Origin of the sequence: Stutzerimonas xanthomarina DSM 18231 (assembly GCF_900129835.1) — a bacterium.
GTDB classification, from domain to species: Bacteria; Pseudomonadota; Gammaproteobacteria; order Pseudomonadales; family Pseudomonadaceae; genus Stutzerimonas; species Stutzerimonas xanthomarina.
Genome location: NZ_FQXA01000002.1, coordinates 626,504 through 684,174 on the forward strand (window position 1 = coordinate 626,504; position 57,671 = coordinate 684,174).

A 57,671-nucleotide genomic window follows, 5' to 3' on the forward strand; every position below is an offset into this window, starting at 1 on the left:
GATCGGCTTGCCAGTCTGAGGATTGCGGCCAGTGCGCGCAGCACGTTCCTTGACAGCGAAAGTACCGAAACCAACCAGCACCACGGAATCACCAGCCTTCAGAGCACCTGTGACGGATTCAATAACTGCATCCAGCGCGCGGCCGGCAACAGCTTTCGGGATATCAGCAGATGCGGCGATAGCATCGATCAGTTCCGACTTGTTCACTCTAAGTCCCCTTATTTCTGTTGAGTCGTATCTATAATTTTTAGGTGTAAGCAAAGCGGTGCCGAAACAGCAATGCACAAAAAGGCCGGCTTATATCAAGGCCGCCGAAAATGTGTCAACAAAGCCTCTCGGACTAATGCGTGCTGATTCGCTCCTTGGAATCAGACTCGCGCTTGTCATCCTTTGCAACGATATCGGGAGCCGCATCAGGCAAGGGCTCCGGCGCGTATTGCAGCGCAATTTGGAGGACTTCGTCAATCCACTTGACCGGTTTAATCTGCAGGTCCTGCTTAATATTGTCAGGAATCTCTTTCAGATCACGCTGATTCTCTTCAGGAATGATCACCGTTTTGATACCGCCCCGGTGTGCCGCGAGCAATTTCTCTTTTAAGCCACCAATAGCGAGGACCTGGCCGCGTAGGGTGATCTCCCCGGTCATGGCGACTTCGGCCCGAACCGGAATCTGTGTCAGCGCCGAGACCAACGCGGTACACATACCGATACCTGCGCTAGGCCCATCTTTCGGTGTAGCACCTTCAGGGACATGGATATGAATGTCCTGTTTTTCGTGGAAATCGACAGCAATACCAAGGCTCTTCGCACGACTACGCACTACCGTGAGCGCTGCTGTAATGGACTCACCCATCACATCACCCAGCGACCCGGTCTTGGTCAACCGTCCCTTGCCGGGCACCACTGCCGCTTCGATGGTAAGGAGTTCACCGCCCACCTGAGTCCATGCCAAGCCAGTGACCTGGCCAACCTGGTCTTGCTGTTCGGCAAGCCCGTAGCGGAACTTGCGAACGCCCAAGAAATGTTCGAGCGATTCGGCTGTCACACTGACTTCGAAACGCTTTTCTGCCGCATGCTCCTTCACCACCTTGCGGCATACCTTGGCTATCTGACGCTCCAGTCCGCGAACGCCGGCTTCCCTGGTGTAATAACGAATGATGTCGCGAATGGCTTCATCATCGAACAGCAATTCGGTCTTTTTCAGACCATTGGCCTGAACCTGCTTCGGGACCAGATAGCGGATGGCGATATTGATTTTCTCGTCTTCCGTATAACCCGGGAGACGAATGATCTCCATGCGGTCGAGCAGCGGCGCTGGAATATTCATGGAGTTGGCAGTGCATAGGAACATTACGTCAGACAGGTCGTAGTCAACCTCAAGATAGTGATCGTTGAAGTTGTGGTTCTGCTCAGGATCAAGCACTTCCAACAGAGCTGACGCAGGATCTCCACGCATGTCGTTGCCCATCTTGTCGATCTCGTCGAGCAAGAACAGCGGATTGCGCACACCGACTTTGCTCATCTTCTGGATCAACCGACCGGGCATGGAACCGATGTAGGTACGACGATGCCCTCGGATCTCGGCCTCGTCCCGCACGCCACCCAGCGCCATGCGTACGAACTTGCGATTCGTCGAGCGTGCGATTGACTCGGCGAGCGACGTCTTGCCCACGCCTGGCGGGCCGACCAGGCACAAGACTGGACCTTTCAACTTCTTTACTCGTTTTTGCACAGCGAGGTATTCAAGAATCCGATCCTTGACCTCTTCGAGGCCGTAGTGATCGGTGTCCAGCACCTCCTCAGCCTTGGCGAGATCGAGGCGAACCTTGCTAGCCGCTTTCCACGGCACGTTGACCAGCCAATCGATGTAGGTCCGCACCACGGTCGCTTCCGCCGACATAGGCGACATCTGCTTGAGCTTGTTCAGCTCGGTGGTCGCTTTGGTATAGGCGTCTTTGCTCAGCCCAGCATTCTCGATGCGCTTCTTGAGGTCATCGATTTCGTTATGGCCTTCATCGATGTCGCCCAGCTCTTTCTGAATGGCCTTCATCTGCTCATTCAAATAGTACTCGCGCTGGCTGCGCTCCATCTGCTTCTTGACCCGGCCACGGATACGCTTCTCGACCTGCAAAAGATCGATTTCGGCATCAAGCAACGACAACACATGTTCGACGCGAGCCGGCAGATCGGTGATTTCGAGAATTGCCTGCTTTTGCTCGATCTTGAGCGCCATATGCGCGGCCATGGTGTCAACCAGACGCGCCGGCTCGTCGATGCTTGCAAGCGAGGAAAGCACCTCGGAAGGCACCTTTTTACCCAATTGAACATACTGCTCGAACTGGCTCAGAAGACTACGGGTAAAGACCTCCGCTTCACGCTCTTCGATCTCCGATTCGTCGATCAGCGCGACCTCGGCTCGACAATGGTCCTCGACGTCAAAGAAACGGTCGATAACCCCGCGCTGCTCTCCCTCGACAAGCACCTTGACGGTGCCATCCGGCAGCTTCAGCAGTTGCAGCACTGTCGCGACCGTCCCCACACGATACAGACCGTCTTCGCTCGGGTCGTCATCGGCTGGGTTCTTCTGGGCCAAAAGCAATATCTGCTTATCGCCGGCCATTGCGGATTCTAGGGCCTCGATGGATTTTTCCCGCCCAACGAACAGCGGAATCACCATGTGCGGGTAGACCACTACGTCGCGCAGCGGCAAAAGGGGCAATTCGATGGTTGTCTTCATAAATTCAGCTCTACGACGGCCATACGGCGGTAAACGGGAAATTCATACCCTTGGCAATCAAGATGAGGGCGCGCGATGTAAAAAACAAGGAGATGAAGAAAAGCAAAGGGGCCCGGAGGCCCCTTGTTCTGTCACGCGTCAGGCGCGGCCCTGGCAGGCGGTTCGCTGTTCTCGTAAATAAGCAGCGGCTGAGAAGTACCTTCGATAACGCTCTCGTCGATGACTACCTTGCTGACGTCCTTCTGGGAAGGTATCTCATACATGGTGTCCAACAATACGCCTTCGAGAATCGAACGCAGCCCTCGAGCACCGGTCTTGCGCTCCAGCGCGCGAGTTGCGACTGCTTTCAATGCATCGGTACGGAACTCCAGATCGACACCTTCCAGTTCGAAAAGCTTGCTGTATTGCTTGGTCAGCGCGTTCTTCGGCTCAGTGAGGATCTGGATGAGCGCCGCTTCGTCGAGCTCATCAAGGGTTGCGATTACAGGCAAACGACCGACGAATTCGGGGATTAGACCGAATTTGACAAGATCATCCGGCTCAACCGAACGCAGCGACTCGCCAATCTTCTTGCCTGGCTCGGTGCTGCGAACCTCGGCGCTGAAGCCTATCCCACCTTTGGTTGCGCGACCCTGAATGACTTTTTCAAGCCCGGCAAACGCACCACCGCAAATAAACAGAATGTTCCGCGTATCTACCTGGAGGAATTCCTGTTGAGGATGCTTACGCCCGCCTTGCGGTGGCACAGAGGCAACCGTGCCTTCGATGAGTTTCAACAACGCCTGCTGCACACCTTCACCGGACACGTCACGCGTGATCGACGGATTGTCAGACTTTCGCGAAATCTTATCGATCTCGTCGATATAGACGATGCCCATCTGGGCTTTTTCTACATCGTAATCGCACTTCTGCAGTAGCTTCTGAATGATGTTCTCAACGTCCTCGCCCACATAGCCGGCTTCTGTCAGCGTGGTCGCGTCAGCGATGGTGAAAGGAACATTCAGCAGCCTGGCCAGCGTCTCAGCAAGCAACGTCTTGCCTGAACCGGTCGGTCCGATAAGCAGTATGTTGCTCTTGCCCAGCTCGACTTCTTCCTTCTTGTCGCGCTGATTGAGTCGCTTGTAATGGTTGTACACAGCCACAGCCAAGATCTTCTTTGCGCGCTCCTGACCGATCACGTACTGGTCGAGGATGCCGCTGATTTCCTTGGGAGCAGGCAGCTTTTGCGAGGTGCTCTCGGCCTGTGCCTCTTGCACCTCCTCGCGGATGATGTCATTGCACAGGTCGACGCACTCGTCGCAGATAAAAACCGAGGGCCCGGCAATCAACTTGCGTACTTCATGCTGGCTTTTGCCGCAGAAAGAGCAATAGAGCAGCTTGCCGGAATCCTCGCCGTTGCGGGTGTCAGTCATTCGATCGATCCAATCGGGGAAGGCTTGTAATACAAGATGAAGGCAAATGCAGGCATTTTCAAGGGCGCGCAAAGCGCACATGACGGATGCCCGCTAATTGCGCCCTCCAGACCAGCGTTAGACCGGCAGCTGCCGCTTTTCGTGAACTGCATCGACAACCCCGTACTCCAGCGCTCGCGTGGCACTCATGAAGTAGTCACGGTTGGTGTCGCGTTCAATCGTTTCCAGATCCTGCCCGGTATGGTGGGCCAGCAACTGGTTCAGCCGCTCACGGATGAAGAGGATTTCGCGAGCATGGATATCGATATCCGATGCCTGCCCCTGAAACCCCCCCAATGGCTGATGGATCATTACGCGGGCATTCGGAAGGCAGAAACGCTTGCCTTTAGCTCCGCCAGCGAGCAGGAACGCGCCCATGCTGCACGCTTGACCGATGCAGGTGGTAGAAACGTCTGCCTTGATGAACTGCATGGTGTCGTAGATAGCCATACCGGCAGTCACCGACCCGCCCGGGGAATTGATGTACAGGTGAATATCTTTCTCGGGGTTTTCCGCCTCGAGGAACAGCATCTGCGCGACAATCAGATTGGCCATGTAGTCTTCAACCTGGCCAACCATGAAAATCACCCGCTCCTTAAGGAGTCGGGAATAGATATCATACGCCCGCTCGCCACGGGCGGATTGCTCGATGACCATCGGCACAAGGCCGCCTGCGGCCTGAATGTCTGGTGCTTGCATAAACGGATTGCCGGACATGTCCAACGATACTCCCTATGTAACGCCGCAAAGACATAAGCCAGCTCGAGGCTGGCTTATGAAAGTGCATTAAACGGTTGAAGAGACTCAGGCAGCTTGCGGGGCTTCCGCAGGCTTCACTGCTTCTTCGTAGGAGACCGATTTGTCGGTCACTTTAGCCTGCTGCAGGACAGTATCTACAACTTGTTCTTCGAGCACAACCGAGCGAACTTCGTTCAACTGCTCGTCGTTCTTGTAGTACCAGGACACGACCTGTTCCGGCTCTTGGTAAGCGGAAGCCATTTCCTCGATCAGCTCGCGAACGCGCGCATCATCTGGCTTGAGCTCGTATTGCTTGACCACTTCGGCAACGATCAGACCCAGCACGACGCGACGGTTGGCCTGCTCTTCGAACAACTCAGCCGGCAGCTGATCAGGCTTGATATTGCCGCCAAACTGCTGAACGGCCTGAACGCGCAGGCGGTTCACTTCGTTGTCAATCAGAGCCTTTGGTACGTCGATCGGGTTGGCGCTAACCAGACCTTCCATGACCTGGTTCTTGACCTTGGTCTTGATAGCCTGGCGCAGCTCGCGCTCCATGTTCTTTTTGACTTCAGCACGGAAGCCTTCGAGGCCGCCTTCCTGCACGCCGAACTGAGCAAAGAACTCATCGTTCAGTTCTGGCAGTTGTGGAGCCTCTACAGCGTTTACAGTAACGGTGAACTCGGCAGTTTTGCCTGCCAGATCGAGGTTCTGGTAGTCCTCGGGGAATGTCGGGTTGATGACCCGCTCTTCACCAGCCTTGGCGCCAACCAGTGCGGACTCGAAGCCAGGAATCATGCGACCGGAACCCAGAACCAGTTGCGTACCCTGCGCGGATCCGCCAGGGAAGGCTTCACCGTCTATCTTACCGACGAAATCGATGTTCAGCTGATCGCCGTCTTCAGCGACACGATCAACTTTTTCAAAACGAGTGTTCTGCTTGCGCAGGATTTCCAGCATGTTGTCGACGTCAGCATCGGCCACGTCAGCCTGCAGGCGCTCAACTTCGATGCCGTCCAAACCGGCTACTTTGAATTCCGGAAATACCTCGAACGTCGCGATGTACTCCAGATCCTTGCCCTTTTCGAATACCTTCGGCTCGACCGCCGGCGCGCCGGCCGGGTTCAGCTTCTCGGCAACGACGGCTTCATAGAAGGTAGCCTGAATCAGGTCGCCCAATGCTTCCTGGCGTGCAGCCGCCTCATAACGCTGACGAATGACGCTCATCGGCACCTTACCGGGACGGAAGCCTGCGATTTTTGCACGGCTGGCGGTCTGTTGCAGACGCTTGTTGACTTCGGTCTCGATGCGCTCGACCGGCACGCCAATGGTCATGCGGCGCTCAAGAGCGGAGGTGCTTTCAACAGAAACTTGCATGGATTTTCCTCGTTGCACAGACATAAGCCGGCATTCCGGCCCCAGAATGGGCAAGCATTCTAGTGGCTCGTATCGGAGAAGTCACCCTACCTATCAGGCCGCAACCAAACAGAACGGCGTGAGTTCGTTTTGTTTACCTGCGTCTGCCGATGTTCGCAAAGCCGTTGCTGATGGTTCACCAACGGGCTATGCATCACATGGCTACACGGCCGAGATGACCAAGCGAGTACGTGGCATCGATGCAGCACGCCTACTGAACCTTATACGCGGCGCTTGTCGGTGCAGCTCTCACTTGAGTGGTCTATGTTTTGAATAGCAGTGTGACCGATCCCGAGCATGAGGATGAGACGAACCATGACTGATGATCTGGGAAAACTGGTGTTAAGGGTTTCGTTGGGTGTGCTGATTCTTTTGCATGGGCTCTTCAAGCTGCAGAACGGCATCGACGGGATTATCGGCATGCTAGCTAGCCATGGTCTGCCCGCTCTTTTGGCTTACGGCGTATATATATAGGCGAAGTGGTCGGGCCGGCATTGGTCATTGTTGGCGTGTTTACTCGGGTTGGCGCATTACTCATCGCAGTCAACATGCTCGCCGCCTTTGGACTGGTCCACCTGCAAGAGCTGTTCTCGCTCGGCCAGATGGGTGGCTGGGCGCTTGAGCTGCAAGGCATGTTTCTGTTTGGCTCAATTGCGGTCGCTCTGCTGGGTGCTGGCAGATTCAGTGTCGGCGGGACCGGGGGACGATATAACTGATAAGTGTGCTTCGCAAACCGCCCCCTCGGCGACCGGAGCTAGAATGCCCAGTACTTACGCACGATAGAGCCCGCGACTGAGGGATCGCTGCGCAACGATGTTCGCTTTTGCTCGATAACAATCAATCGCATTGAATCCGGCCACATCGGCGGCGCTTTATTCAACATGCCATAAACAATGCCCGTGATAATCCGATGACCGCCTCTGTTTCGATACGTCAGCCCTGCCCTCCTGCCGCCTGCATCTGTGGGCGCGAGCAGTTGCTTGAGGCGCCCGATAACAATGATCTGCGTATTCTCCGGCTGACGCGCCAGGAGGAAAACCGGCTGATTTCCCGCCTGGAAAACCTGGAAGACATGGAAGACCTTGAGCGCATGCAGCGACGCATCTACGAGCAGCTGGGGATTCGCCTTCATATCGCACCGGGTTTCAGCGAAGTGCGCAGCATGCGGGGCATTCGCATCGACATAGAGGACTTGCCAGGATTGTGCCGCAAGACCCGGCAGTCGATTCCGGCGGCGATCCGCCGCGGCTTGGAAAAGCGCCCGGAAATCGCGTTCAGCCTGCTCAATGCACACGACCTGTTGCGCGATGCGTGAGAATCGAGCCGAACTACGACCGAAAGCGCGCCGTTGGCACTCACGGTTGCCATCTGCGATAGTTGCCCGGCCGGCCTATCGCGCTGGTCTGCTGCTAGCCCACAAGGCTGGCAGTGCTTGTGACGCCTTGCGAGTCCTGCTGCTTGCTACCCGCCCGCAGCCTGTCGCGTCCTTCGCGCAACCCGCGCGTTTCGATGGCTCACCCGCCATCGCTAAGCCGATCGCTGCTGCCAGTGCTCGGCCGTTCGCCCATAACAACCAAAACACCAATCCGAACAAGGACGCCCCATGAAACTGACCCGTTGCTTGACCGCACTGGCTGCCGCTGCTGCGCTCTCCGCCACCTTTGCCGCTTCGGCCCGTGAATACTCCGTTTCCACTGTGCTTTCCGATGCCTTCCCCTGGGGTCAGGCCGCGCAGAAGTGGGCAGACCTGGTTGAGGAGCGTTCGAATGGCGAAATTACTTTACGCGTGTACCCCAACGCTCAACTGGTCGCTGGCGACCAGACCAAGGAATTCTCTGCGATGCGGTCCGGATTGATCGACATGGCCGTCGGATCGACTATCAACTGGTCGCCACAAGTTCCGGAGCTCAACCTCTTTTCCCTGCCCTTCCTGATGGCAAACAGCGCCGACCTCGACGCCATCACGCAGGGGCAGGCGGGCGAGCAAGCATTCGCCGCTATCGAAAAACGCGGCATTGTCCCGCTGGCCTGGGGTGAAAACGGTTTCCGTGAGATATCCAACTCGGTCAAGCCTGTGAAGACGCCTGCCGACCTGAAAGGTCTGAAGATCCGTGTAGTCGGTTCGCCCCTGTTTCAGGACACCTTCACCGCACTGGGCGCCAACCCGACCCAAATGAGCTGGGCCGACGCCAAACCGGCGTTAACTACCGGTGCAGTTGATGGCCAGGAGAACCCGCTGTCGGTGTTCGACGTGGCACGAGTCGATCAGGTCGGGCAGAAATACCTGACGCTCTGGCATTACATGGCTGACCCGCTGATTTTCGCGGTCAACCAGCGGATCTGGAAAGAGCTGCCAGAAGCCGACCGCGAGCTACTGCGCCAGGCCGCCATCGACGCGGGCAAATGGGAGATCGAGTTGTCGCGCAACGGCGAGGCCAAACGCCTGGAAGACATCCGCGCTCGCGGCGTCGAGGTCACTGAACTGAGCGAGGCCGAGCAGCAGGCGTTCGCCGATGCGACTCGCAGCGTGCAGGAGAAGTGGACGTCGAAGATCGGCGTCGATCTGGTCGAGGCAGCCCGCGCGGCCGTAGCAAAGTAAAAACCGTTTTACCCGGCGGCGCGATGCCGTCGGGATTCGAGGAAACCCATGAACAATCGACAGGACGCGCGCCTTGAGCGCGTGTTGGCTACCCTGGCGCTGGTAATCATCAGCCTGATCAGCCTGGCCAATGTGATGGTGCGCTACTTCACCGATGCATCATTCGCCTTTACCGAAGAAATCTCCGTTTTTCTCCTTGTGATTCTCACCTTCGCCGGCGCATCGGTGGCCATGCGCAGCAACCGTCACATCCGCATCGGATTTGCCGAGCGGATGTTTCCGCGCCTGCGTACACCGCTGATCCTGCTGCAGTGGCTGGCCAGCGTATTAGTGCTCGGCATGGTCATCTGGTACGGCGGGCAATTTGCGCTGGAGGAACGCCAATGGGAGTCCGAATCTCCCGGCCTGGGACTGCCGAACTGGTGGTATGTGGTCTGGCTGCCATTGCTGGCGTTGTTGATGGGCATACGCCTGACTCAGATGACGATCGACCGGCTGCGCGGGAGGCTCACCGATGAGCCCTGATCTATGGATGCTTGCCAGCTTCCTACTGTTGTTGCTGATCGGTGTACCAGTGGCATTTTCGCTGGCGCTGTCAGGCGCCATCGGCATCCTTGCCGGCCTATCACCGGACATGCTCGCCACGCTCGGCACCAATACCTACAACGGCGTCGCCAAATATCCCTTGATTGCCATTCCGCTGTTCATCCTCACGGGGCTGGTGTTCGAGAAATCTGGCGTGGCGCTACGCCTGGTGCGCTTCGCCCAAGCCTTGATCGGTCCGCGTCACGGCGGCCTGGCGATGGTCGCTATCCTGGTTTGTCTGATCATGGGAGGCATGAGCGGCTCCGGTCCGGCCGATGCGGCCGCAGTTGCCATGGTGATGTTGCCGAGCATGACCCGCGCCGGCTACCCCAAGCCGTTTTCGGCAACGCTGATCGCCGCATCCGCCTCGACGGCGATTCTGATCCCGCCGTCCATTGCACTGATCCTTTATTCCATCGTGGTTCCAGGCGTCGACTTGCGGGCCTTGTTTGCAGCTGGCCTGTTCCCCGGAATCATTGCCGGTCTTGTGCTGCTACTACCGGCCTGGCTGTTGGCTCGCCGCTACGGTTGGGAGAATCCGGAAGGTGCTGAGCGCCCACCGCTTGGCGAAAGCTTCCGTCAAGCATTGCCGGCACTCTTTGCTCCCGTACTGATTCTCGGCGGCCTGCGCAGCGGCCTGTTTACACCGACCGAAGCCGCGGTGGCTGGCGTGACCTATGGCGTGGTCATCGGCTTGTTCGTTACGCGCGAACTGGACTGGCGCAACCTCTGGCGACTCTGTGGCGAGGCAGCGGTCATCTCCGGCGTAGTGATGCTGATTATTGCGTTGGCCGGCATCTTCGCCTGGGCCGGCACCATGCTTGGCACCTTCCGTCACCTCGCCGAATGGCTGATCTCGTTGTCTGATAACGGCACGGTGCTGCTGATCCTGGTGATGGTTGCGGTGCTGCTGGCCGGCATGCTGCTGGACGCAATTTCCATTTATCTGATCCTGATGCCAATCCTGATTCCAGTGATGCAGCACTTCGGCTGGAACCCGGTGTGGTTCGGTATTTTGCTGGCAATGAACATTGCGATCGGCCAGTTCACCCCTCCCGTCGCGATAAACCTGATGGTTACCGCTGAGGTCGCCAAGATCCGCCTGGAGCAGACAGTTGGCTGGGCCATGCTATTCGTTCTGGTGATGGGCAGCGCGCTCATCCTGGTGGCGATTTTTCCGGAAATTGCGTTGTGGTTGCCTAGAATGCTGGGCTATGCGGTCTAGCTTCACCCGAGCTCCTGCTGGAGCTTACGGGTCAGCCGACGGAACGGCTGCGAGGACGGGCGATGTCGGCTACCGACATCGCCCGTCCTGCACGCGTGAAATAGAGCAAGTCGAGCCCTGCCCCGAAGCTTGAACTGACAGAGCAAGCAGCTTGCTGACGTTCCTCAGTATGGACCCGTTGTCAGCTGCTCATCGCCGCCATCGGCACGCGCCCATGGTCCGCAGACACCTTACTCGGAACGGTTGCAGGTGCGGCGCGCTGCTGCATGACGATGTCCAGAACGCGGCTGGGCAGAATGTCGATGTCATCGAAGGTAATCAGCTGGCCCGGCTCAACCGCACGCCGCAGCGCGGTCTTGCGTAGCAGGCCGATCGGGACGTGATCCGGATGCTGATCGAGCTTCAGTGCCTCACCGCGAAACTGGAATCCGCCAATGCCTCGCTCGATCAGCTCACCTGGGCGCATGGCTCGCTTGGCAATCGCTCCCACGCCCAGGGTCGGTGCGGTGGAGTTATTCAGCAATACATCACCACCATCGAGCACGCGGCGCACGGTTTTGCCGACCTCCAGCGAACAGAGATGGAACGGGCGCACCAGCGTGTAATAAGGTCCAGGGCCAAGCTTGAAATACTCGATCGCAGCACGCTGATCATCATCGTGGCGGCAGACCAGGAACACACCACCGGCTGGATAGCCGGAGGGAACCACGTAATCGACGATGGGCTGTCCCAGCCGGTCGGCCATCATACCCAGCAGGTTGCCCGATTCGGTCAAGTTGGTCGAAGCCAGACCTTCCAGCCCCTGCTTGGAAATAGTCGCGCCCAGGCCGTTGCCGACAATGGCTTGTTCGATCTGCACCTTGGTGCCGTCGGTGAACGAAGTGGTCTGGTCTACGCTTATGCCCTGTCGCTTTGCCCAGTACCTCATGTCTTCAACCGAGGGATCATGGTTCAGATAGCCCTTCATATTGCCGTAGACCAAGGGTTTGAAACCCATCATCAAGGCTTCTTCATGAAGTGCCGCCAATGAACCCGGCTGGTCGCCCTCGGCCTCGGTAATGAAGCCTTTTGCCGCCAGGTAAGACCCCGTGGTGACCTGCAGTTCGGCGTTGATTGTCACGACTGGTAAGCCAGCCTCGAACGCGCGTTCAATAACCTCGGTGCCATGAAACACATCGCCGCTGCACTCCACAATCAAGCCCGCACCATCAATAAGATGGTCGACGGAGTTGGTGAGCCGCTCAGGCAGCGGAAAGTCAGTAAAGGAATTCAACGGGCGACGGGTCAAGACGCGCGAAACTTCAATATCCTGGTAGTGCTGCTTGATCAGCCGAATAAAGCAGTGGGCGATCATCCCTGTGCCGGATACACCGATCTTCTTCTTGATGTGCGAGGTAGACATGAGCGAATCCATTCAAAAGGCAACGACGTTCTGACCGCAGCGGCAGGAAAAAATTTTAGGGCAGGGTAAATCAGGCCTGTCGCGGTAGGCTGACGCGGTTGCGTTTGCAAAAACCACGTACTGGAAGCTAAGCGTTAGCAGCGCGATCCGGCCAATTGATTAACGGCTCTGGAGACGAGCGATCTAGCGGTATTTTTGTCGCCAGACATCAGAAGCAAAGGAAGCGGCGTTGCACCGCTCCCTATTGGCCGAACTTAGTTGAGCACCGCTATCGCTGCGTCATAGTTCGGTTCGGTACCGATCTCGGCGACCAGCTCGCTGTGAAGCACCTGGTCCTGCTCATCCAGAACGACAACTGCGCGAGCCGATACGCCTGCAAGCGGACCGGTTGCGATCAGTACGCCGTATTGCTCGAGAAACTCGCGCCCACGCATGGTGGAGAGATTAACGACGTTCTCCAGCCCTTCGGCGCCGCAGAAGCGCTTCTGCGCGAACGGCAGATCGGCGGAGATACACAGGACCACAGTATTGGCCAGTTCGTTGGCCTGCGCATTGAATTTGCGTACGGAGGTCGCACAGGTCGGCGTATCGATGCTCGGGAAGATGTTCAGGATCTTGCGCTTGCCCGCAAAGCTGGCGAGCGTCACATCGGACAAGTCGCCGCCTACCAGGCTGAACGCCGCAGCCTTCTGGCCGGTCTGCGGAAAGTTACCGGCAACCTGGATGGGGTTGCCTTTCAGGGTTACTTCAGTCATGTGAATTCCTCTCGGTAATGGGCCGCGTGCATAGCCGCGGCCCGGGTTTTCAAGCGGCCTTCGTACGGGCGAAGTATTCCTTGGTCAACTTGACCACCACTGGGCTCAGCAGCAACAGTGCAACGAGGTTGGGAATAGCCATCAGACCATTAAGGGTGTCCGCCAACAGCCAGGCGAAATCGAGCTGGGCAATCGCACCGAACGGAACAGCCAGCACCCAAATGACGCGGAACGGCCAAATCGCCTTGGTGCCAACCAGAAACTCCCAGCATTTCTCGCCAAAATAGCTCCAGCCTAGGATCGTAGTGAAAGCGAACACTACCAGTGCGATGGTCAGCAGCGCGGCACCAACGCCAGGCATGGCCGATTCGAAGGCTGCAGCAGACAGTGCCGCACCGCTTTCGCCACCGGTCCAGACTCCCGAGCAGATGATCGCCAGGCCGGTGATCGAGCAGATGATGATGGTGTCGATAAACGTACCCATCATCCCGATCAGACCTGAGCGTACCGAGCTCTTAGTGGTACCGGCAGCCTGTGCGATACCGGCAGTACCGAGGCCCGCTTCGTTCGAGAAGATACCGCGCGCGACACCGAAGCGAATGGCCGCCATAACAGCTGCACCGGCAAAGCCGCCAGTGGCCGCGATTGGCGAGAAGGCATGCGTGAAGATCAGATCGAAGGCCCTGGGAAGCTCAGCGGCGTGGACCACCAGCACGACGATGCCCGCGATGACGTACGCAACGCACATGAACGGAACCAGCGCCGCCGCAACTGCGCCGATACGCTTGATGCCGCCAAGAATGACCATGCCGACAAACAGCATAGTGACCAGACCGGTTACCCACAGCGGTACGGCGAAGGTAGCTTCCAGCGCGAGTGCCATGCTGTTGACCTGCACCATGTTGCCGATGCCGAACCCAGCCAGCCCGCCAAAGATGGCAAAGGCGCCGCCCAGCCATAGCCAGCGCTTGTGCAAGCCATTCTTGATGGCGTACATCGGTCCGCCGACGTGTTCGCCGCGATCATCCTTTTCACGGTAATGCACTGCCAGCACGACTTCGCAGTACTTGGTCGCCATGCCTACCAGCGCCGTGCACCACATCCAGAACAGCGCACCCGGACCGCCAAGAAAAATCGCTGTGGCGACGCCAGCAATGTTGCCAGTACCTACGGTAGCTGCCAGGCAGGTCATCAGCGCCTGAAAGGGGCTGATTTCACCTGTTTCCTCATCGCCCTTAACACGACCACGCCAGATCAGCGCGAAGCCTGTGCCGATATGTGACAACGGCATGAACTTGAGCATGACCATGAGGAAGAAACCGGTACCGAGGATCAGTACCAGCATGGGTGGTCCCCAGACGAGACCGTTGACGCTATTGACCAGGTTTTGCAGGAATTCCATTCAAGGCACCCTTATTGTTTGTGTTAGACATCCTTGCCCGAGCGGGCCGAGCGGTACGGACAATTGAGTGGCGACATTGAGTACACCGGTTCAACTGCTGTCCGAACGACCCGGTAATACCCCGACTTCAATGTCCGGAGCGTTACCGACAACCTGCAAGACTCACGCTAGAGCCTCGCATCAGCCGCCATGCAAGGAGCGACCGAGCGATCCTACCACCACCTTCTGCGCTTGGCGCCACACGCTTTATGCGTGATCTACGGAAGATGATCTGCGCAAACAAGCGACCAACTGGTCAGCCCGTGAACCCACGCCAGGTTGCCGCATACGGAAGCCTGTGAGCGTAGCTCAGGGCAGCGCCAATGCCAGTCGATCAGGAGGGATTTTTTTGCCTGCTTTTGCCTGAAAGTGATCAGAAATCGCGCCGGTAAAAGATATCCAGCGAACTGGCCAGCCCGCTGGCCGCCTCGAGGAAGATCCGCTTGGTTAGCTGATAGCGCAACGCCACCGTATTGGCAGGCTCGAATACCCCAACGCCGTAACGCAACGTCAACCGATCCGTAAGCTTCCCGCTTGCAACCACGCTGGTGTCCGCGCCGCTACCCTCGGTGTCCAGTTGAAACTCCTCGATACCCAGCCGTTGCGCAACGTTACCGGTGATCGACGCGCTGCCAGCCAGGCCAAGCCCAAGCGCTGCCTGGGCCAGAAGATTGCTGTCTCCGGTCTCGGCACCAAGCGGCCGACCAAGCACCAGATAGGACAATGCCTGCTCCTGACTCATGGCGGGTTCGGCGAATACGTCGACGCGCGGCTGCTCGGCGCTCCCAGTGATACGCAGCCCCGCGATCACGTTTTCGTCTTCAATCCGTCGAATAGCTTCGATATCCAGATAGGGCTGCGACAGCACGCCCGTGAACAACAACCGGGCGCGACGGATCGTCAGGCGCTGGCCGTACGCGCGGTAACGACCCTTGTTAAGACTAAGCTCGCCGCGCGCGTCGAAGTCATCACCGATGTGCAAATAACCAGCAAGGTCGGCGGTCAGCCCGAAGCCCGAGAAGCGCAGCCTGTCCTGCCCGACTTCAACATCCACATCCATACGAATCGCCAGCGGCGATTTTGTCTCCTGCGCTTCGGCGCCAACAATGATCGCATCCTCGGATATCTTGACGGTCGAAGGGGGCAGTTCGCGGACGGTAATTTCCCCGCGGGGTACACGTAGTTTGCCGCTAACCGCTAATTGCTCGTCAGCCAGCTGGATACGCAAGTCAGGTGCAATTTCGAGTTCAGCGTAAGGTTCGACGATAACCGGCAGCTGGCTACCGCTGATCCTGAGATCAAGATCCAGCGCCTGTTCCCAATCGACTATGCCTGCGATCTGCCCCTGGCCCTGCTCCCCGCTGCGCCAGTCACCCTCAATGCGAACCCGCTCGCCATCGATGACAGCGGTGATCTCCAATTGCTCGAAGCTGACCGGTAGCTCAGCACCCGCAATCTCGCCTTCGGTGAGCGTTAACTCGCCGTTAATCTGCGGCTGGTGCAGCGTGCCTGAGATCTGGCCATTGCCGTTCAGTTGCCCGTCGAGTCGTTCAACCTGCGCGACAAAAGGTTTGATTACAGACAGATCGAAATGGCTGAGCTGGAAATTGCCAGAGACGGGCTTGACCTCGCCACTGGGATCCACCTGCAGTTGGACATCCAGATTGCCAAGGTCACCTCCGTCGAACAGCAGCCTGCCATCAACCTGTTTCGGCGTCAGCTGACTGTTTAGCGACAAGGTCTGGTAGGGAAAATCCAACCACTGCTCGCCATCCCGCATGCGCAAGACGCCTGGTCCGGCGTCGACGCGGATGGTCCCGTTTGGACCCGCGCTCGGCAGATCCAGCGCCAGGTCAGCGTTCACTTCGCCTTGCCAGATCAGATTCTCCGGCAGGTATTCGGCAAGCGACTCAAGCGGAAAGTCCCGCAGGCGATAGCGCAACTGTGGATCGGCTTGCAGCCGCTGGTCGTCGGCACACAGCGTCGCCTGGCCAGAGGCCCAGCAGTGCGCGCCAAAGGTGATCTGGCCGTTCTCCAATCGCTGCAGCGTCGCGGGGTCGCGCAACGCCCATTGCTGCCCCTGAACATCCAGTTCGGCTTCCATCAAGCGACCCCGCCAATCGCCACCTTCAAGCCCACCAGTCAACGCCAGCGAGAGGTCGAGCAACGGACCTTGCAGCTGAAATCTGACCTGATGCGCCGTCTGTGTGCCTTCGGCGCTCAGCTGCAGCTCGCCGATCTCGGTCGCTCCGACCTGTAAGCCGCCGGCGTCGAGGCTCAACTGGCCACGCTCGCCCTCGGACAGGCTCGCCGCCACCTGCAGCTGGTCGACTCGATTGTCCTGAAACGCCATCCCGCTACTGCTCAGTGCAAGCTTCCCCTGCGGCGCGTCCGGCGTGCCCGACAGATCAATGTTGCCCATCAATCGCCCGCTCAAATCAGGCCAGAGCTGGCCCAGGCGTGAGAGATCAATCGCCAGGTTCGCCTCAAGCGTTTCGGCCCAGCGCCCTTTGCCCTGGATGTGGTTGTCGCCCAACTGCAAATCGACCGTCGGCAGGCTCCAGGTCGTGTTCTCACCCCTCCCCTGCAGCTGAAGTTTGAGCGGCTGTTTGCGCAGCGTTCCGTTCAAGTCGAGGGCGGCCTCGGCCTGCACGTCTTCGTTTCGCAAGGCGCCGCTGCTGCTAAGTGTGCCGCCGATCATTCCTGGCAGCTCCGCTACCCAGTAAGACGGGTCGAATTCACTGAGTTCAAGTCGAGTTGTCCAATCGATTCCGTCTGCGAACCCAACGCTGAGGTTGCCCTCGGCCCTGCCCTGTCCAGCCTGCAGTTCCAGCTGCGGCAGGTGCACTACTTCAAGGTTGCCGCTGACCGGGCTTTGCAGCGTGAAATCACCGGAGGGGCCGCTCAGCGCCGCGTTGAAATTGCCCAGGTAGTTGCCGTCGTCGTACTGGATCTGCGCATCGAGGGTTCGCAGCGAAACAGGCGGCTCCTCGATATCGGGATAGAGGCGGCGCCATGGAAAATCGCGCCAGGCCAATTGGGCTTCCGCGTCGAGGCCATCCTGCCAGCTAACGCCACCGTTCAAGTCGACGCGCTGCTGCTCGCCCGCATCCAGGCTAAGTGCCGCAATCTCGGCATGGGTCGTATCGACCAGGCCGTTCAGCGCAACAGCCACCGCGCCGCCCTCGCCTTGCAGATTGCCGTCACCCATCAGGTGATAGCCCTGCTCCATGTCGCCTTTGGCGGTCAGCTCCAGCGCTTTCAGACGCAAGGCATCAGGCAACTCCGGGGTCGCTTTGAAACCGTTCACCGTCAGCAGCAGATTCGCTGGGAGCTCCGGTTCCAGAGGCCGCACCCAGCCGCTCAGTTTGGCTTCTAGATAGCCCTGGCTTTGCACGGCGATCACCAGATGTTCACGCAGCTCGCCGTCCACCTCGAACTTTACCGCCCAAGGCTGCGCGTTTGGCGAGCGGATCGCCGCACTACCATGCAGCGTCAACGGCCAGTCGGCTTTGGTTTGCAGGTGGCCCGAGAGATCCAGCACGACATCTTCACGTCGAACCTCCAGCGCCCTGATGACCAGCCCCTGATCATCCCAGCCTGCCCGCAGCTCGGCGCTCTGCAATTGCTGCACGCCGTTGAAGTTGACCGCACCGATATCAACGCGATCGACGCGCAGCTCGATCGGTAGATCAAGATCGCGCAGATTGAAGGGCTCGCTTGCTGCTTCATCCTCCGGAGCAGGAGGAAACGTAAGATCAATATCGCCCGTGATCAGCTCTTCGATACAAAGGGCCTTGCGCAGCAAGCAAACAGGCGACCAGCTCATCTGCGGCGACGCCACCTCGGCACGACGACCGTCCTGTTCCCATACCAAACGATCCGCCTGCCAACGCCCAGCTAGCTGGCCCGTGAATTGCTCGATCTGCAGCCCAGGCACCTTGCTCAGTGTCCAACGGCTACCGGCGTTCGTGCCGAGCATCAGGCCGATCGACACAATAATCAGCAACAGCAGCGCCAGAACGGCCAACAACGCCCAGCCGACGATCTTTCCGCTGCGCCTCAAAGCTCCGGCCCCATGGAAAAGTGCAGGCGAACCCCGCCCTCGCCGTCCAGCGGATGAGCCAGATCCACGCGAATCGGCCCAACTGGCGAGACCCAGCGAACGCCAACACCCACGCTGCTCTTGAGGCTCGGCAGTTCAAGTGAGTTGAACGAGTTACCCTGATCGACGAAGGTCGCCACGCGCCATTTTTCGCTCAGCGAGTACTGATACTCGGCGCTGACCGCGAGTTGGTAACGCCCGCCGATTCGGTCGCCATCCGAGTTGGTCGGCGACAGGCTCTGGTAATCGTAACCACGCACGCTTTGATCACCACCGGCGAAATAGCGCAGCGATGGCGGCACGTTGGTGTATTCGTCCGTCCAGTTACCACCTACCTCCACGCGCCCGAGAAAGCGATGCCGAGCGCCAAGGGTGGTCAGGCCCTTAACCGTCGCGTTGGCGTGGATCAAATCAGCATCCGAAAAAACGCCTTCCTTCGCTGCGCCCAGCTCGAACCTCAGGCGATAGCCATGACTTGGATCGAGACGGTTGTCGCTGCGCAGAAAACTGTACGCCACGCCAGGCATCAGAATGCTACTGACCCCGGAATCATCGCCCAGCTCGTACTGCTCATGACGCCACTTCAACGACCAGACCCGCTGCCATCCGCTGGGCAGCCCGCGGTGCCATTCGGGGCCAACCGTCAGCAGGCGACTCAGGCTGTCTTTATCGCTCAGCTCTTCGTACTGATAGCCAGCCGCATAGCGCAGCTTGTCGGTCAGGGGCGGGTCCAGCGGCACGTCATAGAAAAGACCAACATTCTGCCGCGGCGCAGACAGTTCGGACTCGATGCCGTAGCTGTGGCCCTGCGGATTGACCCAATGACGGGTGAAATCGAAGCGTATACGCGGCCCGACATCGGTCGAATAGCCCAAGCCGAGCCCGAGCGTGCGCGGCTCCCGCGTGGTCAACTGCACCGCAACGGGAATGCGTTGCTGGTCGGCATTGGCCGGATTGGCATCGACCCGCACCCCCTCGAAGTAGCCGCTGGACTGCATCGCCTGGTTGAGTTCGGCGATCAGCTCCGAGTCATAAGGTGTACCGGGTTCGAACGGCACCATGCGCTCCAGCAGATCCGGGTCAAACGGCGAGTCACCCTCGAAGCCGACATCGCCAAGCAGATAGCGCGGCCCGCTGTTGAACACCAACTCGACGTCGGCGACGTTCGTGTCGGGGTTGATTTGCAGACGTTGGCGCTCGAAGCGCCCATCGAAAAACCCGTAGCGCGAGACTTGGTTGAGGATCCGTTGTTTAACCGCTTCGTACTGCCCGTGATTGAGCACAGCGCCTGGCTTCAAGGTGTTACGCGGCACCCGAAACGCCTGCAGTTGCGCGGCTGGCCCGTTGACTTGGACCCTGATATCGCGCAGCCGAACCGGATCGCCGGGTTTGATTTGCAGCGCCAACCGCGGATTCTCGCCATCGGCAACGCTGGTTTCGATTTCAGCCTGGTAATAACCCAACGCTTGCAGCGCTTTGTTCGCCTGTTCCCGGGCGATACGGCTGTAGCGCAGCAGTTCTTCTTCGTTACGATCGCCAAGTTCGCCAATGTAGTTCTCGACGTTCTCGCGCAGCGCATCGTTTGATGGCGTGAGTTTGACGTCGAGTTCAGCCGCGTACACCACTGATGCACAGCACAACATGAGGCCAGTCGGAACGATACAGCGAAGGAGACGGATAAGCATGGCCACGGATGCTAGCACGCTGCGCACCGGGCTTCGGCAAAGTGTCGATGCGTGTAGCACGGCATATACAGCGTCAAACAGATACATGGGGACACTTCTTTGGACACCATCAATACGACTGTCCCCCCTGCGCATTCGTTCTAACGACTGGACGCCTCGACCTGTCGCGGCGCCGGATGGAAGAACACATGCTCGATCACCGGCCCGATGGCTACCTGGCCGATGTCTTCGTAACCCTGGCGCGCGTAGAACTGAAGGTAGCGAGGGTTTCCGGTGTCGATCACCAGGCCCTCCGATGCGACATCCGCGGCACACCAGTTATGCAACGCTTCAAGCAGCTGTTCGCCATAGCGCTGTCCCTGACACTTGGGATGGACCGCCATCAACGGCAAGACATGAAAAGCCCCCGGCGGCAGGCAGCCCAGTACCGCAGCATGGTAATCAAGGTAGCGCCGGGTACAGCGAAAGCCCGCGGTGAGCAGCATGCGCAATCGCCAGGCCCAACTTTCGGTGATCTCCAGCCGACGTTGTGGTGGCGCAATTAACGCGACCGCTATCAGTCGATCGTCAAGCAGCAACCCCAACGCCGGTTGCTCCTGCAGCAAGTGTTGATTGACGAGCTCGCGCACGGTTGCGCGGACCCGTTGCTCGTAGCCCGGGCGGTCGGCTTCGAACAGATAAGCGAAGGTCGGTTCGTGTCGGTAAGCGTTGTACAGAAGCGAGCGTATTTCTCTGGCGTAACCACTGTCGAGCATTCGTACGTCTGCAGTCATCGGCATGGCGGTTCTCTTGTTGTTATGGTCTGTCGCTGATTTCACGTTAGCAGCCGCATCGGGGTCCTGCCGAGCTGGAACCGGGCTGACGATTACGACTCGCCGCGGCGCCGCTATAGCCCGTAGAATCCCGGTTTTTGCCGGAGCCGTCTTCGATGAAGCTTGTCTCATTTAATATCAACGGCTTAAGAGCCAGACCTCACCAACTTTCTGCCATTATCGACAAGCATCAGCCTGACGTGATCGGCCTGCAGGAAACCAAAGTTGCGGACGAGCAGTTTCCTCAAGCCGAAATCGAAGCCCTTGGCTATCACGTTCATTTTCACGGCCAGAAAGGTCATTACGGTGTCGCACTGCTGTCACGGCAAGCCCCATTGGAGATTCACAAAGGCTTTCCAGGTGATGGCGAGGAGTCGCAGAAGCGCTTCATCTGGGGCCGTTTTGCCGATGCCAACGGCGAGCCGGTTACCGTGATGAACGGTTACTTTCCTCAGGGCGAGAGCCGTATCCACCCGACCAAATTTCCTGCCAAGACCAAGTTCTATGCTGATCTCCAGGCGCTGCTGGAAGAACGCTTTACCCCGGAGCAATCCGTAGCTGTGATGGGGGATTTCAATATTTCGCCCGAGGACTGCGACATCGGCATTGGCGAGGTCAACGCCAAACGCTGGCTGCGTACGGGCAAGTGCAGCTTCCTGCCGGAGGAGCGCGAGTGGCTGACGCGACTGAAGAACTGGGGTCTGCAGGACAGCTTTCGCACACTCAACCCCGAAGTGGTTGATCGCTTCAGCTGGTTCGACTACCGCAGCCGCGGTTTTGAAGACGATCCACGTCGAGGCCTGCGCATCGATTTGATCCTTACAACAGCGGGGCTACACAACCGTGTAACCAACTGCGGTGTCGACTATGACATTCGCAGCATGGAAAAGCCGTCGGACCACTGCCCGGTCTGGATCGAGCTGACCTGACTGTTCAGCGCAGCGATACGAGCCGCGCGCTCAGCGCAGTCGCGCGGCCGATTTTGCGAAGTAGTGCTCAACCTGAGCCGGCCCCAACCTAGCGTCATATAACGGTAAACAAGCCTTCTTAATCTCCCCGCTTCTTTGGAAAGGGAGACTCATTGCATGGCACGCCTAGCATCCGCACGCATCACGGGGAAACGGGCGCTCAGCCTGGTCATTGCGGGGCTGCTTTGCATGAGTCCGCTTGTGATGAGCGCGCCATTGCAAGCCCTCCCGGTTGACGGTCCGGTTCTGCGGATTCAGGGGTCCAACACTGTTGGCGCCAAGCTCGCGCCGATGCTTATCGCCGGAATGTTCGAAGCCCAGGGCCTCAGCTCCCGGATCAGCTCTGCTGGCAAGAAAAACGAGCAGCGCATCAGCGCGGTCGATAGCGCTGGCCGAACCTTTCATGCACGGGTTGCAGCACACGGCACCGGCACCGGGTTTGCCGGCCTCAAGGATGGCTCCTCTGATCTCGCCGCCGCATCGCGCCCTATCAAGGACAGCGAGTACGCAAGTTTGGCCAACCTTGGTGATCTGCGCAGCGCGGATGCCGAACAGGTGATCGCCATCGACGGCCTGGCAATCATCGTCAGCCCGGACAACCCCGTCTCATCACTTAGCGTTGAACAGGTCGCACGCCTGTTTGCCGGTGAAATCCGCAACTGGAAAGTGCTCGGCGGCAAAGACGTTCCGGTGGAACTGCATGCGCGGGATGATCAGTCGGGCACCTACGACACCTTCAAGGAGCTGGTCCTGGGTGTACAGAACAAGACGCTGGCGGCGGATGCAACCCGCTACGAATCCAATGATCAGCTTTCGCAGATCGTCAGTAACCGTCCCGGCGCGATTGGTTTTGTTGGCCTCGCATCGGTGGGCAAATCCCGCGCGTTGGCGATAGCCGACGGCGATTCGCAGCCTATGTTGCCCAGCACCGCGCTGGTAGCGACGGAAGATTACCCGCTGTCGCGGCGGCTGTTTTTCTATGCGAACCCGACGCAGCAGTCGCAGTGGACTCAAACCTTTCTGGCCTTTGTGCACAGCGCGGCTGGCCAGGCCATCGTTGCCAAGTCTGGCTACATCGGACAAGCCATCAACGCGATAACCCTCTCCCCGTCGCCCGACATGCCGCAGGCTTACCAGAGCCTCGCCACACAGGCGCAGCGTTTGACAGTGAACTTTCGCTTCGACGAAGGCAGCGCGCGTCTGGACAACAAGGCGCAACGTGACGTGGAGCGCCTGATCAAGTATCTGCAAAGCACGAACAAGACCATGAGCGCGGCAGTCCTGGTTGGATTCGGCGACGCTCGCGGCGACCCGGCGCGTACCGCTTTGCTGTCCAAACTTCGCGCCATGGCCGTGCGTAGAGAACTTGCCCGTGGCGGCATACTCGCCAAGAACATCAATGGCTTAGGTGATTTACTTCCAGTAGCGTCGAACACCCCGAGCGGCCGAATCAAGAACCGGCGCGTCGAGGTATGGGTGTATTGAGCGAGATTGAACCAGTGCAGGATCGTATCGGTCGCTAGCTCGCTGCGTACTGTCACCTCGAGGCTGGCGCGACTAAGCTCAGGCGACTTCCAGCAGCGGAAATGAATCATGTATCTGGTTTGTGGCGAGGCTTTGTTCGATGTTTTTGCAGCCCCAGCGGGAGCCCGACGCAATCACCTGACCCTCGAGGCGGTGGCTGGCGGCTCCCCTTTCAATGTGGCGGTCGGCCTATCCCGGCTGGGAACGCCGGCCGCTCTGTTCACTGGCATGTCGCAAGATCACTTCGGTCAGCAGCTGCGGCAGGTGCTTGAGGATGAGCGGGTCGATACGCGCTATCTGATCGACTTCGATGCCCCCACTACGCTGGCGATGGTGGCGGTGGGTGCCAACGGCTCGCCCATCTACAGCTTTCGCGGCGAGGGCTGTGCTGATCGGCTGCCACGCGACGAGCATCTCGCCCCGCTCGGCGATGAGGTTCGCGGCATCCACGTCGGCTCCTATTCCATCGTGACCGCCCCGATCGCTGACACGCTGCTTTCGGTGGTTCGCCGCGAAAGCGGGCGCCGGCTGATCTCGCTGGATCCTAACATCCGCCTCAACGTCGAACCGGACCTCGCCCGCTGGCGAGAGCGTGTCGAGGCAATCGCCGCGCTTGCGCACCTCATCAAGGTCAGCGACGAGGATCTCGCTCTGCTGTATCCCGGCGAAGCCCCGGAAGCCATTGCCCATCGCTGGCTGCAGGGGAGTTGCGAGCTGGCCCTGCTGACACGCGGCGACCAGGGTGCTCAGCTGTTCAGTGCTCACCACGGTGAACTCTACGAAGCCGCCGTCGCAGTGAATATCCGAGATACCGTAGGCGCTGGCGATACCTTCCAGGCGGCGCTGCTCAGTTACTTGCACGCCCATCGGTTGGATTCGCCCGCAGCACTGGCACAGATCGAACGCGACCAGCTTCAAGCACTGCTCTCATTCGCCGTTCGAGCGGCGGCCATCACCTGCTCCCGTCGCGGTCCAGACCTGCCGTATCGATACGAAATCGCTTGATCGGTTGGCCACAGCGCTGTGAGCGTCTATAACCCCAGGGGACAAGAATAAGGACGACGGAACCGGGCATGAAAGCGCTGAAGATCTCCGACCCATCCTACGAGTTGATGGACGATCACCACGGCAACTCCCTGATTTACCGGGAGCATGGTTTTCCGTGCCCGCTGGTGCGCTGGCACAACCACAAGGAGTACGAGCTGCACCTGATCGTCGCGAGCTCGGGCAAGGTCTTCGTCGGTGACTATGTGGGTAACTTCGGGCCGGAGAGCCTGTTTCTCACAGGCCCACACCTGCCTCACAACTGGATCAGCCAGGTCGATGACGGCGAAGTCGTGGCCAAGCGCGACATGCTGGTGAATTTCACCGATGAGCTGTTCGAAGCAGGCAATAGCGTGTTCTCCGAACTGCGTAGCCTCACTCCAATGCTTGAGCGTTCGCGTTACGGCATCGAGTTCCGTTGCCCGCGCACCATTTCCGAAGCCAGTCGGCTGATGCACCGCGTCGCGGACAGCCGTGGCGCAACCCGACTCGGTTATTTCCTGATCATGCTTGAACTGCTCGCCAGTTGTGACGACTACCAGCTGCTTTCCGGGGCCACCTCGGCACAGCTCGGCGATGAGCATCACGCAGACCGCACCAACATGGCGGTCAACTACATCTTCGACAATTACATGCGTGAGTTGCCGCTCGAAGAGGTCGCCTGCCACCTGGGCATGAAACCGACCTACTTTTCGCGCTTTTTCAAACGTGCCACCGGCCGGTGCTACGTCGAATTCGTCAACAGCCTGCGCATCAGCAAATCCTGCGAATTGCTGCTGGACACCGAAAAGTCTGTCACCGATGTGTGTTTCGAGTCGGGCTTCAACAATCTGTCCAATTTCAATCGCCGCTTCCAGCAGCTCAAGGGCATGACACCTTCCTGCTATCGCCGCCTGGTCGAGCAACGGCTGACCGAGCAGAACCTCGCAAGCTGATACGCATCCTCGCATCCCGCTGCATCAAATGACGTCCGCCGTGCCACTCTTTGCTCACGCCTATTGGTTTCAGACCGCAGCTCTAGCCTGTAGACACGGCGCTTTGTTGCGCTTCGATGTGCTCTACCCCGCTCTTTTAACCCATCCCCAAGGAGTGCAAAAAAGTACCAGACAATGTGCTGTCAGGGCTTTGTGACCCGACGCCCCGGGCGTTGTAATGCTCGCGAACCGCTCGTACCGCAGTACGCGAGCAACAACAAAAACAATAAGCACTTCCGCCCCCTGGCCGCGGAAGAGGAGTTCCAGATGAAATTGACCCATTTGCTGCTCGGTTCCACCTGTATTGCGATGATCGGTGTGACGCATGCTGCCGCCGAAACCATTACGGTTGCCACCGTCAACAACGCTGACATGATCCGCATGCAGCGCCTTTCGAAGACCTTTGAAGAACAGCATCCTGACGTGGACCTCAACTGGGTCGTACTCGAAGAGAACGTCCTGCGCCAGCGCCTGACCACCGACATCGCCACCCAAGGCGGTCAATTCGACGTACTCACCATCGGCATGTACGAAGCGTCACTCTGGGGCGATAAAGGCTGGCTCGCCCCCATGACCAATTTGCCTGATGACTACAACCTTGATGACGTCTTCCCCTCGGTGCGTGAAGGCTTGTCGGTCGATGGCACCTTGTATGCGCTGCCGTTCTATGCAGAAAGCTCGATGACCTACTACCGCACCGACCTGTTCGAACAGGCCGGGCTGGACATGCCAGAGCACCCGACCTGGACCCAAATGGCCGAGTTCGCCGAAAAGCTGCACAAACCAGGTGAAGAGCAGTACGGCATGTGCCTGCGCGGCAAGGCCGGTTGGGGCGAAAACATGGCGCTGGTCACCACCGTTGCCAACTCGTTCGGTGCGCGCTGGTTCGATGAAAAATGGCAGCCGGAATTCAACGGACCGGAGTGGACTAAAGCCGCCAATTTCTACGTGGACCTGCTGGGCAAGTACGGCCCGCCAGGCGCGTCCAGCAACGGCTTCAACGAAAACCTGGCGTTGTTCAATAGCGGTAAGTGCGCCATGTGGGTCGATGCCACCGTGGCGGGCTCCTTCGTCACTGATACCTCCCAGAGCAAAGTCGCAGACAAAGTCGGCTTCACCTTTTCCCCGCAGCAAACCACTGACAAAGGCTCCGCTTGGCTCTACTCCTGGGCCCTTGCCATCCCGGCCAGCTCCAAGAAGCAGGAAGCAGCCAAAACCTTCGCGGCCTGGGCGACCTCTCAGGATTACGCCGAACTGGTTGCAGAGACCGATGGCGTGACCAACGTACCGCCGGGTACTCGCGAGTCCACTTACAGCGATGAATACATGGCCGCCGCGCCGTTCGCGAAGATCACCCTCGAGTCGCTGAAACAGGCTGATCCCGCCTCGCCGTCCGCCAAACCAGTGCCCTATGTCGGCATCCAGCTGGTGACTATTCCGGAGTTCCAGGCCATCGGTACTCAGGTCGGCAAGATGTTCTCCGCCGCGCTCACCGGGCAGATGCCGGTCGAGCAGATGCTCACGGCTGTGCAGCAAACAACCACGCGTGAAATGAAGCGCGCCGGCTACCCCAAGTAGGTCGCACCAGGCCCCCCCCCCACCGGACAGGGCTCGCCCGAGCCCTTATGGCCTTCTTTCTGTCGGAGCACGCCCATGGCAACTACGACCACAGCCTTGCCCAAGGCGCCCATTACCGATGCGGCAAGCGAGCCGAGCGAGCGCAAGCCCCGCCGGTTCGGTCCCAGCTGGTTCCTCGTCAGCCCTTCCGTTGCGCTGTTGCTGCTGTGGATGCTGGTTCCGCTGTCGATGACCGTCTACTTTTCGGTGATTCGCTACAACCTGCTCTACCCCGGCGAGAATGATTTCGTCGGATTGGAGAATTTCCACTACTTCCTGACCGACGCCGGCTTCATGCCGGGCATGACCAACACCTTGCTGCTGGTTGGCAGCGTGCTGCTGATCAGCGTCGTGCTCGGTGTTTTGATCTCGGCTTTGTTAGAGGCGGCGGACTTCGCCGGGCGCGGCATCGTTCGGGTCATGCTGATCTCGCCGTTTTTCATCATGCCGACCGTTAGCGCGCTGGTCTGGAAGAACCTGATCTACCACCCCGTCTCGGGAATCCTTGCCGCTGTCTGGAAGTTCTTCGGTGCACAGCCAGTGGACTGGCTGGCGCAGCATCCGCTGTTCTCGATCATCATCATCGTGTCCTGGCAATGGCTGCCCTTCGCGATCCTGATCCTGATGACCGCCATGCAGTCCCTCGATCAGGAGCAGAAGGAAGCCGCCCGCCTCGATGGCGCCGGCCCCATCGCGATCTTCTGGCACCTGACCTTGCCGCACCTGGCACGTCCCATTGCCGTGGTGGTGATGATCGAGACCATCTTCCTCCTCTCGGTCTTTGCCGAAATCTTCACCACCACCAGCGGTGGTCCCGGCTACGCATCGACCAACCTTGCCTACCTGATCTACAACCAGGCGCTGCTGCAGTTCGACGTCGGCATGGCCTCAGCCGGCGGCCTGATCGCGGTGGTCATCGCCAATATCGCGGCGATCATCCTGGTGCGGATGCTCGGCAAGAATCTCACCGAAAAATACTGAGGACAGACCGATGCTGACGCTCAAACAAAGTCGCCGCCTCAATACGCTAGTGGTCGGGCTGTTTGCCTGGGCCGTGGCCCTGCTGCTGTTCTTCCCGATCTTCTGGATGCTGATGACCAGCCTGAAGACCGAGATCGACGCGTTCGCCACGCCGCCGCAGTTCATCTTCACGCCGACGCTGGAGAACTACCTGCAGATCCAGGATCGCAGCGGCTACTTCAAGTACGCCTGGAACTCGGTGACCATCTCGTTTGGCGCGACCGCGCTGGGCATGCTGATCGCCATTCCGGCGGCCTATTCGATGGCGTTCTACGAGACCAAGCGGACCAAGGGCACACTGCTCTGGATGCTCTCCACCAAAATGCTGCCGCCGGTGGGTGTGCTGGTGCCGATCTACCTACTGGCCAAGCAGTTCGGCATGCTCGACAGCCGCACGGTGCTGATCATCATCTACACCCTCATCAACCTGCCGATCCTGGTGTGGATGATCTACACCTACTTCAAGGACATTCCCCGCGACATCCTCGAAGCGGCCCGGATGGACGGCGCCACCCTGATGCAAGAGATGGTTCGCGTGTTGCTTCCGATCAGCAAAGGCGGCCTCGCCTCGACCATGCTGCTGTCGTTGATCCTGTGCTGGAACGAGGCGTTCTGGTCATTGAACCTTACGTCCTCCAATGCCGCCCCGCTGACCGCGCTGATCGCCTCGTACTCCAGTCCTGAAGGGCTGTTCTGGGCCAAGCTTTCGGCCGTATCCACCCTCGCCTGCGCACCCATCCTGATCTTCGGCTGGATCAGCCAGAAGCAGCTGGTCCGTGGCCTGTCGTTCGGCGCCGTGAAGTAACCGTCGCCGCGGTATTAACAAGATCGACAAGAATAAAAGGATTCGAACATGGCAGACCTTAAAGTCCGCAACTTGAAGAAAAGCTTCGACGGCAACGACATCATCAAGGGCATCGACCTGGACATTCGCGATCGCGAGTTCGTGGTATTCGTCGGCCCGTCCGGCTGTGGCAAGTCGACCCTGCTCCGGCTGATCGCCGGCCTTGAGGAAGTCAGCAGCGGCCGAATCGAACTGGACGGCCGCGACATCACCGATGTCAGCCCCGCCAAGCGCGACCTGGCCATGGTGTTCCAGACCTACGCGCTCTACCCCCACATGACGGTGCGCAAGAACATGTCCTTCGCCCTCGACCTGGCCGGGGCCGACAAGCAGGACGTCGCCCGCAAGATCGAAGCCGCCGCCCGTACGCTCGAACTCGAGCCACTGCTCGAGCGCAAACCACGCCAACTCTCCGGCGGCCAGCGCCAGCGTGTCGCGATCGGACGCGCCATCGTGCGCAACCCCAAGGTATTCCTCTTCGACGAACCCCTGTCGAACCTCGACGCCGCGCTGCGCGTGCAGATGCGCCTGGAGCTGTCACGTCTGCATCAGGAGTTGCAAGCCACGATGATCTACGTGACCCACGACCAGGTCGAAGCCATGACCCTCGCCGACAAGGTCGTTGTGCTCAACGGCGGTCGCATCGAACAGGTCGGATCACCCATGGAGCTCTACCATCGCCCAGCCAACCTGTTCGTTGCAGGCTTTCTCGGCACGCCGAAGATGGGTTTCTTGAAGGGCCGTATCAGCCGAGCCGAAGCCGCCGGCGTTGAGGTCGAACTGGAAGCAGGCTGCCGGCTGTACCTGCCGCGCAGCGGCCCAACACTCGCGGTGGGCGACGTCGTCACCCTGGGTATCCGCCCCGAGCATCTCAACCGCAGCACTGATGGCAACTGTCAGCTTGAGGTCAAAGCCGACGTCAGCGAACGACTGGGCAGCGACACCTACTGCCATGTCATCACTCAGGCGAACGAGCCGTTGACCATGCGCATCCGCGGCGATTTCACGCCTCGTTATGGCGAATCACTGAAGCTGACTCTCGACGCCGCGCATTGCCACCTGTTCGACGGCGATGGGCTGGCCGTCGGCCAATCTCTGCAACAGGCCGCTTGACGGGTAACCCGTCCCGATTCAATCCCGGCGAATCGCTGCTACCTATGGCGGCGATGACGCCGTCGGCTTTTCGAAACTTAGCCCAGCGAGGCCTGACATGAAGTTGAAGCAACAGAATCTGCCACAACTGCCGGCCCACATTTCCCGCCCGGCCTACGCGATAAACGAGGTTACGGCGGGCATAGCGCACATAGGGGTTGGCGGATTTCATCGCGCTCACCAAGCAGCGTATACCGATGCCCTGATGAACACCGGCGAGGGACTCGACTGGGGCATCTGTGGTGTCGGCACACGCGCCGATGAAGTGGCCATGCGTGACGCGCTCGCCTCCCAAGACTACCTGTATACGCTGATAGAACTGGACGATAGACCGGACACCGAAGTGCGCGTTCTTGCCAGCATTCGGGACATGATGCTGGTTGGTGAAGACGGTTCTGAAACGGTCGTCGCCCGACTGGCCGATCCGGCGATCCGCATTGTCTCGCTGACCATCACCGAGGGCGGCTATTGCATGGATGACAGCACCGGCCAGTTCAACGCCGCGCTGCCGCAAATCCAGCATGACCTGGAGAATCCAAGCGCTCCCATCAGCGTGTTCGGCCTGCTATGCGCGGCGCTTGCCAAGCGCCGCGGCGAAGGTATCGGCCCATTCACCATCATGTCCTGCGATAACTTGCCCCATAACGGCGACGTTACCCGCACGGCAACCCTGGCGTTCGCCAATCTGGTCGATGCGGACCTGGCAAACTGGATCGCCCAGAACGTCAGCTTCCCCAACGCGATGGTCGACCGCATTACACCGATGACCAGCGCCGCGCACCGCAAGGCCCTCAAGCAGGAACATGGCGTGGATGACGCTTGGCCCGTGGTTTGCGAACCCTTCGTGCAGTGGGTGCTGGAGGACAAGTTCGTCGCGGGACGCCCCGCCTGGGAGAAGGTTGGCGTGCAGTTCACCGATGACGTATCGCCCTACGAGGAGATGAAGATCAAACTCCTCAACGGCAGCCACCTCGCGCTGACCTATCTGGGATTCCTGCGCGGCTATCGGTTCGTGCACGAAACCATGGCCGATCCGCTGTTCGTCGAGTACATCCGCCAGTACATGGATAAGGATGTCACGCCGCAGCTGGCCGCCGTGCCCGGCATCGACTTGACGCTCTACAAGCAGACATTGATCGACCGCTTCTCCAATTGCGCTATCGCCGATCAACTGGAGCGCGTTTGCTCCGATGGCTCCTCGAAATTCCCGAAGTTCACGGTGCCAACCATCAACCGCCTCATCGCGGACAACGCCGAGTTGGATCGAGCCGCACTGGTCGTCGCTGCCTGGGCGATGTATCTCAAAGGCATCGACGAGAACGGCACCCGGTACAGCATTCCCGACCCACGCGCCGAGTTCTGCCAATCTCTGGTCGAGGAAGATGAAGGACTCGCCGAGCGGTTGCTAGGTCGTGAAGAAATCTTCGGCACCCACATCCCACGCTCGTCGGCATTCCGCGATGCGTTCGAGCGCAACCTCCTTCGGCTGCGGACGCTGGGCGTGAGCGGCACGCTTGATCTCCTGCTGACCCGCTAACGGAGGCGGTCATGTTTCTTGGTATCGATTGCGGCACCCAGGGCACCAAAGCATTGCTACTCGACGCCTCTAGCGGGCGTGTCCTGGGCCAGGGTGCGGCGAGCCATACGCTGATAAGCGGCCCAAACGGACGCCGCGAGCAGGATACCGAGCAGTGGACCGCCGCTTTCGTCGCCGCGACTGCAGCCGCGCTGAATGCCGCCGGTGTCGATGGCAGCGGCGTGCTGGGCATCGGTGTTTCAGGGCAACAGCATGGCCTCGTGACACTCGACGACAAAGGACAGGTGCTTCGTCCGGCCAAACTGTGGTGCGACACGGAATCCGCCGCTGAAAATCAACGGCTGCTCGATTGGTTGGGCGGCGAACAGGGCTCGCTGCAACGCCTCGGCGTGGTCATTGCCCCTGGCTACACGGTGTCAAAACTGCTGTGGATGAAGGAGCAGCATGCTGAGCGCTTCGAGCGCATCGCTCACATCTTGTTGCCCCATGACTACCTCAACTACTGGCTGACCGGACGCTGTGCAAGTGAGTATGGCGATGCCGCAGGGACGGGCTATTTCAACGTCCGCTCCCGCCAATGGGACAACGCCATACTGCGCTATATCGATCCCACGGGCCGGCTCGAAGCGGCGCTGCCCGAGCTGATCGAGCCTCATCAGCCGGTCGGGCGGATCCGTCCTGAACTGGCCGCCACGTTAGGGCTGAATCCCCATGCACTCGTCGCGAGCGGTGGCGGCGACAACATGATGGGCGCGATCGGCACAGGCAATATTTCCCCCGGCGCGATCACGATGAGCCTCGGGACATCCGGAACTCTCTATGCGTTTGCTAACGAAGCCCGTATCAGCCCGCAGCCCTCAGTCGCGACCTTCTGTTCATCCAGCGGCGGCTGGCTGCCGCTGATCTGCACGATGAACCTGACCAATGCGAACGGTGCTATCCGCGATCTGCTACAGCTCGATCTCGATCAGTTCAATGCATTGGTGGCGCAATCTCCGATCGGGGCCGAAGGCGTAACCATGCTGCCATTTCTGAATGGCGAACGCGTCCCCGCCCTGCCCCAGGCCACGGCCAGCCTGCACGGCCTGACCGCCGACAACCTGACCCGAGCCAACCTCTGCCGCGCCGTCGTCGAGGGCGTGACCTTCGGCCTACGTTACGGATTGGATTTGCTGCGTGAGAGTGGGATACGTAGCGAGCGGATACAGCTGATCGGCGGCGGTGCGAACAATCCGCTGTGGCGGCAAATCGTCGCCGACATGATGGCCACGCCCGTGGTCTGCACGTCTCATAGCGAGGCTGCGGCGCTTGGGGGTGCGATCCAGGCGGCGTGGTGTCACGCCAGAGAAAGCGATTCTCAAGCCAGCCTTATCGAGCTTTGCGACCGTTGCGTCAGTCTTGACGAAACAACCGCGGTCGACCCTGCCCCCAACGCCGTTCACGCCTATGAACAGGCCTACCGGCGCTACCGGGACCTGGTCGGCACCACCTACGGTCAACGCACGCCGCCGGATCTGACAACAGTCGCGCCGTGATGAACCGGCTCTGCTGTCGAGCCGGGCGTTGAGCAAGCCCAGGGCGCGGAATCACTTGTGATAAGGGCCCAGCTTGCTCTCCGTGATTGCGGCAGCACGCTCATACCTACAGGCAACGCGCCGTATGTAGGGTGGGCTTCAGCCCACCAATCACCTCGCTGGTGGGCTGAAGCCCACCCTACGGTTACTCTGAGGCTTTAAGGGGACTGGCGCAGTCACCTTCACCAGCTCGCAGCTCATTCCCAACTGTCGGTGCATAAAAAAAGCAAAGCCATTTGAGTGGCTTTGCTTTTACCTTTTGCCCGGAGCTACCGCTGCTTAGCGGCTGCGCAGCATTTCCCGCGGGAAGTACTTGCCCAACTCATGCTTGGCGATCGACGCGCGGTGCACCTCGTCTGGGCCGTCCGCCAGGCGCAGCGTGCGCTGCATGGCCCACCAGTGGGCCAGCGGGAAGTCTTCGGAAACACCGGCACCACCGTGGATCTGAATGGCGCGGTCGATAACCTTCAGCGCAACGTTTGGCGCCACAACCTTGATCTGCGCGATTTCACTCGCTGCAATCTTGTTGCCCACGGTATCCATCATGTACGCGGCATTAAGCGTCAGCAGCCGCGCCATGTTGATTTCGATCCGGCATTCAGCGATGTGATCGAGGTTGGCGCCCAGGCGCGCCAGCGGCTTGCCGAATGCTGTGCGGTTCACGGAGCGCTCACACATCAGCTTCAGCGCGCGCTCGGCCACACCCACGGAGCGCATGCAATGGTGAATGCGGCCTGGGCCCAAGCGGCCCTGAGCGATTTCAAAGCCACGGCCTTCACCCAGCAGAACGTTCTCATACGGGACCCGAACGTTCTCAAGCAGAACTTCGGCGTGCCCGTGCGGCGCATCGTCATAGCCAAACACGGGCAGCGGACGCAGGACTTTAAGACCCGGCGCATCCATCGGCACGAGGATCATCGAATGCTGTTGGTGGCGTGGCGCATCGGGGTTGGTGAGGCCCATGAAGATCATCACCTTGCAGCGCGGATCGCAGGCGCCGGAGGTCCACCACTTGCGACCATTGATGACCCATTCGTCACCCTCCCGCACAGCCCGGGCTTCCATGTTGGTGGCGTCGGACGAAGCCACGCCAGGTTCGGTCATGCCGAAGGCGGAACGGATCTCGCCGCGCAGCAACGGCTCCAACCACTGCTTCTTGTGCGTTTCGCTACCGTAGCGAACCAGCACTTCCATGTTGCCGGTGTCCGGCGCCGAGCAGTTGAACGCCTCCGGGCCAAGCCCCGAGCTGCCCATGATTTCAGCCAGCGGTGCGTATTCGGTGTTGGTCAGGCCAGCGCCCAGCTCGGAATCCGGTAGAAACAGGTTCCACAGTCCCTCGGCTTTTGCCTTGGCCTTGAGCTCCTCGACGATAGCGGTCGGCTGCCAGCGGTCACCCTCTGCGACCTGCTGGTAAAAGACCTTTTCGGCGGGATAGACGTGAGCATCCATGAACGCTTGCACGCGCTCTCTCAGCTCTTGAACCTTCGGGGAGTAGGCGAAATCCATGGGCGATGACCTTCTGGCAGGTAATGTTTTGTAATTTTGAATGCTAGAGGACCCCTGTTGATTTATCTAAGCTATTTTCCTCGTGTATAAACATTCATCACCGATATATGATCGGCGAATTCCGATACACGCCCAGAGAGCACAACAATGAACCTGAACAAGGTCGATCTGAATCTATTCATTGTCTTCGACGCCATATATACCGAGGCGAACCTCACCCGCGCCGGGCAGATCGTCGGCATTACCCAGCCAGCCGTTTCCAACGCCCTGGCACGCCTGCGGGAAACCTTCAACGATCCGCTGTTCGTGCGAACCGCACAGGGCATGGTGCCGACGCCGATGGCGCAGAACATCATCGGCCCTGTGCGCAATGCGCTGCAATTGTTGCGCGTCTCGGTGCAGGAAAGCCGCACCTTCAATCCGCTGCAGGCAAACAAGACCTTTCGCATCAGCATGACCGACCTGACCGAGGCCGTGGTGCTGCCGCCGCTGTTCCAGCGCCTGCGTCGACTGGCGCCGAACGTGAAGATCGAAAGCATGCTCGCCAAGCGCCGCGAAACGACCAAGGAATTGGCGGCCGGACGCCTGGATTTCGCCATGGACGCACCGCTGAACACCGATCCGCAGGTGCGCCACGTCAAACTGCTGGAAGATCGCTACGTCTGCGCCATGCGCCGTGGGCATCCGCTGGCCAAGGACAAGCTGAGCGTCGAGGAATACCTGTCGCTTTCGCATATCCATATTTCCAGCCGGCGCAGCGGGCTGGGCATGGTCGACCTGGCGCTCGGCAAGATGGGCCAACAGCGCAAGATCGCCTTACGCTCGCAGCACTACATGATGGCCACTCAGGTGATTCAGCAAACCGACATGGCCGTCACCGTTCCCGAGCGTTTCGCCCGTCGTCATGATTTGCATCAGGTGCCCTTGCCGGTGGATATCCCACCACTGGAGACGCACATCTACTGGCATGAGAGCACCGATCAGGACCCGGCCAACCGCTGGATGCGTGAACAGATGATCGAAATCGCTCAGCAGGTAACGGCGGCGCAGCAGGTCGACTGATTATCCAGTGGAAAATCCGAAAACAACCGGCACGTGCAAGGCGTGCCGGTTTACCTCATGCGCTTTCGCGCATCACCACTTCAAACCCCACATCAATGCGCCGTTGCGGTGGCGACTCGCCGCGCATCAGGCTCAGCAGCATCTGTCCAGCCAGCTTGCCAATCTCACCACGGGTGGTGCGCACAGTGGTCAGTGCCGGGTGCATCCAGGCGGCCGCTGGCAGGTCGTTGAACCCGGCGACCGCCAGCCGTTCGGGCACAGCCAAATTCAGCTGGCGAGCACGAAATAGCGCACCCAACGCCAGGTCGTCGTTGTTGAAGAAGATCGCATCGATCTCTGGATGCTGCGCCAGTAACCGGTCGAGCAACTCAGCGCCCAGCCCGATGGATGACACCTGCGGTGTGAGCAACTCAAGCGCAGCATCGTATCGCGAGGCGCCGCGCATGACCTGGCGATAACCTTCAGCACGTTGCAGCGTCCGTGGATCGAGCTGCGCGGCCGCAAACGCGATGTTGCGGTAGCCGCGTTCGAGTAGCTTGCGGGTCATGGCCGCGCCGGCTTCCAACTGGGAAAAACCGACGCAATACTCCTCGTCGGCATCGCTCAGCTCCATCAGCGTCACGATCGGACTGGTGTAGCTGCCCAGCACTTCGCGCGCGGCATCGCTGCGCTCGAAGCCGGTGACCAGCAGTCCCGCCGGCTGATGCGCCAGGTAGGCGCGCAAAAGGCGCTCGTCCTCTTCGGGATGGTAATGGCTGACGCCGATCATCAGCTCGTAGCCCGCCGGCATCAGCACGCGCTGAATGGCTTCGACGGTGTCGACGAACACCGCGTTCGATAACGAGGGGATAATTACTGCGATCAGGTTCGAGCGTGCGCTCGCCAGATTCCGCGCCGCCGTATGCGGGACGTAACCCAAGGCCTTGACCGCCGCCATCACCCGCTCGCGCAGGGCGTCCGATACCCGCTCGGGTTGCGACAGCGCACGCGAGGCGGACATCAGTGAACAACCGGCACTGCGAGCCACATCGGACAACGTGGCCCGCTCAAGCGAACGGCGACGGCGAGAGCTCATGGCGGGATCCAGCGGCGAAGGGGGCGGAGATTCTATACGGGAAGACGCCCCGAAGCAGGCCACGTAAGCGCTGACACGCGTCAGCGCTCGGTGACATGAATGGGGCGCATCCGATTACTTCGGCGCTTTCTCGATCGCTGCCTGCACTTCGTTGAACAGCGGCTCGCCAACCGTATCGATCACGGTCTGGATGGCGGGTTTGGCCTGCTCACGCATGCGCTGGATTTCCTCAGGGCTGACCTTGTTCACTTCCATGCCGTGCTCCTTGATCTTGGCCAGGGCTTCGCGCGCTTCGGCGCGGGTGTCCTCACGCTCGGCATCACGCGCTGTCTCCGCCGCCTTTCTGATGATTTCCTGCTCGGTTTTCGACAGGCCATCCCACCAGCGCTTGGAGGCCGTGACGATCCATGGGCTGTATACGTGGTTGGTCACGCTCAGGTACTTCTGCACCTCGTAGAACTTGGACGAGAGGATGGTGTTATAGGGGTTTTCCTGACCGTCGACTGCCTTGGTTTCCAGTGCGGTGAACAGCTCGGAGAACGGCAGCGGCACGGCATTTGCGCCCATCTGCTTGAAGGTATCGATAAACACTGGATTCGGCATGACCCGCAGTTTGATGCCGTCGAAGTCTTCCATCTTCTCGACCGGGCGCACGTTGTTGGTCAGGTTGCGGAAGCCGTTCTCCCAATACGCCAGGCCAACGAGACCCTTTTCCTCCAGCGCGTCCATGACCTTCTGGCCGACCGGACCATCCAGCACGTAGTCTGCCTGTTTTTCGCTTTCAAACAGGAACGGCGTGTCCCAGACCGCCATCTCTTCAGCCACGCCGACCAGGGTTGCGGTCGAGCCGACCATCATTTCCTGAGCGCCGCCCATCAGTGCGTTCTGCATCTGATCGTCGGAACCCAGGCTGGCAGAACCAAAGGTGCGAACCTTGAGCTTGCCGTCAGACGCCTTTTTTATTTCCTCGGCCAGCAACTTCGCGGCACGCCCCTGGTTGCTGTCTTCGTTGAGTCCGTAACCGAAGCGAATCATTCGCGGCCGAATGTCGTCAGCCGCCTGAGCGGTGACTGCAGTGATAGCGCTGCCAAGGGTGGTGGCGGCCAGCGCCGCGATGAGAAATCTTTTCATGCTCTCTTACCTTTTGTTGTTGTGGATGAAGGGATGAAGGGATGAAGCTCAAGCCTCGCGTCGGTCATCGCAACCACGCCAATGGCACGGTGATGATTGACGGCACTGCAATCAGCAGAATGACGATGGCCAGATAGATGGCGAAGAACGGGACGACACCGCGCACCAGTGTTTCCATGCGCAGCCGCCCTATCCCGCCGACAACGTTGAGTACGGTACCGACGGGCGGCGTGATCAGACCGATCGAGCCGATCAGCACGAACATCACGCCGAAGTACACCGGATCGATGCCGGCCTTCACCGCAATTGGCGCCAGTACCGGCCCGAGGATCAGAATGGTCGGAGTCAGATCGAGCACCATACCGATGGCAATCATCAGCACCATGATGGCGACCATCAGCAGCTTGGGATCTTCAGCCAGTGGGCCGAGCATCGAGGCGATTTCATCCGGCAGCTGAGCCAGGGTGATCATGTAGGCGGAGACGATCGCCGCTGCGCACAGGAACATGACCGAAGCCGTGGTGCGGCTGGCGCGGGTCAGCACCTCGACGACACCGCCCCAGCTCAGTTCGCGATACAGCAGCGTCGACACCAGCAGCGCATAGACCGCCGCTACCACAGCCGCCTCGGTCGGCGTGAACAGGCCGAAACGCAAGCCGCCGACAATAATCACCGGCAGCATCAACGCAGCCGCGCCATCGACCAGTGCCTTGCGGCGTTCGGCGCCGCTGGCCTTCGCCTGGGGGGGCTCTTTGATCTTGCGGGCGATCAGCGTCCAGGCCACAACCAGCCCGGCGCCCATGATCAGCCCCGGAACCATGCCGGCGAGAAACAGCTGGCTGATGGAGGTGTTGGTGACAACTCCGTAGATCACGAATGGCATCGAAGGTGGAATGATCGGCGCGATGATGCCACCCGCCGCAACCAACCCGGAAGACGAGCTCAGCGGATAGCCGCGCTCCCGCATCATTGGCAGCAGTAGCGTCGCGAGTGCTGCGGTGTCGGCCAGCGCCGAGCCGGACATGCTTGCCAGCAGGACCGACGCTGCAATCGCGACGTAGCCGAGGCCACCACGCTTATGGCCGAAATAAGCCTGCGCCATGTTGATGATCCGGCGCGAGATGCCGCCGGCATTCATCAGCTCGCCGGCGAGGATGAAGAACGGCACCGCCAACAACGGAAAGCTGTCGGCACCGGCCTGAAGGTTCTGCGCCAGCAGTTGCACATCCCAGAAATCGAGATACCACATCAGCACCGCGCCAGTGAGAATCAGCGCGAAGGCGATCGGCATACCGAAGGCCATGAAGCCAAACAATGACGATAAGAAGACGACGACAGTCATGTACGGACCTCGGGTGGGCGTATGCCCTTGTTGTTATCAGGAATCAATCGGCCGTTACGTTGGCTTCGGCGATGGGTAACGGCGGATGTCGACGCCATACATTGACCAGCTGGATCAACGCCAGAACCGCAAGCGCAACCATGCTGGCGGCGACCGGAACCATCGCCACGGCCAGCGGATAACCCACCACAGGGCTGTTGATGGTCCAGCCGAATTGCATCTGATTCCATCCGCCCATTGCGGCCAATGCACTGGCTACCGCGACCATGATCCAACTGACCGAATCCACCAGCCGACGAAACAGACGCGGAAAGCGGTCGCGGATCATGCTGAACGCCATCAGCTCGCCTCGGCGCATGCTCGAAGCCACACCAACGAACACCAGCCAGACGAAGGCCAGCCTCGAAAGCTCTTCTGCGCCGGTCCAACCCGTACCGAACGCATAACGCAGGACCACGCTGCTGAACACCACGATGACCATGGAGGCCAGCAGCGCTGCCATCAGCCAATCGGTAATCCGGTCGAAGCCCTGGGCGAACTTACCGCCATAGATCGGCTGGGTGGTCAGCTCGGCGCCCGTCAGCTCGACGTGCTCGACGCCTGCCGCAGTGTCGGCCTGGGTAGCGCGCTGAACGCCGGGCTTGCCGTCGCGCTGGCCGCCGCCCTTGTTAGCGCTATCAAGCGGCGCCGCGGAAAGGTCCTCCTTGGCGTTGATCGCCAGACCGCCATCCTGATTCATCCAGGTGACGATCTCATCCAGCACCTGCTCGCGCGGCTGGCTGGCGTCAACCACCAGTACATGTGGCTCGCCTGCCGGCGATTCGAGCGTTGCGAACTGGCTGTCCACCAGCGAAATCGGCATGAAATGACCGGCCCGCCCGCCAACGCGCTGGATCGCCGTGTCGTAATCAATGGAAAGATGCGCAAAGCACAAACCAGGCACGGCATCGCGTAGCAGCTCGCGGTAACGGCGCTTCAGGGCAGAACAGGCGAGAACGAAGCTGACGTCTTCATCGATAGCGCGCTGCATTTCAACGACGAGTTTCTGCAGCCACTCGACGCGGTCGGCATCCGATAACGGCGTGCCGGCACGCATGCGCGCAACATTTTCTTCAGGGTGGAAATGATCGGCTTCGATGTGTCGAAAGCCCAGCGCATCGGCTACGGCATGGCTGGTTTCGGTCTTGCCCGAACCACTGACGCCCATGACCACCAATGCGCGGCGATTTGCGGGAAATTCGCTGTGGGAGTGGTAATCCACTGTCGGTCTCCGGCGGCATCGTTGTGCCACATTATGTTTGTGGACCGGATGGTAGCGCTAACATACGACCAACTATAACTACCGTTCGTCGGCTTTGCTTGCAGCCGAACGGTCGACTTCGCTGTTTTTCCGCTTCGGTTTGCAGAACTGTCTGACTACAATCGCCGCCGCATCCAAGGAGACCCGCAATGCCCAAAGCCATGGCCCGCCACATCCTGGTGAAGACCGAAGCCGAAGCCGCGCAGCTGAAAAAGCGCATTGCCAACGGCGAAGCCTTCGACGTGTTGGCAAGGAAATACTCGATCTGCCCGTCGGGCAAGAAAGGTGGCGATCTGGGAGAGGTGCGCCCCGGGCAAATGGTGCGCAGTATCGATCAGGTGATATTCAAGAAACCGCTACGCGAAGTGCATGGCCCGATCAAAAGCCAGTTCGGCTATCACCTGGTGCAGGTGTTCTACCGCGATTGAGGCATCTCAGTCGCCCTTACCGAAACGCTGTAGCTGCATCTCGCGCAACCGACTCAGTGTTCGGCGAAACGCGAAGGACAGATAACCCTGGGTATAGAGCTCATCCATGGCAACCCGGGCTTCGAGATACAGCGGCACGCCCCGGTCATAGCACTCATCCACCAGAGCGATGAATCGCCTGACACTATCATCGTGAGCAGCCAACTTAGGTAGCTCACGATCCCCCGCCTCCACCCGCGCCGCACCATCCTCGGTTCCACGAGCGATGCGTCCTTCCCGCTGTTCGCTGCCCAACCGCGGCACGTCGCCAATCAGGATCGCCTGGTAGCGATCGCATAGCTCGATGAAATCCAGCGCCGAGAATGGCTGTGCGCACAGGTCTGCAAAGCGACACCAAAGTACGGAGTTGCTACTGCAGACAACTTGAAGCGGCCGGCGTCCGACGAGAACCGGCTCGGTCGTAGTGGTCACCCCGCCGTTCAACCTGTCGAAGACCGAACGTAGCACCCCGTCTTCGTGGGGATCACGGACCCAATAACGCTGCTCGCCCGCGCCTGGACGCAAGCGATGATCAGCACCACCGTCCACGTTCACTACATGCATGTGGCGCTCAATCGCATCGATGGCAGGCAGGAAGCGCTCTCGGTTGAAACCGTCAGAATAGAGCTGATGAGGTGGCTGGTTGGACGTCGCAACGATGACCACGCCCTGCTCGAACATGACCTGAAACAGACGGCCCAAGATAATCGCATCGCCGATATCCGCGACGAACAGCTCGTCGAAACACAGCACCCGCACGTCCTCGCTGAGCTCCCTCGCTAACGCCTGTAGCGGATCTGACGTGCCGTTGAGCTGGAACAGACGAATGTGCACCCAGCGCATGAAGTGGTGAAAATGCTGGCGCCTCGCCGGGACCTTGAGGCTGCGATGGAACATGTCCATCAGCCAGGTCTTGCCGCGCCCGACCGGGCCCCATAAGTAAACGCCGCTTGGCGATTCGCCGGCGGCATCTCCATGCAACGCGTCATGGCAGCACTGCAGCCGCTCGACCGCGCGCAGCTGAGCTGCGTCACTGACGTAACCGTCACGAGCGATAGCTTGCTTATACAGGGCAAGCGGAGTGCTGGATTCCATCGTGGCCGACCGATCTGAACAAGGGCCGCGATGGTAGCGCAGACAGGTCCGATGGGTAGAACGAGCGAGCCGCTCGTCTACCGCCGAAGCGGTGTCATAAAGCTGTCGCACGCCACACATAACGTCACAGTCCCGTCGATTACCTATGGAGCTGCACCGTGACTGACGATAGTCAAAACATACTGTTCGGCAACGGCGATGAACTGCCAAGTAACCATTCCGCCAACCCTCACATCCAGGACGTTATCAACCAAGGCCGTCGCAAGGTCGTGGCGAGCGGAGCAGCCTTCGGTGCGCTTGCCTTTCTCGGCGGCCTGCCTTCGATAGCAGGAGCAGCCGAGCCGGCCAAGATCGGCAGTGGTCAGCCCTTTCAGCTTCGTAATCGCCTCCCCTTTGCTGCAGTGCCGGTAACCCGCGCCGACACCATCACCGTGCCCGCTGGTTTTTCCGCCAAGACGTTCATTCCGTGGGGCACGCCGATCTGCGGTAGCTACCCCGCCTTTCTGGAAGACGCCAGCAACAGTGCGGAAGACCAGGCTCAGCAGACCGGCATGCACCACGATGGCATGCACTTCTTCCCAATGGACGCGCGGTTCAAGGGCCGCAAAAGCGACCACGGTCTGCTCGTACTGAATCACGAGTACATTGATGCCCCGCTGCTGCATCCCAGCGGCCCAACGGTGGTCAATGGCAAACGCGTGGATGCCGATGAAGTGCGCAAGGAGATCAACGCGCACGGTGTTTCGGTCGTTGAGGTACGCCGTGGTCCTCAGGGAGACTGGTCGGTATTGCCATCCGCTCGCAACCGCCGCATAACCGGCGCGACACCGATGCATATCGAAGGTCCGGCTCGTGGCCATGAGCTGATGCAAACTCGCTACAGCCCGAGCGGTACGTCGACCCGCGGTACGCTGAACAACTGCTCGAATGGCTACACGCCATGGGGCACCTACCTGACATGCGAAGAAAACTGGGCGGGCTATTTCGCTGCGGACGACGCTGAATTGCCTCGCCATCTGGAGCGCTACGGCCTTCGTTCAAGCGGGCGTTACGGCTGGGAGACCGTTCGCGGCGACGAATTCGAGCGTTTCGATGCGACCGCGACAGCCGCAGACGCGCGAGCCGACTATCGTAACGAACCGAATACGTTTGGCTGGATTGTCGAAATCGACCCCTTCGACCCGGACTCCACTCCGGTCAAGCACACGGCCCTGGGCCGCTTTGGCCACGAAGGCCTGGTATTTGCGCCGACCAAACCGGGCTGGCCGCTCGTCTGCTACTCCGGCGACGATTCGCAGAACGAGTACATCTACAAATACATCAGCCGCGACAAGTACCGCCCACAGCGCAGCGATGGTCGGCTACTCGATGATGGCACCCTGTACGTTGCGCGTTTCAACCCGGACGGCAGTGGCGACTGGCTGGCGCTGGATATCGAAGACGCGGCCTTCCAGCAGGCATGCGCTGCAGCAAACGTCAGCTTTGCCGATCAGGGCGAAGTACTGATCAACACGCGTCTGGCAGCGGACGTCGTTGGCGCGACCAAAATGGACCGCCCTGAATGGGGCGCCGTCCATCCCGACACCGGCGAGGTGTATTTCACGCTCACCAACAACAGCTCACGGCAAGAAGCCGACGCAGCCAACCCTCGCGCGCCAAACCCCACCGGACACATCATCCGTTGGCGTGAGGAAGGCAAGAATCAGGTTGGCACTCGGTTTCAGTGGGACCTGTATCTGCTCGCCGGGCCGCAGAGCGATAGCCGAGACCCACGCGGTCGGCCGCTGACCGACGAAAACATCATGGCGAGCCCCGACGGACTCTGGTTCGACGAGGAAGGACGACTCTGGATCCAGACCGACATGAGCGGAAGCCAGCTCAGAAGTGGGCCGTTCGGCAACAATCAGATGCTGGTGTCGGACCCGAAGAGCGGTGAAACCAAGCGTTTCCTGGTCGGACCCAAGGGAGCCGAAGTGACCGGTATTACGGCGACTCCCGACTTCCGCACGCTGTTCGTGAATATCCAGCACCCAGGGGAAGGGTCCACGCCGACTGAGTACACCAGCACCTGGCCCGACGGCCCGGGTCGCAGGCCACGCTCGGCGACGGTGATCATCACGCGTGATGACGGCAAGCGTATTCTCTAGCCCAAACGGCGTCCGGCTCGCCCGGACGCCTACTGAGATGAAGGTTTGGTGTCGGGGGAGATGAACAAGGCCCAAGACGACATGAACAAGGCAGCAATCAGCGGCCCTATTACGAAGCCGTTCAAGCCAAACAGCGCGAGCCCACCCAGCGTCGAAATCAGCACCAGATAGTCAGGCATCTTGGTGTCCTTACCTACCAGAATCGGCCGCAGGAGATTGTCCACCAGGCCAATCACCAGAATGCCGTAGAGCGTCAGGATCACGCCCTGGACAATCATGCCCTGGAGCAGAAAGTAGATGGCGACCGGTGTCCAGATCAGCCCGGCACCAATTGCGGGCAGCAAGGACAGAAACGCCATCAGCACGCCCCAGAGTAGCGAGCCGGGGATCCCCAGGATTGCAAAGATCACCCCGCCGAGAAATCCCTGGGTAATCGCCACCACGATGTTGCCTTTGACCGTAGCCCTCACCACGCGGGTGAACTTGCTGAACAGCCTGCGCTTCTGGTTATCGGTCAGGGGCAGCGCGCGACGGATTTTCGCAACCAGCTCGCGTCCGTCTCGAATAAGAAAGAACAGCAGGTAGATCATCACGAAAAAGCTGACCAGAAACTGAAAGGTGCCCTGGCCAAAACTGAACGCTTTGGTGGCAAGAAACTGACTGCCTTGCAAAGCGCCGCTCGCGAGTCGCTCGCGCATCTGATCAAGATCGCCAAGGCCGAAGCGCTGCAGCTGCTGTTGCAGCGAGTCAGGCAGCATTTCCCTCGCACCAACGACGAACTGGCCGACGTCAAGCTCCCCACTTTCTATCTGCTTATAGAGTGACGAGCCTTCCTGAACCAGCAGACCGGTAATCAAGATCACCGGAAGTACTGCCACGATCAGGCACACCATCAGCGTGATAAGCGCCGTCAAGTTTGGCCTGTTACCAATACGCCGCTGCAGACGACGCTGCAGCGGCGAAAAGATGATGGCGAGAATGACGGCCCAGAACACGGCCCCGTAGAAGGGAAAAAGTATCCAGCCGAACGCAATGCTCACGGTCAGCAACAGAGCGAGAAAGACTTTCTGCTCAAGGGTTGTGGTCACGGGTGCATCCTATCGCTGCGGTTGTATCTGTTAGTCAGCGATTGTCGTCAGGAGTGCTGACTGGCCATCCCCCCAACGAAAGTGCGGAAGCGCCGCCGTGGTGGCGACGCGTTTCGTGCGCGCGAACCGGGCCAACGGTGGTTACAGCGTCATCGCGGCAATCCAGCCGAATGCCAGGAGTGGCAGGTTGTAATGCAGGAAGGTCGGCACGACGGTGTCCCAGATATGGTTGTGCTGGCCGTCGGCGTTCAACCCAGCGGTCGGACCGAGCGTCGAGTCTGAGGCAGGCGAGCCCGCATCACCCAGCGCTCCGGCCGTGCCCACCAGACTGACAATTGCCAGCGGACTGAAACCGAGCTCCAGGCCAAGCGGGACAAAGATCGCGGCGATGATCGGCACTGTCGAGAACGAGGAGCCTATGCCGATGGTAACCAGCAAACCCACCAGCAGCATCAGCAGCGCACCAATGGCTTTGCTGTTACCGATCCAGTCTGCGGAGGCATCAACCAGCGTTTTCACCTCGCCGGTTTCTCGCATCACCTCGGCGAACCCCGCGGCGGCAATCATGATGAAGCCGATCATGGCCATCATCTTCATACCCTCGGTGAACAGATCGTCAGCCTCTTTCCAACGCACCACGCCGGATACGGAGAAAATCACGAAACCGACCAGCGCGCCGATGATCATCGAGTCCAGCCACAACTGGACGACGAATGCAGCCGCGATCGCCAGTGCTGCAACCAGCAAGGTCAATGGGCTGTAGCTGACACTGATCGCCTTCGACTCGTCGACTTTGGTCAGGTCATAAGTGCGCGGCCTGCGATAGCTGAACATGGCGATCAGCAGTCCCGTCAGCATGCCGATGGCTGGAATCAGCATGGCTTGGCTTACATTGATCCCAGCGATATCGGCGCCGCTTTTGGCCACGTTTGCCAGCAGGATCTCATGCAGGAAGATGCTACCGAAGCCCACTGGCAGGAACATGTAGGGTGTCACCAGACCGAAGGCAAGTACGCAGGCGATCAAGCGCCTGTCGATCCGCAGCTTGCTCAGCACATAGAGCAACGGCGGCACCAGCAACGGAATGAAGGCTATATGGATCGGCAGGATGTTCTGCGACGACACAGCGACCGCCAGCAGTAGCCCGATCATCAACCACTTCACGGTCCCGGCGGAGTCCGATTCGTGCCGCCCCACCATGGCCAATGCACGATCAGCCAGCGCATGGGCCAACCCGCTCTTGCCTATCGCAACAGCGAAAGCACCCAGCAAGGCGTAGGAAAGCGCTACCGTCGCGCCGCCACCCAGTCCCTTGTTGAACGCAGCGAGGCTCCCGTCCAGCCCCAACCCACCCAAAACGCCGCCAGCAAGAGCGCCGGCAATCAATGCCACCACCACATGAACCCTGCACAGGCTAAGAATCAGCATGATGCCGACTGCCGCTACCACTGCATTCATTTCAACTCCCCGAAAGCGGCCCTAGCCGATAAAACGCGGGGCACTTTGCCCCAAGCCCGAGAGAGTGTCAAAAGAGCCGCGCAAGCAGTGGCGAGACCGCGTCTGGCAGGTGGCAGTCCAACGGCGACAGTTGATTACAAATCGGTAGAATGCGGGCCTTTTCGCCTTACCGGATCGACCCGTGGAAATATTCAAAGAGTTTACTTTCGAGTCCGCGCACCGTTTGCCGCACGTACCCGAAGGGCACAAGTGCGGCCGTCTACACGGGCACTCGTTCCGAGTCGCGATTTATCTTGAGGGCGAGGTTAACGCCCATACAGGCTGGATTCGGGATTTCAGCGAGATCAAGCAGATCTTCAAGCCTGTCTACGAACGCCTCGACCATAACTATTTGAACGATCTGCCCGGCCTCGACAATCCAACCAGCGAAAACCTCGCCATATGGATCTGGAATGAGCTAAAGCCCCTATTGCCGGAGCTGTCGCGGGTACGCGTCCATGAAACCTGCACCAGTGGCTGTGAGTACCGCGGGCAGTGATGGTGCAGGCGCTGATCAGCGCTGTTTGCACACCAGCGGGCGCGTGGATCAGCCAACGAAGGCGCCCCGTTGGCAAGCCAGGGCGACCTTCGCCGTTATGGGCACACCGTGGGGCCTGCCGTGCAAGACCCAGGTGCGAAGCGATCTTTGCTTAGCTTTCGAGGCTGGCAAGGCGCTTCAGAAAAGACGCTTCGTCATCAACTTCCAGGCCCAGTTCGTTGGCCTTAGTCAGCTTGGAGCCGGCACCCGGCCCGGCTACCACCACACTGGTTTTCGCCGAAACCGAGCCTGAAACCTTCGCACCCAAAGCTTCCAGTCTTGCCTTTGCGTCGTCGCGGCTCATGCTTTCCAGCGTCCCCGTCAGCACCCAGGTCTGACCGGCCAGCGGCAAGCCTTCCGCGGCTTTTCTTTCGCTTTCCCAATGCATGCCGAACTCCTTCAGCTGGGCTTCGATGGCACGAGCGCGCGCAGCATTTGCCGGGTCGTCGAAATAGTCGCGCAGTGCGCGGGCCGCTTTTTCGTTGAGCCGTTCAACCTGACGCAGATCCAGCCAGTCGGCGTCGATAATGTCTCCAAGACTACCGAAACGACTTGCAAGCCGTTGGGCGCCGGTGGCCGCGATAAACGGGATATTCAGCCTGTCGAGCAGCTCTCCCAGTGTGGCGCAGGCAGCGAAGTCGGGATGCACATCGCCCTCCTCCTGCAGCTGAACCCCACGCGCGCGCAACTGCGCAATGACCGACTGGTTGTGTTCATCGTCAAAGAAGCTATGAATCTCGTGGGCGACTTCCAGGCCGATATCCGGCAGGTAAACCAACACATCGGGCAGTGCCCGACTGATGCGGTCCAGCGAACCCAGGGCACGCGCCAGCAGCTTCGCCGTGCCTTCGCCGACATCAGGAATGCCCAGGGCAAAGACGAAGCGGGCCAGGGACGGTGTACGACTGGCGTCAATGGCCTTTAGCAGGTTGCGGCTCGATACCTCGGCGAAACCTTCAAGTGCCAGAACCTGTTCAAAGCTCAGGCAATAGATGTCTGCTGGCGACTTGACCAGCCCGGCATCAACCAGCTGCTCAACAATCTTGTCGCCCAGGCCGTCGATATCCATGGCCCGGCGCGAAACGAAATGGATGATCGCCTGCTTGAGCTGCGCCTGACAGGCCAGACGACCAACGCAACGATAAATCGAACCTTCAGTCACCGACTCCCGGCCCTTGCTGCGCTTGATCAGCTGGGTACGCTCGACTGCCGAGCCGCAGACCGGGCAGTGCGCCGGCACATGAACGGCACGGGCATTCTCGGGTCGGCGCTCTGGAATGACCCCGAGGATCTGCGGAATGACGTCGCCGGCGCGGCGCACGATCACCGTATCGCCGATCATCACGCCCAGCCGGGCGACTTCATCCATGTTGTGCAGCGTGGCATTGGACACCGTCACGCCAGCAACCTGTGCGGGCTGCAGGCGCGCAACCGGCGTGATAGCGCCGGTGCGGCCAACCTGGAATTCCACGTCGAGCAGTTCGGTCACTTCCTCGCGTGCCGGAAATTTGTGCGCAATTGCCCAACGCGGTTCGCGAGCACGAAAGCCTAGCTCGCGTTGCTGAGCCGTCGAGTTGACCTTGAACACCACGCCGTCAATTTCATAAGGCAGCGCGTCGCGCTTCTCACCGATGGCATGAAAGTAATCGCGGCACTCTTTGACGCCTTTGGCCAGTTTGAGCTCGCGGCTGATCGGCAAGCCCCAGCCCCTGAGCGCCTCGAGGATACCAACATGGGTATCAGGTAAATCGCCATCGCTACGTCCGACGCCATAGGCACAGAGCTCCAACGGACGGCTGGCAGTGATCTTCGAATCCAGCTGCCGAAGGCTGCCTGCAGCGGCGTTTCTCGGGTTGGCGAACGGTTTGTTGCCCGCTTCCAGCTGACGTGCATTCAAGGTTTCGAAGCCCGCCTTCGGCATGTAGATCTCGCCGCGCACTTCCAAGACACTGGGCCAGCCGTCGCCGTGGAGCTTGAGCGGAATATTGCGCACGGTGCGGACGTTTGCGCTGATGTCTTCTCCGGTACTGCCATCACCGCGCGTCGCACCCCGCACCAGCTTGCCGTTTTCATAGAGCAGGCTTACCGCCAGGCCGTCGAGCTTCGGCTCGCAGCTGTATTCCAACTCGGCACCGTCACCGAAGAGGTCGCCTGACGGTAAATCAAGGCCTTCGCGGGCGCGACGGTCGAAGTCGATCAGGTCCTGCTCTTCGAAGGCGTTGCCCAGGCTCAGCATCGGCACTTCATGGCGGACTTGACCGAAGGCTGCCAACGCCGCGCCGCCGACGCGCTGGGTCGGTGAGTCCGGACTAACCAGCTCCGGATGCTCGGCCTCCAGCGCCTTGAGTTCATTGAACAGGCGATCGTACTCAGCATCAGGAACGCTGGGCTCGTCGAGCACGTAATAACGATAATTGTGGGCGTCGATTTCGCTGCGCAGCTCGGCGATGCGTTCTGCGGCGGTCTGGGCGGACGTCATGGTATTGGGGCCATAGCTGCAGGCTCGACCGAGCGCAGAAGGAGCGCGCCGGTCGACCTTATGTGGATGTTCTGCGCAGGATTTTAGCCTGTTTGCGTCACGGCATGGAGCGTCGGGCGGGAGAGTATCGGAGGCTTGACCGCCGTCTGCAGATCAGTGTGTCTTCGAAGAGTTGGAGGCGAAATCAGAGTCATCGTTGACCGGGATGGCTTCGGCCACCATCAGAGCTAAGCGAAAAGGCTTCGGTGGGCTGAAGCCCACCCTACGGGGCTCGATGAGGCCAGACGGTTCACTGCCCTAAAAAAACCGCTCCTGGGAGCGGTTTTCTGGATCAACGCTTGGTTGTCATCTGCCGACGTTCATAATCGACGATGCGCTGGCGGTAATGCTCGATGGTCTGAGCCGTAAGCACACTGCGCTGATCATCCTTGAGTTCGCCGTTCAGCTCCTGCGACAACTTCCGAGCGGCGGCAACCATGACATCGAACGCCTGTTTTGGGTGGCGCGGGCCGGGCAACCCCAGAAAGAAGCTCACTGCGGGCGTGGTGAAATGGTCGATATCGTCCAGATCGAACGTCCCAGGCTTGACCGCATTGGCCATGGAAAACAGAACTTCGCCATTGCCCGCCATGCTTTCGTGGCGGTGGAAGATGTCCATCTCGCCGAAGCGCAAACCACTTTCCAGAATATTCTGCAGCAGTGCGGGGCCACGGAAACCATGGGGGTCACGGGAAATAACGTTGATGACCAGTACTTCCTCGACGGGAGGCAGATCCTGATTAAAGTCACCGGTTGATTCCGCATCTTCATCCATTACCGGATCAAGCAGCGTGGGAACGGGCGCATCGTCGCTCGAGAAGTGCAGGTCACCCTGGCGCGGTTCGGCGGTGCGACGCTTACCGGTTTCGCGTGCGCTCATCGAAGGGAGATCGGATTCGTCCAGCGAAGGCTCGTTGTTTCGACTCACGACACGCGGCGGGCCCAGCAACTCGTTCGACTCGTCTTCTTCGGGAAGATTAGTCGCGATGTTGCGGTCCAGCTTGAATTTCAACTTGCCCTTGCTACCGCGCATCCGCCGCCAGCCATCGAAAAGAATCCCGGCGATGACAATGATGCCGATGACGATCAGCCACTCGCGCAGACCGATATCCATTAATGCTTAAACCCCTGAAATCGATGATAAAGACGCAGATTCAAAGCCGCTGAACAGGCTCATCTGCGCATCGTAAAAATTGCGCTCTAAACTAGCACGACGAACGGCAGCTTTGCACCGCCCGACGCGGCTCTTTTATTAGTCGTTCAACAGCTTCCACTGCGTTTGAAACAGCGTCACTCAAGCCTCTACGAGCGCCACCGCCGCCTCCACATCTACCGCAACCAGCCTTGAACATCCCGGCTCGTGCATGGTCACGCCCATCAGTTGGTCGGCCATTTCCATCGCGATCTTGTTGTGCGTGATGTAAATGAACTGCACCTTCTCCGACATCTCCTTGACCAGACGCGCATAGCGCCCGACGTTGGCGTCATCCAAAGGTGCATCCACTTCATCCAGCATGCAGAACGGCGCCGGGTTGAGTTGAAAGATCGCAAAGACCAACGCCAGCGCGGTCAGTGCCTTCTCACCGCCTGACAGCAGGTGAATCGTGCTGTTCTTCTTCCCCGGTGGACGCGCCATGATCGCCACCCCGGTATCGAGTAAATCTTCCCCGGTAAGTTCCAGATAAGCGTTGCCGCCACCGAAAACCTTTGGAAAAAGCGCCTGCAAACCACTATTTATCTGGTCGAAGGTTTCCTTGAAGCGATTGCGCGTTTCCTTGTCGATCTTGCGGATGACGTTCTCCAGCGTATCGAGTGCTTCGGCAAGGTCGTCGTTCTGCGCATCGAGGTAGCGTTTGCGCTCCGATTGCTGCTGATATTCGTCGATCGCAGCCAGGTTGATCGGGCCAAGACGCTGGATGCGCGCTGCCAGACGCTCGAGTTCGACCTCCCACGCGGCCTCACCAGCCCCGGCAGGCAACGTGGCCAGTACGCCGTGCAGATCGAAGCCATCCTCGTGCAACTGATCCTGTAGCGTCTTGCGCCTGACGCTGAGGGCCTGCCAGTCCATCCGCTGCTGCTCCAGCTGGCCACGCAGCAATTGTGCTTGCTGCTCGGCCTGAGTCCGGCGTTTCTCGGCATCGCGCAATTCGCGGTCAGAATCTTCGAGTGCCAAGCGTGCCAGCTTGAGCTCATCTTCGACGCCCATGCGCCGTTCCAGCAGTTCTTCGAGCTTCATGCGCAGTTCTTCGAGCGGCGCCTCGCCCTCTTCCAGATTCAGGCTCAGCTGTTCACGTCGCTCTACTGCGCGCTCGAACTGCTGCTCGAGGCGCTCAAGTGCGTGACGAATCGAATCATGCTGAGCCGTCAGCGAGCCGATACGGACAGCCAGCTGATGCGCATGATCCTTGTGCTGGCGCGCGTCCTGGCGAACCCGGTCCAGCTGCTCGCGGATGCCGTCTCGGCTCGCCAGCAGCGACTCGCGCTGCTCGGTATCGACGGCCATCGCGTCCAGCGCATCCTGCAACTGCAGACGCGACTCGCCCAGTTGCTCGGTTTCCAATGCGCGCTGCTCGGAGAGTTCGCCGAGTTCTTCGTCCAACCGGCGGCGGCGCAAGCTCAACTGTTCCAGCTTGGCGTGGCTGGCAGACAGGCGAGCATTCAGTTCGCTCTGCTGACGAGACAGCTCCTGGTGCTGACGGCGCTGCTGTTCACGACGTTCCTCTTGTTCGCGTTGTGCGTCGCGCAGTTGGCCGAGTTGCTCCGCCAACTGCTCAAGACCCGCCTCGCATTCATCGCGTTCGGCCTGCAAGCGCGCCAATTCCTGGCTGCGTGCGAGCAATCCGGACTCGGCCCCACCGGCCCTTCTGACCCGCAGAAAATGTCGGCCAACCCAGTAACCGTCACGGCTGATCAGGCTGTCGCCATCACCGAGCGAGCCACGTGCCGCCAATGCCTGTTCGAGGTCGTCCACTGGACGCACCCGACCCAGCCAGGGCGACAGATCTGTCGCCGAATCGACCTTGTCCAGCAGGCTTCCGCCGATCACGCCGTGTCCCTGTGCCGCACTGACCAGTCGGAGGTCGCCCTGCTCGAAGCCGCTCATGTCCAGGCCGTCGAAATCGTCCAGTAGCACCGCCTGCAGATCCGCGCCCAGCACGGTTTCGACGGCCAGTTCCCAGCCCGCCTCCACGCGCAACCCTTCGGCCAGGCGCGGCCGCTGGTCGAGCCCTCGCTCATGCAGCCAGTCAGAAACACCTTTCCCTGGATCCATGGCGGCTTGCTGCAGGGCATCCAACGAAGCAATACGGCCATCCATACGCTGCAACTGGCCCAGCGCCTCCTGCTCAGCGCGACTCGCCTGCTGCAGCTGCTCACGGAGCCCCTCGAGCTGTTGGTCGGTCAGTTCCTGTGCCGCAGACACCTCCTCGAGATTCATCTCGCCGACAGCCAACTGTTCGCTCATTTCAGCAACCACGGCATCTTCCGGATCGCCGGCGAGCAAGCTGAGCTCATCCTCGAGACGTCGCCGACGCTCGGCCAGCCTCTCCAGGCTCTGTTCAAGCTGCTGGATACGCGACTGCTCGACCTCCGCCGTCCGGCGCGGCTCCGCGCTCTGCTGGTTGAACCGTTCCCACTGCTCTTGCCACTGCTGCATCGTCGTTTCGGCTTCTTCGAGCTGGGCGGCAGTTTCCTCGGCTGCGGCGCCTGCGATCTCCTGCTCCGGTTCGAGCACGGCCAGCTCTTCGCCAAGGCTGGCGAGCGCGGTGCGGTCGTGAGCCAGATGAGATTCGGTCTCAAGTCGGGCTCGCTCGGCTTCGCGCAGATCGTCCTGCAGCTGACGCAAACGCTGTTGGCCGTGCTGAATGCTTTGCTCGACGCGAGCGATATCGCCGCCGACGGAATAGAAGCGGCCCTGCACGAGATTGAAGCGCTCCGACAGCTCGTGGTGACCGTCGCGTAGACGCTCGATGCTGGCGTCGGCATTGCGTTGCTCAGCCATCAATGCTTCGAAGCTGACCTCTTGGTCGCCGATCACCTGTTCACGTTGACCGACCTGCTCATTCAACGCCTGCCAGCGCAACGCCGACAGTTGGGCCTTCAGCTGCCGCTCCTCGGCTTTGTACTCCTGATATTTTTCCGCCGACTGCGCCTGACGATGCAGGCGCTCCAGCTGACGCTCGAGTTCCTCGCGCAGGTCGGTCAGACGGGCCAGGTTTTCATGGGTGCGGCGGATACGATTTTCCGTTTCCCGGCGGCGCTCCTTGTACTTGGAGATGCCGGCTGCCTCTTCGATGAAGTTGCGCAGGTCTTCCGGCTTGGCCTCGATCAGCTTGGAGATCATGCCTTGCTCGATGATCGAATAGCTGCGCGGCCCCAGGCCGGTGCCCAGGAAAATGTCGGTGATGTCACGCCGACGACATTTCACACCATTGAGAAAGTAGGTGTTCTGTGCATCGCGGGTCACCCGACGGCGGATCGAAATCTCGGCAAACGCCGCGTATTCGCCCAGCAGAGTGCCGTCCGAGTTATCGAAAATCAGCTCGATGCTGGCCTGGGTCACCGGTTTTCGGGTGTTGGAGCCGTTGAAGATGACATCCGTCATCAACTCGCCCCGCAAGTTCTTGGCCGAACTCTCGCCCATCACCCAGCGCACCGCGTCGATGATGTTGGACTTACCGCAACCGTTCGGACCGACCACAGCCGCCATGTTGCTGGGAAAGCTCACCGTGGTGGGGTCGACGAAGGATTTGAAACCGGCGAGCTTGATGCTTTTCAGACGCATGGAGGCCTATCCGTGGCAGTCAGCGTAGGGACGAACAAGCAGAGTCGCCATGAACATCGGAAGTCCTGGAGTCGGGTGGGTGCTGGCATAAAGCCGCGGAGTCTATCACGCCGCTTTTACCGCATCCTGCGCAGCAGTACAGCTATCTGGACCCTGCAGGCTGGACGTAGGGTGGGCTTCAGCCCACCGACAACGATGTACCACGTGGACTGAAGCAGAGCGTCCTCGGGCCCATGCTGGCCCTGTCAGGTGGGCTGAAGCCCACCCTACTTGTCGATCTGCGCTAAGCCGGCTGCCTCAACCGCCCGTCATGCTCATGAACCGCACCACCTGCACCTGCTCATCGGTGCGGAATTCGTGTTTCTCAGGCTTGAGCTGCAGCGCATCGACCAATGCCTGGCGCAGCCGCTCACGGTCGCCGGGGTAGCGACGCATCAGCGTCTTAAGATCCAGTGCGCCTTCGTGCCCGAGGCAGAGCACCAGCTTGCCTTCGGCGGTGACGCGCACCCGGTTGCAACTGCCGCAGAAATTATTGCTGTGGGGTGAAATGAAACCCACCTGAGTGTCGCTTCCGGCGACTTGCCAATAGCGCGACGGACCACCGGTGGTGTGGCTGCTGCGTATCAGTTGATGGCCGACTTCGATACGCTCGCGGACCTCGTCACTGGAGCAAAATGTAATCTCACGCTCATGGCTGGAGACGTTGCCGAGCGGCATTTCCTCGATAAAGCTGATATCCAGCCCGCGCTCGACGGCGAAATTCACCAGATCCAGGACTTCATCGTCGTTACGGCCTTTCTGGATCACGCTGTTGAGCTTGATTCGATCAAACCCGGCACTGCGCGCAGCATCGATACCGGCAACGACCTGGTCGAGCATGTCGCGGCGCGTAAGTTCGGCGAAACGCTCACGCTTGAGCGAATCGAGACTGATATTCAGGCGCTTGACCCCAGCCTCGCGAAGTACCGGCGCCAGTGTTGGCAGCTGTGAGCCGTTGGTCGTGATCGCCAGATCGTCCAATTCTTCACGCGCGCCCAGTCGACTCAGCAAGCTCGGCAAGCCCTTGCGCACCAGCGGCTCGCCACCGGTCACACGGATACGCTTTACGCCCAGGCTGATAAAGGCATCAGCCACGGCATAGAGTTCTTCCAAGGTGAGGATCTGTGCACGCGGAGCGAAAACCATGTCTTCGCTCATGCAGTAGGTGCAGCGGAAATCGCATCGATCAGTGACCGACAACCTCAGGTAGGTGATGCGTCGGCCGAATGGGTCGACCAACTTCGAATCTGGCATGTCGCTCTCCAACGGCTTGATGCGCATGTCTAAGACTATTCCTCCACGCCAAGTGTGGCAAAGGCTCCCGGCCTGAGTGGTTGACCGAAGACCGGCGCGAATGATCCATGCGATCCGCATCAGGCCCTAGGCGCTCCGATTCGCTTCGCACTGATACGGCGCGCCCACGGGTGGCTGCAAGGTTTTTTTTTGGACTACCGGCTGAACTCGGAGATACTTCGCCTTCGTGTTTTGCCGGGAGCCACCGCAGATGGACAACGACGCCCTCCGAACGATGAGCTGGCGCGAGCGAATCTACGTCATCATCTTTTTCACAAACACCCCGGCTGGAAAGCTTTTCGACACCACCCTCTTGTTTTTCATCTTCGCCAGCCTAGTGGTGGTGATGCTCGATAGCGTCGCAATTTACAACGACCAGTACGGCGGCGTGCTGGATGGGCTTGAGTGGTTGTTCACCGGCGTCTTTCTGATCGAGTATCTGGTGCGCATCTATTGCCACCCCGAACCACGTAAATATGTCGTCAGCTTCTACGGAGCTATCGATGTGCTATCGGTGGTCCCGGCGTTCATAGCCTTGCTCTATCCAGACGCTGAATACTTGTTGGTGGTCCGTGCAATCCGCATGTTGCGTGTATTTCGCGTGCTCAAGCTGACGCAGTACCTAAGCCAGGCCAACTTCCTGCTGGTCGCTCTGCGCGGTAGCAAGCAGAAGATCGTTGTGTTCCTGCTCAGCGTCACGACGCTGGTACTGATCTACGGCACGCTGATGTACGTGATCGAAGGTCCGTCTAACGGGTTCACCAGCATCCCGATGAGCATCTACTGGGCGGTAGTGACCATCACCACGGTCGGCTTCGGCGACATCGTTCCGCATACACCGCTGGGCAAGGCGGTAGCGACCCTGGTGATGATCACCGGTTACTCGATCATCGCCGTGCCCACCGGCATTTTCACAGCGGAGTTGGCGACTGCGATGCGCGCCGACAGCTTGCAGCACCGCTGTCCGAGCTGCGAAAAACTCAGCCATGAACCCAACGCGTCGTTCTGTAGCCGCTGCGGGACTCAGCTATTCAAGCGCAAGGCGCTGCACGACGAAGACGCTCAGATCGCGCACGATCCACAAACCGACTGAGCTGCGCAGTACGGGCTGAAAGTCGCCCCACTCCCGGGCGCTGCGCATCCGCTCCGAACCCCCCTGATATGAGGCTGTCACAACCTCTGACTTGCCGCTGGCTGGACGGAGACATGCATGCCCTTGCTCAAACTGGTGCACTTTGCCGGGCTGCTCTGCTGGTGCGGCACCCTGCTCTACCTACCGGCGCTGATCGCGGCAGGCACTCGGCGCAGTGACCCGCTCTTCTACCGTGACCATGCGCATCTGACGCGCATGGTGTTCAACCTGATCGGCACGCCAGCCGCGCTGGTCGCCATCGGCTCGGGTACGGCGCTTTTTCTGAGTCAGGGCCTCGTTGCCGGCTGGTTGATCGTCAAGCTCAGTACGGTGGCCGGCATGGTTTTTTGCCACGCCCTGTGCGGCGTGCTGGTGCTGCATGTAGAGCGCGCGCCTGAGCAGAGCGTAAACATTCGTTGTCGTTTGCTTGGTGCAGTCGCCGCAACGCTCATC

At 59.8% G+C, this 57,671-nt stretch carries 43 protein-coding genes and 1 pseudogene (2 of these 44 running past the window's edge); 21 read left to right on the top strand and 23 right to left on the bottom strand.

Going from position 1 to position 57,671, the window contains the following annotated elements:
• From hupB to tig, 5 genes are all read right to left on the bottom strand, one after another.
• Positions 1-207, bottom strand: the 5' portion of a protein-coding gene (gene hupB / locus BUE09_RS07190; protein WP_019339231.1) for a nucleoid-associated protein HU-beta. 66 nt of this gene lie to the left of the window's left edge; 207 of the gene's 273 nt are visible here — the first part of the coding sequence; it begins with the start codon at positions 205-207; the stop codon falls past the left edge of the window.
• Between the two features lie 133 nt (positions 208-340).
• Positions 341-2,737, bottom strand: a complete 2,397-nt coding sequence (gene lon, locus BUE09_RS07195; protein ID WP_073300026.1) for an endopeptidase La — start codon at positions 2,735-2,737, stop codon at positions 341-343.
• A gap of 131 nt (positions 2,738-2,868) precedes the next feature.
• Positions 2,869-4,149, bottom strand: coding sequence for an ATP-dependent Clp protease ATP-binding subunit ClpX (gene clpX / locus BUE09_RS07200; protein ID WP_073300028.1), 1,281 nt, complete (start codon positions 4,147-4,149; stop codon positions 2,869-2,871).
• Positions 4,150-4,266: 117 nt separating this feature from the next.
• Positions 4,267-4,905 (bottom strand): ATP-dependent Clp endopeptidase proteolytic subunit ClpP, encoded by a 639-nt coding sequence (clpP, locus tag BUE09_RS07205; protein WP_073300029.1) that lies wholly within the window; start codon positions 4,903-4,905, stop codon positions 4,267-4,269.
• Positions 4,906-4,992: 87 nt separating this feature from the next.
• Positions 4,993-6,303 (bottom strand): trigger factor, encoded by a 1,311-nt coding sequence (tig, locus tag BUE09_RS07210; RefSeq protein WP_073300031.1) that lies wholly within the window; start codon positions 6,301-6,303, stop codon positions 4,993-4,995.
• Positions 6,304-6,657: 354 nt separating this feature from the next.
• On the opposite strand from tig, the pseudogene BUE09_RS07215 reads away from it, so the two are divergent.
• From BUE09_RS07215 to BUE09_RS07240, 5 genes and pseudogenes are all read left to right on the top strand, one after another.
• Positions 6,658-7,058 (top strand): annotated as a pseudogene (locus tag BUE09_RS07215) (DoxX family protein).
• A gap of 194 nt (positions 7,059-7,252) precedes the next feature.
• Positions 7,253-7,657, top strand: a complete 405-nt coding sequence (locus tag BUE09_RS07220; RefSeq protein ID WP_073300032.1) for a hypothetical protein — start codon at positions 7,253-7,255, stop codon at positions 7,655-7,657.
• A gap of 288 nt (positions 7,658-7,945) precedes the next feature.
• Entirely contained in the window at positions 7,946-8,941 is a 996-nt protein-coding gene (locus BUE09_RS07230) for a DctP family TRAP transporter solute-binding subunit (RefSeq protein WP_073300035.1), read from the top strand.
• Positions 8,942-8,989: 48 nt separating this feature from the next.
• Positions 8,990-9,466, top strand: a complete 477-nt coding sequence (locus BUE09_RS07235; protein ID WP_073300037.1) for a TRAP transporter small permease — start codon at positions 8,990-8,992, stop codon at positions 9,464-9,466.
• Positions 9,456-10,751 (top strand): TRAP transporter large permease, encoded by a 1,296-nt coding sequence (locus BUE09_RS07240; protein WP_073300039.1) that lies wholly within the window; start codon positions 9,456-9,458, stop codon positions 10,749-10,751. Before BUE09_RS07235 ends, BUE09_RS07240 begins: the two co-directional genes overlap by 11 nt.
• A gap of 181 nt (positions 10,752-10,932) precedes the next feature.
• On the opposite strand, the gene BUE09_RS07245 is transcribed toward BUE09_RS07240, so the two are convergent.
• The 6 genes from BUE09_RS07245 to BUE09_RS07270 form a co-directional block, all read right to left on the bottom strand.
• A complete protein-coding gene (locus BUE09_RS07245) occupies positions 10,933-12,105 on the bottom strand; it encodes an NAD(P)-dependent oxidoreductase (protein WP_073300319.1) in 1,173 nt (390 codons plus the stop codon).
• A 302-nt stretch (positions 12,106-12,407) separates the two neighbouring features.
• Positions 12,408-12,908, bottom strand: a complete 501-nt coding sequence (gene tpx / locus BUE09_RS07250; protein ID WP_073300040.1) for a thiol peroxidase — start codon at positions 12,906-12,908, stop codon at positions 12,408-12,410.
• Between the two features lie 49 nt (positions 12,909-12,957).
• A complete protein-coding gene (locus BUE09_RS07255) occupies positions 12,958-14,310 on the bottom strand; it encodes an alanine/glycine:cation symporter family protein (protein WP_073300041.1) in 1,353 nt (450 codons plus the stop codon).
• A 412-nt stretch (positions 14,311-14,722) separates the two neighbouring features.
• Positions 14,723-18,415: a translocation/assembly module TamB domain-containing protein gene (locus tag BUE09_RS07260; protein ID WP_438270573.1), complete on the bottom strand. Its 3,693-nt coding sequence runs from the start codon at positions 18,413-18,415 to the stop codon at positions 14,723-14,725.
• The gene (locus tag BUE09_RS07265) at positions 18,412-20,139 is read right to left on the bottom strand and encodes an autotransporter assembly complex protein TamA (protein ID WP_073300321.1); all 1,728 of its coding nucleotides are present in this window, start codon (positions 20,137-20,139) and stop codon (positions 18,412-18,414) included. Before BUE09_RS07265 ends, BUE09_RS07260 begins: the two co-directional genes overlap by 4 nt.
• A 140-nt stretch (positions 20,140-20,279) precedes the next feature.
• Positions 20,280-20,918, bottom strand: coding sequence for a GNAT family N-acetyltransferase (locus BUE09_RS07270; protein ID WP_073300042.1), 639 nt, complete (start codon positions 20,916-20,918; stop codon positions 20,280-20,282).
• Between the two features lie 149 nt (positions 20,919-21,067).
• Here BUE09_RS07270 and xthA point away from each other — a divergent pair, with 149 nt between their 5' ends.
• The 10 genes from xthA to xylB all read left to right on the top strand — a co-directional run bounded on the left by xthA (position 21,068) and on the right by xylB (position 33,166).
• A complete protein-coding gene (xthA, locus tag BUE09_RS07275; protein WP_073300043.1) occupies positions 21,068-21,880 on the top strand; it encodes an exodeoxyribonuclease III in 813 nt (270 codons plus the stop codon).
• Between the two features lie 156 nt (positions 21,881-22,036).
• The gene (locus BUE09_RS07280; RefSeq protein ID WP_083380728.1) at positions 22,037-23,404 is read left to right on the top strand and encodes a substrate-binding domain-containing protein; all 1,368 of its coding nucleotides are present in this window, start codon (positions 22,037-22,039) and stop codon (positions 23,402-23,404) included.
• Between the two features lie 108 nt (positions 23,405-23,512).
• A complete protein-coding gene (locus tag BUE09_RS07285) occupies positions 23,513-24,448 on the top strand; it encodes a carbohydrate kinase family protein (RefSeq protein ID WP_073300045.1) in 936 nt (311 codons plus the stop codon).
• 68 nt (positions 24,449-24,516) lie between these two features.
• Positions 24,517-25,422, top strand: coding sequence for an AraC family transcriptional regulator (locus tag BUE09_RS07290; RefSeq protein ID WP_073300047.1), 906 nt, complete (start codon positions 24,517-24,519; stop codon positions 25,420-25,422).
• A gap of 306 nt (positions 25,423-25,728) precedes the next feature.
• Positions 25,729-27,039 carry an ABC transporter substrate-binding protein gene (locus tag BUE09_RS07295; protein ID WP_073300328.1) on the top strand — a complete coding sequence of 437 codons (1,311 nt, stop codon included), beginning with the start codon at positions 25,729-25,731 and terminating at the stop codon, positions 27,037-27,039.
• Between the two features lie 75 nt (positions 27,040-27,114).
• Positions 27,115-28,059 (top strand): carbohydrate ABC transporter permease, encoded by a 945-nt coding sequence (locus BUE09_RS07300; protein WP_073300049.1) that lies wholly within the window; start codon positions 27,115-27,117, stop codon positions 28,057-28,059.
• Positions 28,060-28,069: 10 nt separating this feature from the next.
• Positions 28,070-28,903 carry a carbohydrate ABC transporter permease gene (locus tag BUE09_RS07305; RefSeq protein ID WP_073300051.1) on the top strand — a complete coding sequence of 278 codons (834 nt, stop codon included), beginning with the start codon at positions 28,070-28,072 and terminating at the stop codon, positions 28,901-28,903.
• Positions 28,904-28,951: 48 nt separating this feature from the next.
• Positions 28,952-30,055 carry an ABC transporter ATP-binding protein gene (locus BUE09_RS07310; RefSeq protein WP_073300053.1) on the top strand — a complete coding sequence of 368 codons (1,104 nt, stop codon included), beginning with the start codon at positions 28,952-28,954 and terminating at the stop codon, positions 30,053-30,055.
• A 97-nt stretch (positions 30,056-30,152) separates the two neighbouring features.
• Positions 30,153-31,631, top strand: a complete 1,479-nt coding sequence (locus BUE09_RS07315) for a mannitol dehydrogenase family protein (protein WP_073300055.1) — start codon at positions 30,153-30,155, stop codon at positions 31,629-31,631.
• A gap of 11 nt (positions 31,632-31,642) precedes the next feature.
• On the top strand, positions 31,643-33,166 hold the full coding sequence (gene xylB, locus BUE09_RS07320; protein WP_073300058.1) for a xylulokinase: 1,524 nt from the start codon (positions 31,643-31,645) through the stop codon (positions 33,164-33,166).
• A 318-nt stretch (positions 33,167-33,484) separates the two neighbouring features.
• On the opposite strand, the gene BUE09_RS07325 is transcribed toward xylB, so the two are convergent.
• Positions 33,485-34,711, bottom strand: a complete 1,227-nt coding sequence (locus tag BUE09_RS07325) for an acyl-CoA dehydrogenase (protein ID WP_073300060.1) — start codon at positions 34,709-34,711, stop codon at positions 33,485-33,487.
• Positions 34,712-34,858: 147 nt separating this feature from the next.
• Here BUE09_RS07325 and BUE09_RS07330 point away from each other — a divergent pair, with 147 nt between their 5' ends.
• Positions 34,859-35,773 carry a LysR family transcriptional regulator gene (locus BUE09_RS07330; RefSeq protein WP_073300062.1) on the top strand — a complete coding sequence of 305 codons (915 nt, stop codon included), beginning with the start codon at positions 34,859-34,861 and terminating at the stop codon, positions 35,771-35,773.
• A gap of 55 nt (positions 35,774-35,828) precedes the next feature.
• Here BUE09_RS07330 and gntR read toward each other — a convergent pair whose 3' ends face one another.
• From gntR to BUE09_RS07350, 4 genes are all read right to left on the bottom strand, one after another.
• Entirely contained in the window at positions 35,829-36,848 is a 1,020-nt protein-coding gene (gene gntR, locus BUE09_RS07335; protein ID WP_073300064.1) for an HTH-type transcriptional regulator GntR, read from the bottom strand.
• Between the two features lie 114 nt (positions 36,849-36,962).
• Entirely contained in the window at positions 36,963-37,979 is a 1,017-nt protein-coding gene (locus BUE09_RS07340) for a TRAP transporter substrate-binding protein (RefSeq protein WP_073300066.1), read from the bottom strand.
• Between the two features lie 64 nt (positions 37,980-38,043).
• Entirely contained in the window at positions 38,044-39,321 is a 1,278-nt protein-coding gene (locus BUE09_RS07345; RefSeq protein ID WP_073300068.1) for a TRAP transporter large permease, read from the bottom strand.
• Between the two features lie 43 nt (positions 39,322-39,364).
• Positions 39,365-40,528: a gluconokinase, GntK/IdnK-type gene (locus BUE09_RS07350; protein ID WP_073300330.1), complete on the bottom strand. Its 1,164-nt coding sequence runs from the start codon at positions 40,526-40,528 to the stop codon at positions 39,365-39,367.
• Positions 40,529-40,770: 242 nt separating this feature from the next.
• Here BUE09_RS07350 and BUE09_RS07355 point away from each other — a divergent pair, with 242 nt between their 5' ends.
• Complete coding sequence (locus BUE09_RS07355; protein WP_073300069.1) at positions 40,771-41,049, top strand: peptidylprolyl isomerase; 279 nt, start codon at positions 40,771-40,773, stop codon at positions 41,047-41,049.
• A gap of 6 nt (positions 41,050-41,055) precedes the next feature.
• Here the strand turns inward: BUE09_RS07355 and zapE are convergent, their stop codons facing one another.
• Positions 41,056-42,183: a cell division protein ZapE gene (gene zapE / locus BUE09_RS07360; protein ID WP_073300071.1), complete on the bottom strand. Its 1,128-nt coding sequence runs from the start codon at positions 42,181-42,183 to the stop codon at positions 41,056-41,058.
• Between the two features lie 158 nt (positions 42,184-42,341).
• Between zapE and BUE09_RS07365 the strand changes: the two genes are divergently transcribed.
• Complete coding sequence (locus BUE09_RS07365; RefSeq protein WP_073300072.1) at positions 42,342-44,330, top strand: PhoX family protein; 1,989 nt, start codon at positions 42,342-42,344, stop codon at positions 44,328-44,330.
• A 29-nt stretch (positions 44,331-44,359) separates the two neighbouring features.
• Here BUE09_RS07365 and BUE09_RS07370 read toward each other — a convergent pair whose 3' ends face one another.
• Together BUE09_RS07370 and BUE09_RS07375 are read right to left on the bottom strand one after the other, a co-directional pair.
• Positions 44,360-45,418, bottom strand: a complete 1,059-nt coding sequence (locus BUE09_RS07370; protein WP_073300074.1) for an AI-2E family transporter — start codon at positions 45,416-45,418, stop codon at positions 44,360-44,362.
• Between the two features lie 141 nt (positions 45,419-45,559).
• Positions 45,560-46,876 carry a Na+/H+ antiporter family protein gene (locus BUE09_RS07375; protein ID WP_073300075.1) on the bottom strand — a complete coding sequence of 439 codons (1,317 nt, stop codon included), beginning with the start codon at positions 46,874-46,876 and terminating at the stop codon, positions 45,560-45,562.
• Between the two features lie 181 nt (positions 46,877-47,057).
• Here BUE09_RS07375 and queD point away from each other — a divergent pair, with 181 nt between their 5' ends.
• Positions 47,058-47,414: a 6-carboxytetrahydropterin synthase QueD gene (gene queD, locus BUE09_RS07380; protein ID WP_073300077.1), complete on the top strand. Its 357-nt coding sequence runs from the start codon at positions 47,058-47,060 to the stop codon at positions 47,412-47,414.
• Positions 47,415-47,565: 151 nt separating this feature from the next.
• Here queD and ligA read toward each other — a convergent pair whose 3' ends face one another.
• From ligA to moaA, 4 genes are all read right to left on the bottom strand, one after another.
• Entirely contained in the window at positions 47,566-49,932 is a 2,367-nt protein-coding gene (gene ligA / locus BUE09_RS07385) for an NAD-dependent DNA ligase LigA (RefSeq protein ID WP_073300079.1), read from the bottom strand.
• Positions 49,933-50,263: 331 nt separating this feature from the next.
• A complete protein-coding gene (gene zipA, locus BUE09_RS07390; RefSeq protein ID WP_073300081.1) occupies positions 50,264-51,085 on the bottom strand; it encodes a cell division protein ZipA in 822 nt (273 codons plus the stop codon).
• A 180-nt stretch (positions 51,086-51,265) separates the two neighbouring features.
• Entirely contained in the window at positions 51,266-54,754 is a 3,489-nt protein-coding gene (gene smc, locus BUE09_RS07395; protein WP_073300083.1) for a chromosome segregation protein SMC, read from the bottom strand.
• A gap of 297 nt (positions 54,755-55,051) precedes the next feature.
• Positions 55,052-56,047 carry a GTP 3',8-cyclase MoaA gene (moaA, locus tag BUE09_RS07400; protein WP_073300332.1) on the bottom strand — a complete coding sequence of 332 codons (996 nt, stop codon included), beginning with the start codon at positions 56,045-56,047 and terminating at the stop codon, positions 55,052-55,054.
• A gap of 250 nt (positions 56,048-56,297) precedes the next feature.
• Between moaA and BUE09_RS07405 the strand changes: the two genes are divergently transcribed.
• Both BUE09_RS07405 and BUE09_RS07410 read left to right on the top strand, forming a co-directional pair.
• The gene (locus BUE09_RS07405; protein ID WP_073300085.1) at positions 56,298-57,179 is read left to right on the top strand and encodes an ion transporter; all 882 of its coding nucleotides are present in this window, start codon (positions 56,298-56,300) and stop codon (positions 57,177-57,179) included.
• 117 nt (positions 57,180-57,296) lie between these two features.
• Positions 57,297-57,671: the 5' portion of a CopD family protein gene (locus tag BUE09_RS07410; RefSeq protein ID WP_073300087.1), read on the top strand. 39 nt of this gene lie beyond the right edge of the window; the window shows 375 of its 414 coding nt (coding positions 1-375); its start codon is at positions 57,297-57,299; the stop codon falls past the right edge of the window.

Coding starts and splice junctions, on each gene's coding strand:
- BUE09_RS07280 (WP_083380728.1), top strand. CDS start 22,037: ATGGCACGCCTAGCATCCGCACGCATCACGGGGAAACGGGCGCTCAGC.
- lon (WP_073300026.1), bottom strand. CDS start 2,737: ATGAAGACAACCATCGAATTGCCCCTTTTGCCGCTGCGCGACGTAGTG.
- BUE09_RS07240 (WP_073300039.1), top strand. CDS start 9,456: ATGAGCCCTGATCTATGGATGCTTGCCAGCTTCCTACTGTTGTTGCTG.
- BUE09_RS07255 (WP_073300041.1), bottom strand. CDS start 14,310: ATGGAATTCCTGCAAAACCTGGTCAATAGCGTCAACGGTCTCGTCTGG.
- gntR (WP_073300064.1), bottom strand. CDS start 36,848: ATGAGCTCTCGCCGTCGCCGTTCGCTTGAGCGGGCCACGTTGTCCGAT.
- BUE09_RS07345 (WP_073300068.1), bottom strand. CDS start 39,321: ATGACTGTCGTCGTCTTCTTATCGTCATTGTTTGGCTTCATGGCCTTC.
- BUE09_RS07350 (WP_073300330.1), bottom strand. CDS start 40,528: ATGGGCGTCAGTGGTTCGGGCAAGACCGAAACCAGCCATGCCGTAGCC.
- BUE09_RS07340 (WP_073300066.1), bottom strand. CDS start 37,979: ATGAAAAGATTTCTCATCGCGGCGCTGGCCGCCACCACCCTTGGCAGC.
- zipA (WP_073300081.1), bottom strand. CDS start 51,085: ATGGATATCGGTCTGCGCGAGTGGCTGATCGTCATCGGCATCATTGTC.
- tig (WP_073300031.1), bottom strand. CDS start 6,303: ATGCAAGTTTCTGTTGAAAGCACCTCCGCTCTTGAGCGCCGCATGACC.
- xylB (WP_073300058.1), top strand. CDS start 31,643: ATGTTTCTTGGTATCGATTGCGGCACCCAGGGCACCAAAGCATTGCTA.
- BUE09_RS07315 (WP_073300055.1), top strand. CDS start 30,153: ATGAAGTTGAAGCAACAGAATCTGCCACAACTGCCGGCCCACATTTCC.
- xthA (WP_073300043.1), top strand. CDS start 21,068: ATGAAGCTTGTCTCATTTAATATCAACGGCTTAAGAGCCAGACCTCAC.
- BUE09_RS07235 (WP_073300037.1), top strand. CDS start 8,990: ATGAACAATCGACAGGACGCGCGCCTTGAGCGCGTGTTGGCTACCCTG.
- BUE09_RS07290 (WP_073300047.1), top strand. CDS start 24,517: ATGAAAGCGCTGAAGATCTCCGACCCATCCTACGAGTTGATGGACGAT.
- BUE09_RS07330 (WP_073300062.1), top strand. CDS start 34,859: ATGAACCTGAACAAGGTCGATCTGAATCTATTCATTGTCTTCGACGCC.
- BUE09_RS07285 (WP_073300045.1), top strand. CDS start 23,513: ATGTATCTGGTTTGTGGCGAGGCTTTGTTCGATGTTTTTGCAGCCCCA.
- BUE09_RS07220 (WP_073300032.1), top strand. CDS start 7,253: ATGACCGCCTCTGTTTCGATACGTCAGCCCTGCCCTCCTGCCGCCTGC.
- BUE09_RS07300 (WP_073300049.1), top strand. CDS start 27,115: ATGGCAACTACGACCACAGCCTTGCCCAAGGCGCCCATTACCGATGCG.
- clpP (WP_073300029.1), bottom strand. CDS start 4,905: ATGTCCGGCAATCCGTTTATGCAAGCACCAGACATTCAGGCCGCAGGC.
- clpX (WP_073300028.1), bottom strand. CDS start 4,149: ATGACTGACACCCGCAACGGCGAGGATTCCGGCAAGCTGCTCTATTGC.
- BUE09_RS07375 (WP_073300075.1), bottom strand. CDS start 46,876: ATGAATGCAGTGGTAGCGGCAGTCGGCATCATGCTGATTCTTAGCCTG.
- BUE09_RS07355 (WP_073300069.1), top strand. CDS start 40,771: ATGCCCAAAGCCATGGCCCGCCACATCCTGGTGAAGACCGAAGCCGAA.
- moaA (WP_073300332.1), bottom strand. CDS start 56,047: ATGCCAGATTCGAAGTTGGTCGACCCATTCGGCCGACGCATCACCTAC.
- BUE09_RS07270 (WP_073300042.1), bottom strand. CDS start 20,918: ATGCCGATGACTGCAGACGTACGAATGCTCGACAGTGGTTACGCCAGA.
- BUE09_RS07265 (WP_073300321.1), bottom strand. CDS start 20,139: ATGCTTATCCGTCTCCTTCGCTGTATCGTTCCGACTGGCCTCATGTTG.
- BUE09_RS07325 (WP_073300060.1), bottom strand. CDS start 34,711: ATGGATTTCGCCTACTCCCCGAAGGTTCAAGAGCTGAGAGAGCGCGTG.
- BUE09_RS07310 (WP_073300053.1), top strand. CDS start 28,952: ATGGCAGACCTTAAAGTCCGCAACTTGAAGAAAAGCTTCGACGGCAAC.
- ligA (WP_073300079.1), bottom strand. CDS start 49,932: ATGACGTCCGCCCAGACCGCCGCAGAACGCATCGCCGAGCTGCGCAGC.
- BUE09_RS07230 (WP_073300035.1), top strand. CDS start 7,946: ATGAAACTGACCCGTTGCTTGACCGCACTGGCTGCCGCTGCTGCGCTC.
- tpx (WP_073300040.1), bottom strand. CDS start 12,908: ATGACTGAAGTAACCCTGAAAGGCAACCCCATCCAGGTTGCCGGTAAC.
- BUE09_RS07295 (WP_073300328.1), top strand. CDS start 25,729: ATGAAATTGACCCATTTGCTGCTCGGTTCCACCTGTATTGCGATGATC.
- BUE09_RS07305 (WP_073300051.1), top strand. CDS start 28,070: ATGCTGACGCTCAAACAAAGTCGCCGCCTCAATACGCTAGTGGTCGGG.
- smc (WP_073300083.1), bottom strand. CDS start 54,754: ATGCGTCTGAAAAGCATCAAGCTCGCCGGTTTCAAATCCTTCGTCGAC.
- zapE (WP_073300071.1), bottom strand. CDS start 42,183: ATGGAATCCAGCACTCCGCTTGCCCTGTATAAGCAAGCTATCGCTCGT.
- BUE09_RS07405 (WP_073300085.1), top strand. CDS start 56,298: ATGGACAACGACGCCCTCCGAACGATGAGCTGGCGCGAGCGAATCTAC.
- BUE09_RS07245 (WP_073300319.1), bottom strand. CDS start 12,105: ATGATCGCCCACTGCTTTATTCGGCTGATCAAGCAGCACTACCAGGAT.